The organism is Rubrivivax albus (assembly GCF_004016515.1).
GTDB classification, from domain to species: Bacteria; Pseudomonadota; Gammaproteobacteria; order Burkholderiales; family Burkholderiaceae_C; genus Rubrivivax; species Rubrivivax albus.
Map to the genome: position 1 here is coordinate 222,133 of NZ_SACT01000007.1, position 56,283 is coordinate 278,415.

The following is a 56,283-nucleotide window of genomic DNA, read 5'->3' on the forward strand; positions in this document are numbered from 1 at the left end:
CACGGTGCAGGCCGCCGGCATCGACCTGATCTGGTTCGGCATCTTCATCGTCATCGTGGTGGAGATGGCGCAGATCACACCGCCAGTGGGCTTCAACCTCTTCGTGCTGCAGGGCATGACCGGGCGCGACATCGCCTGGATCGCGCGCGTGACCTTCCCGTTCTTCGCGCTGATGGTGCTGGGCTGCGCCCTGGTGTACTGGGTGCCGGAGATCGTGACCTGGCTGCCGGCGCAGATGCGCAGCTGAGCACAACAGGGGCCGCATCGGCCCGCTGTTCGACCGATCGCCAGACAGGCGCACGCCTACCATGGGCAGGACCTGGGCGCGCCGTCTGCGCCGCGTGGAGCCTGCCGCCATGTCCGACCTGTCGAACCCGCCGTTGAACCTCGTCCCCGTGGACGATTCGCCGGTGACGGTGTCGCTTCCGGACGCGCCCTATCTCTGGCCCACGCCGCCGCTGGCCTGCTATCCGCAGCCGATGCGCCCGATGGTGACCGACGCGTGCGTCGTCGAGGGCCTTAACGGCAAGACCATGCCCGGCCAGCTGGTGGCCTTCCACCCGGAGAAGGACGACCTTCAGCTGCAGGCATCCAACATGCGCCAGCCGCTGAAGATGCGGCTGAGCCAGTTCCGGCGACTGATCCTGGCCAAGCCGCTGTCGCCGCTGCCGGGCACGCCGTGCGTCGAGGACGGACATCCGCTGAACGAGCGCCCGCACCTACCCTACCGCATTCGGTTCACCGACGGCGACGAGGTCAGCGGCACGACGGTGGGCAGCGTCGAGGAGGCCTGGGGTCTGTACCTGTTCGAGCCGCTCGATGCGATCGGCAGCGTGCGTCGGATCTTCGTCCCGCGCAGCGCCTACACGGCGGCCGACATCGGCCCGAAGATCGGCGAAGTCCTGCTCGAGTTCGAGGTCACCACGCCGGGCGCACTGGACGACGCCCTGGAAGAGCAGAGCACCATGCGCAGCCGCCGCCTTGGCGACTTGCTGGTGATGCGCAAGGCGGTCACAGTCGACCAGCTTGCCGAGGCTCTGGAACAGCAGTGCAGCATGCCGATGGTGCGCATCGGCGACGCGCTGATGGCCATGGGTTACGTCACCGAGGCGGAGCTCGATGACGCCCTTCGCCAGCAGCACGACGAGCGCGGCGTCCCGCTGGGCGAACTGCTGGTGCGCAACGGCGTCGTCACGCCGCAGGAGCTGCAGACCGCCCTTGCGCGCAAGATGGGCTACCCGATGGTGGACCTGAAGGCGTTCCCGTTCGACCGCGACGCCGTGGACCGCCTGCCTTACCAGGTGGCGATGCGCCGCAGCGTCGTGCCGCTGATGCTGCGCGGTGGCCGGCTGGTGGTGGCCCTGGACAACCCCGGTCGCCGTGACGCGCTGGACGAGATCGAGTTCGTCACGCAGATGAAGGTCGTGCCGGTGCTGGCAGACCCACAGGAGGTGTCGCCGGCGATCGAGCGCGCCTACGAGCGACCTGACCTCAACGCCTGGATCCAGGCCGAAGAACTGCAAAGCGTCACCGCGCCGTCCGCCACCAGGCCGGACGCGCTGGATGCCCGCGAACTCCTGGCCACGCTGGAGCAACAGGACAGTCTGGACGCACCGCCGGAGACCGAGGAAGCGCAGATCGCGCAGAGCGACAACTCGCTGGTGCGGCTGATCAACAAGATGATCCTGGACGCACAGACGCAGTCGGTGTCCGACATCCACATCGAATGCCCGGGCAACCGGGAGAAGGTGCGCGTCCGCTTCCGCAAGGACGGTCACCTCAAGGCCTACCTCGAACTGCCGTACACCTACCGCTCGGCTGTGATCGCGCGCCTGAAGATCATGTGCGACCTCGACATCTCCGAGCGCCGCAAACCCCAGGACGGCAAGATCGCGTTCAGCAAGTTCTCCACCGGCTCGAAGCTCGAACTGCGCCTGGCCACGATCCCGACGCAGAACAACCTCGAGGACGCGGTGCTGCGCCTGCTCAGTTCCGCCAGGCCGCAGCCGCTGGAGCAGCTGGGTTTCAGCGCCGCCAATCTCGACGGCCTGAAGTCGGTGATGAAACGCCCCTACGGCATGGTGCTGTGCGTCGGACCCACCGGCTCGGGCAAGACCACCACGCTGCACTCGGCGCTGTCGTTCATCAACACCCCCGACCGCAAGATCTGGACGGCCGAGGATCCGGTGGAGATCACGCAGAGCGGCCTGCGCCAGGTGCAGGTGAACCCGCGCATCGACTGGACCTTCGCCAAGGCGCTGCGCGCCTTCCTGCGTGCCGACCCGGACGTGATCATGGTCGGCGAAATCCGCGACCAGGAGACTGCGCAGACCGCCATCGAGGCGTCGCTCACGGGCCACCTGGTGCTGTCCACGCTGCACACCAACAGCGCGGCCGAGACCGTGACCCGGCTGCTCGACATGGGCATGGACCCGTTCAACTTCGCCGACTCGCTGCTGGGTGTGCTGGCGCAGCGCCTGGTGCGGCGGCTGTGCCCCAAGTGCCTGCAGTCGCGCCCGGCCACCGAGGCCGAGGTGGACGAACTGGCCGAGGACTGGCTGCATGTGTGGCCCGATGCCGACCACCGGCCGGCCAAGGCCGACCTGCTGGCCGACTGGACCGCGCGCCATGCGCAGGACGGCCGGCTGCACTTCCACCATGCGCCGGGCTGCAGCGCCTGCGACCACACCGGCTTCAAGGGCCGCGCCGCGCTGCACGAACTGCTGACGGTGACGCGCACCATCAAGCGGCAGATCCAGACCGGCGCCCGCGCCGAGGAGATCCTGAACTCGGCGATGGCCGAGGGCCTACGCACGCTGCGGCAGGACGGCATCGAGAAGGTGCTCGATGGCGTGACCACCATCGAAGAGGTCCGCGCCGGCAGCAATGGCTGAGCCAGGACGTAGAACAGTCCCTGCGGACTGTTCTACGTCTGGCGAAGCGGCCGAGCTCTGCGAGGCCGTGGGTGCGGTGGAAGTTGAACAGTCCCTGCGGACTGTTTTCTGCCTGCCGAAGCGGCCGAGCTCTGCGAGGCCGTGAGTGCGACGGAAGTCAAGGAGCCCCTGCCGACCGTTCCACACCTGCCCATACGACCGAGCGCCCGTGACCGCGGGAGCCGCAGTCGACCTCCCAAGAAAAACGGCCGCCCGGAGGCGGCCGTTGGCAGGGATGCCGGTCGATCAGCTCGACGCAGCGTCCTTGAGCTTCTTCATCGGGCGGACCTTAACCTTCACGCTGGCCGGCTTGGCGGCGAACATGCGCTCTTGCTTGGTGAACGGGTCGATGCCCTTGCGCGCCTTCTTGGCCGGCACGTGGTTCACGCTGACCTTGAACAGGCCAGGCATCGTGAACGAACCCAGGCCCTTCTTGCTCAGCGAGGCGGCGATGGTGCTCTCCAGAGAGGCCAGCACCGACTTGACGTGCTTGACCTCGACGGCGGCCAGTTCGGCCAGGTGGGCGGCCAGGCTGGTCTTGTTGAACACCGTCTTGATCGCCTTCGGTGCGGCCTTGGGGGCTGCAGCCTTGGCGGCCTTCGGGGCGGCGGCCTTCTTCGCCGGAGCCGCCTTCTTCGCGGGAGCCGCCTTCGCGGCCTTCTTGGCGGGCGCAGCCGCCTTCTTCGCAGTTGCCATGAGTGTCTGTCCTTTTAGATGGAGTTCGCTCGTTTCAGCGAGCATGCGAATTCTAGGCACTTCTGCGCCGTTTTGAAGCACCGAGGGCCGCAGAAATCGCGCTTTTCGCGCTCGAAACGCGGCTTTCATGCCACGCCGTGGTCAACCGATGCGACGAAGCTGCGCGAATCAGGACACCGCCGCCTCGGCCACGCCATCGCGGCCACCGTGCTTGACCGCATAGAGCGCGCTGTCGGCGCGCGACATCAGCGCATCGAGTGCGCACGGGCCGACGACAGTGGCCAGGCCGATGCTCACCGTGCAGGCAGGCACGGCCGCGTCATCGACCGTCGCCTGCGCGCGAAGCCGGCCGAGCGCATCGCGCACACGCTGCGCCAGCGCATGCGCCTCGCGCGGGCCGCCTTCCACCAGCACGACGAACTCGTCGCCACCCAGCCGCGCCGGCGGCTCGGTGCCACGACAGCTCGCGCGCAGCACGTCGGCCAGCGCACACAGCAACTGGTCGCCTGCCGCGTGGCCCTGCGTGTCGTTGACCTGCTTGAAGTGGTCGATGTCGATCAAGAGCAGCGACACGGCCACGTCCGCGCGTGCACGCGACAGCCGCGCCAGCGCACGCTCCACGAAGCCGCGCCGGTTGGCGATGCCGGTCAGCGGGTCGAGCCGGGACTCGCGCTGTGCGCGCACCAGATCCACCTGCGCGGCCATGGTGCGTGCACTGCGCTGCGCACGCTCGAACACCAGACGCTCGCGCGCCGCGTGGAACTGCCGATGTGCCGCGAGCGCCTGCCGATGGTCGCCTGCGGCCTCGTGCGCGAGCGACAGGGTCAGCAGGATCGCGTCGGTGTGCAGTTCCGTGCCCATGGCACGCGCCTGCCGCAGCGCCGCTTCGCACACCGCCACGGCCTCCGTCAGGCGCCCGAGTTCGGTCAGTGCACGGGCCCGTGTGCGTGACAGGTGCAGTGCGTCGAGCGTGCTCACCCGCTCGGCTGCCTTGACCTCGGGCCGCTCCAGCACCTCGAGCGCACGTGCCGGCTGGCCGGCCATCAGCAGCGCCAGCGCCAGCGAATCCTGCCCCGACAGCACCTCGCCGTGCCCGGCGGCCAGCCCGTCGGCCATGCTGGACTCGGCCAGTTGCACGGCCTGCTCGGCACGCGGCATCCAGGCTGACGACGGCACGCCGGCGTCACGGTCGCGCTCGGCCCAGCAGGCCAGCGCCATCGCCAGGTTGTGGCGCACGCCGATGTGGCGCAGGTCGGAAGGGTCCGGCGGCAGCAGCGCCATGCACTCCTCGTAGGCCAGCGCTGCACCCTGCGGGTCGCCCACCGCGTTCAATGCCGTGCCCAGGCCGTTGAGCAGGCCGCACAGCACACCCGCATCGCCCTGGGGCCGTGCGAGTGCCAGCGCCTGGGTCAGCTGGTCCAGCGCGGCGGCATGGTCGCCCTGCGCGAAGCGCAGCATGGCCACCGCATTGCGCGCCGTGGCCTGCCCGCCCGCGTCGCCCAGCGCTTCGAACACCGCCAGCGCCTCCGACGCCGCGGCCTCGGCCGCCGGCACGTCGTCGGCCAGGCCGAGACTTCGCGCCAGCAGGCACAGCGCATGCCCCTGCACCCGGGCGCGACCGGCATCGCGCGCCTGCACGACCAGGTGCCGCAGCACCGGCTGGGCCTGCGCATGCGGCAAGGTCTGCAGCTGCCGCAGCGCGGCGATGGCGGCATCGTCGTCGGACGGCAATGCCGCCGGGCTCAAGGTCGGCGCGGTGGACAAGGTCGGGCCTCGGGCAGTCGTGGCCACATTCTGGCGCCAGTGAACGAGCCCGCGTCCACCTGCCCGCGGGATCGTTGCAGCGCTTGTCTCCAAAACACTTTAGATCTAAAGTATCTACCCGACCTCGGGAGACCCGGATGAACATCGTCTGCATCGGCGGCGGCCCCGCCGGCCTGTACTTTGCACTGCTGATGAAGCAGCTCGACCCGTCGCACGACATCACCGTCGTCGAGCGCAACCGGCCCTACGACACCTTCGGCTGGGGCGTGGTGTTCTCCGACGCGACGATGGACAACATGCGCCTGTGGGACGCGCCCACCGCCGCCGAGATCGAGCAGGCCTTCAACCACTGGGACGACATCGAGCTGCACTTCAAGGGCCGCACCATCCGCAGCGGCGGCCATGGCTTCGTGGGCATCGGGCGCAAGAAGCTGCTCAACATCCTGCAGGCGCGCTGCGAGGTTCTGGGCGTGAAGCTGGTCTTCGAGACCGAGGCCGACAGCGATGCCGACTACCCCGACGCCGACCTCATCGTGGCCAGCGACGGCATCAATTCGCGCATCCGCACGAAGCAAGCCGCGGTGTTCCGGCCCGACATCGTCACCCGCCCCAACCGCTACATCTGGCTGGGCACGAAGAAGCAGTACGACGCCTTCACCTTCCTGTTCGAGAAGACGGAGCACGGCTGGTTCCAGGCCCATGTCTACAAGTTCGACGAAGAGACGGCCACCTTCATCGTCGAGTGTCCTGAGCACGTGTGGCTGGCCCACGGGCTGGACAAGGCGGGCGTCGACGATTCCATCGCCTTCTGCGAGAACCTCTTCGCCGCCAACCTGCAGGGCGAGAAGCTGCTGAGCAACGCGCGCCACCTGCGCGGCAGCGCGTGGCTGAACTTCCAGCGCGTGACCTGCGAACAATGGTCGCTGCACAACGGCCGCAGCCACGTGGTGCTGATGGGCGACGCGGTGCACACCGCGCACTTCGCCATCGGCTCGGGCACCAAGCTGGCCATCGAGGACGCGATCGAGCTCACGCGGCTGTTCAAGGAGACGCCGGATGCGGCGGCGAACATGCCCGCGCTGCTGGCCGAGTACCAGGCCCACCGCCGCATCGACGTGCTGCGCCTGCAGAACGCGGCCTGGAACGCGATGGAGTGGTTCGAGGTCTGTGGCCAGCGCTACTGCGACACGCTGGAGCCCGAGCAGTTCATGTACAGCCTGCTCACGCGCAGCCAACGCATCAGCCACGAGAACCTGCGCCTGCGCGACGCCGGCTGGCTGGAGGGCTACGAACGCTGGCTGGCGCAGCGCGCCGGGCTCGACGGCCAGCTGGCCGTGCCGCCGATGTTCACGCCCTGGCACCTGCGCGGCATCACGCTGAAGAACCGCGTGGTGGTTTCGCCGATGGCGCAGTACCGCTGCAGCGATGGCCTGCCCGGCGAGTACCACCTGGTGCACCTGGGCGCCCGCGCCATGGGTGGCGCGGCGATGGTGGTGGCCGAGATGACCTGCACCAGCCCCGACGCCCGCATCACCCCCGGCTGCCCCGGCCTGTGGAACGACGCACAGCGTGACGCCTGGACGCGCATCGTCGACTACGTGCACCGCGAGACGGACGCGAAGATCGCGATCCAGATCGGGCATGCCGGACCCAAAGGCTCCACCAACGCACCGTGGGACCACACCGGTGCCGACCGGCCCTTGCCCGCGGACAACTGGCCCCTGCTGGCGGCGTCCGCCCTGCCCTACCTGCACGATGGCCAGGTGCCGAGGGCCATGACCCGTGCCGACATGGACCGCGTGCGCGACGATTTCGTGGCCGCCACGCGCCGCGCCGCCGAGGCCGGTTTCGACTGGCTGGAGCTGCACTGCGCGCACGGCTACCTGCTGTCCAGCTTCATCTCGCCGCTGACCAACCGCCGCGACGACGACTACGGCGGCACGCTGGCCAAACGGCTGCGCTTCCCGCTGGAGGTCTTCGCCGCCGTGCGCGCCGCCTGGCCCGATCAACTACCGATCTCGGTGCGCATCTCCGCGCACGACTGGGTCGAGGGCGGCATCACGCCAGCCGACGCGGTGGAGATCGCCCGCGCCTTCAAGGCCGCCGGGGCGGACCTGATCGACTGCAGCTCCGGCCAGGTGAGCGCCGAACAGAGGCCGACCTACGGCCGCATGTACCAGACACCGTTCGCCGACCGCATCCGCCAGGAGGCCGGCATCCCGACCATGGCGGTGGGCGCCATCAGCGAGGCAGACCACGTCAACAGCATCATCGCCAGCGGCCGCGCCGACCTTTGCGCCGTGGCCCGCCCGCACCTGGCCAACCCGGCCTGGACGCTGACCGAGGCGGCCAAGATCGGCTACACCGCCATCGACTGGCCCAAGCCCTACCTCAGCGGCAAGTCGCAGATGGAAGCGCTGTTCCAGCGCGCCAAGGCGGCCAGCACATGACGCGGCACGCGCTGATCACCGGGGGCGGGCGTGGCATCGGCGCGGCCATCGCGCGCCGCCTGGCTACCGAAGGGATGCGGCTGACGCTGACCGGCCGCGACGGCGCGGCGCTGCAGGCCTTTGCGGCGACCCTGCCGACCGACACCCTGGCCGTCGCCGGCGACGTGAGCGACCCGGCGCAGGTGGCCGCGGTCTTTGCAGCGGCGCGCGCCCGCTTCGGCCCGGTTCAGGTGCTGGTCAACAACGCCGGCCAGGCCGCCACCGCGCCGCTGCACAGGACCGACGACGCGCTGTGGGCGCGCATGCTCGCGGTCAACCTCACCGGCACCTTCCTGTGCACGCGCGAGGCATTGGCCGACATGCGTGCCGCCGGTGCCGGCCGCATCGTCAACGTCGCCAGCACGGCCGGCCAGCGCGGTTATGCCTACTGCAGCGCCTATGCGGCCGCCAAGCACGGCGTGGTCGGCCTCACGCGCTCGCTAGCGCTGGAGGTGGCGGCCACCGGCATCACCGTCAACGCGGTGTGCCCTGGCTTCACCGACACCGACATCGTCGCCGACAGCGTGCAGCGCATCGTCGACAAGACCGGCCGCACCGAAGCCGATGCCATGGCCGAGTTCACCCGCCACAACCCGCAGGGCCGCCTGGTGTGCCCCGAGGAAGTGGCCGACGCCGTGGCCTGGCTGTGCAGCGACGGTGCGGCGGCGGTGCACGGACAATGCGTTTCGGTCAGCGGCGGAGAAGTCATGTGAACAAGCCATTGCGCCTGGTGCAGGGCCTGGACGGCCAGCGTGACGCCGGCCACGAGGCCCGTGCGGCGGAGAACGATCACGCCAGCCTCAAGCTGTGGCTGCGCCTGCTGGCCACCGCCACACAGATCGAGACCGAGATCCGACGCCGTCTGCGCACGCAGTTCGACACCACGCTGCCGCGCTTCGACTACCTGGCGCAGTTGCATCGCCACCCCGAAGGCCTGCGCATGAACGAGCTTTCGCGGCACCTGATGGTCACCGGCGGCAGCATCACCGGCCTGACCGACCAGCTGGAGCAGGAAGGCTACGTGCAGCGCGAGCAGTCGCCGGAAGACCGGCGCGCCTTCCTGCTACGCCTGACGCCCGCCGGCCGGGCCGCCTTCGAAGGTATGGCCGCGGTGCACGAAGGCTGGGTGATCGAACTGCTCGGCGGCCTGAATACCACCGAGCGCAGCACGCTGCACGGCCTGCTTGGCCGGCTGCGCGTGACGATGCCGACGGAGACCCCATGAGCGACCATGACACCCACCTCGCCGCCCTGCAGCAGGGCAACCGCCGCCCGCTGGCCGGCTACGCCGCCACACACTTCAGCTGGCAATGCGACGCCGGCGTGGCCACCATCACGCTCAACCGCCCCGAGCGCAAGAACCCACTCACCTTCGCCAGCTACGCCGAACTGCGCGACCTTTTCGGCGCCCTGAAACACGCCGACGACGTGCACGCGGTGGTGGTCACCGGGGCCGGCGGCAACTTCTGCAGCGGCGGCGACGTGCACGAGATCATCGGCCCGCTGCTGCAGCTGCCGGCGCCGGAACTGCTGATGTTCACGCGCATGACCGGCGACCTGGTCAAGGCCATGCGCGGCTGCCCGCAGCCCATCGTGGCCGCGGTGGACGGCGTGTGCGCCGGGGCCGGCGCCATCGTCGCGATGGCGTCGGACCTGCGCCTGGGCACGGCGCGCAGCAAGACCGCCTTCCTGTTCAACCGCGTGGGCCTGGCCGGCTGCGACATGGGCGCCTGCGCCATCCTGCCGCGCCTCATCGGCCAGGGCCGCGCCAGTGAGCTGCTCTACACCGGCCGCGCGATGAAAGGCGACGAGGGAGAACGCTGGGGCTGGTTCAACCGTCTGGTGGAGCCCGACGCCCTGCTGGCCGACGCCCAGGCCATGGCCCGGGACCTGGTGGCCGGGCCGACCTTCGCCAACGGCATCACCAAGACCATGCTGCACCACGAGTGGGCCATGACGCTGGAGCAGGCCATCGAGGCCGAGGCCCAGGCCCAGGCCCTCTGCATGCTCACGAACGACTTCCGCCGCGCCTACGAGGCTTTCGCGGCGAAGCAGACGCCCGTGTTCCAGGGCAACTAGACTTGCCGCCGTATTCGACGAGGAATGACATGAAAACCCCACGCTCACTTCGTTCGCTGCCCCCCGAGGGGGCTGTCAGTACCTTCGGAACGGCCGGGCGGTACTGACATGAAATTCGATGCCGACGACGCCCTGCACCTGGACGGGCAGCTCACCGAAGACGAGCGCGCCATCCGCGACGCCGCGCAGGACTACTGCCAGGGCAAGCTGCTGCCGCGCGTGCAGCTGGCCTTCCGCAACGAGACCACCGACCCCTCCATCTTCCGCGAGATGGGCGAGATCGGCCTGCTCGGCCCCACCATCCCCGAGGCCTATGGCGGCGCCGGGCTGAACTACGTGAGCTACGGCCTGATCGCGCGCGAGGTCGAGCGCGTGGATTCGGGCTACCGCAGCATGATGAGCGTGCAGAGCTCGCTGGTGATGGTGCCGATCAACGCCTTCGGCACCGAGGCGCAGAAGCAGAAGTACCTGCCCAAGCTGGCGCGCGGCGAATGGATCGGCTGCTTCGGCCTGACCGAGCCCGACCACGGCAGCGACCCTGGCAGCATGATCACGCGCGCGAAAAGCGTGCCCGGTGGCTACAGCTTGAGCGGCGCGAAGATGTGGATCACCAACAGCCCGATCGCCGATGTCTTCGTCGTCTGGGCCAAGGACGACAGCGGCGCCATCCGCGGCTTCATCCTCGAGAAGGGCATGAAGGGGCTGAGCGCGCCGGCGGTGCACGGCAAGGTGGGCCTGCGCGCCAGCCTCACCGGCGAGATCGTGATGGACCAGGTGTTCGTGCCCGAGGAGAACGCCTTCCCCGAGGTGCGCGGCCTCAAGGGCCCGTTCACCTGCCTGAACAGCGCGCGCTACGGCATCGCCTGGGGCGCGATGGGCGCGGCCGAGGACTGCTACCGCCGCGCCCGCCAGTACGTGCTGGACCGCAAACAGTTCGGCCGCCCGCTGGCCGCCAACCAGCTGGTGCAGAAGAAGCTGGCCGACATGCTCACCGAGATCACCCTGGGCCTGCAGGGCTGCCTGCGCCTGGGCCGGATGAAGGACGAGGGCACGGCAGCGGTGGAGATCACCAGCATCATGAAGCGCAACAGCTGCGGCAAGGCGCTGGACATCGCCCGCACCGCGCGCGACATGATGGGTGGCAATGGCATCAGCGACGAGTACGGCGTCGCCCGCCACCTGGTGAACCTGGAGGTGGTGAACACCTACGAGGGCACGCACGACATCCACGCGCTGATCCTGGGCCGCGCGATCACCGGGATCCAGGCCTTCACGGCCTGATCCGCCCATCTTCGGCATCGCTGCATCCGCCGGCGCGGCGGCTGCGTAAGGGGTGGGGACGGCGCCGTCGGCGCCGCACTTCAACCCTGGAGATGCCCATGTCCCTGACGCTTCGTTCCTTCGTGCCCGCTGCGGCGGCGCTGTCCCTGGCCGCCCTGGCGGCCACCGCCTTCGCCGCCGCCCATGGCGGCATGGCCGTGCCCGAGCCGGTGCGCGTGCCCGCCGGCCACAAGGTGGCGCTGGAGACGGTGGGCGTCGGCGAGATCACCTACGAGTGCCGCACCAAGGACGGCGCCCACGCCTGGGTCTTCGCAGGCCCGGACGCCGAACTGCGCGGCCGCGACGGCCAGCGCATCGGCCGCTACTTCGGCCCGCCGGCCACCTGGCAGGCCGCCGATGGCTCGGCCATCACCGGCAAGCAGCTGGCCGTGGCGCCGGGTGGCGACGGCAACATCCCGCTGCAGCTGGTGGAAGCCAACCCGGCCACCGGCGCCGGCCGCATGCAGGGCGTGACCCACGTGCAGCGCCTGGCCACACGCGGCGGCGTGGCGCCGGCCACCACCTGCGACGCCAGCCGCATGGGGGCCAAGGAGATCGTGCGCTACCAGGCCGACTACGTGTTCTGGACGAAGGGCTGATCGGCCAAACGCGACACCGGCGACACCGGCGACACCGCGCGCGCGATACGAGATCGCGCGCGACGCGTGCCATCGGGGCGGGGGATGGGCAGGTGCCGATGCGCTGCGCAGACTGCGGCGCGACACCACAGCACGGAAGCCGCCCCATGCCCCACGCGCCTGCATCGACGAATCGTCCTGGCCTCGCCACCCTGGTGGCCGGCCTGGCCTTCTGCGGCCTGGCCCAGGCCGCGGCACCGGGCAGCATCGTCACCGGGACCCTCGGCGCCAGCGCCGGCGGTTCAGACGGCCACGGCACGGTGGATCTCGGCCTGTGGGCACAGCCCCACACCTCGGGCGAGTCCACCGGCTTCGACAACAGCGTCACCTGGCGCAGCGAAGGTGGGCTGCTCGCGGCCGATGGCAGCACGCTTCTGTACGCGGCGGTCGGGCCCGACCCCGCAACCAGCTTCAGCCAGCTGCAGAGCCAGTGGTCCGCCCAGTTCTTCAATGCCGGCACGGCGCCCGGTACGCTGTCCTTCGACGTGATCATCGACGCCGTCATCGTCGAACGCGTGGACTTCGAAGGCATCTGGGTGCCTACCGGTGGCGACCTGGACTGGCTGGCCCAAGCCCACGCCAGCGTCGCCTGGCGCCAGCACTACCCGCTGGGCGGTGCCGACAGCGGCACCCTGGACTTCACGCAGAGCGGCAGCACCACGCTGTCGTTCCGCAGTGCCGTGCTGCAGCCCGGCGAGCAGTTCGGCCTCACGCTGGACAGCACGGCCTTTGCCCAGGCCGCCAGCGGGCTGACGCTGACCTGCCTGCAGGCCGTGCCGGTGCTGGGCGGCTGCGACCTGCGCCCGGCCGACGGCCACGCGAGCGTGAACCTCATGCTGCGCATCGACGGCCTGCAGGTCAGCGCGGTGCCCGAGCCGGCAAGTGCACTGATGGTCGGCGGCGGGCTGGCGTTGCTGGTGGGTGCCGCTCGCCGCCGCCGCGCCAGCTTCAGCTGACGCAGCCGACTTCCATCACCGCCTGCGCCCGCACCGCCACCGGCGCGTCGATGCGGTAGCCGTAGCGCACCGCGGTCAGCTCAGCGAGGATGCTGATGGCAATCTCCGGCGGCGTGCGCGCGCCATTCTTCAGCCCCACCGGGCCATGCAGGCGGTCGAGCTGGGCGTCGGTCATGCCGAAGTGCTCCTTCAGCCGCTCGCGCCGCTTGGCCTGGTTGGCGCGCGAGCCGATGGCGCCCACGTAGAACGCCGACGAGGCCAGCGCCTCCATCAGCGCCAGGTCGTCGAGCTTGGGGTCGTGCGTGAGCGCGATCACCGCCGTGTGGCCGTCGATCTTCAGCGCCTGCAGCAGGTCGTCGGGCATCTCGCGGCGGAGCGTCACGCCGTCGACGGCGAAGATGTCGGCGTATTCCTCGCGCGGGTCGCAGACGACGACCTGGTAGTCCAGCGCGCGCGACATCTCCGCCAGGTACTGCGTCATCTGGCCGGCGCCGATGATCACCAGCCGCCAGTGCGGGCCCAGGTGGGTGGTCAGCGTCGTGTCGGTGAGTTGCAGCTCATCGGTGTCGCCGGCGGTTTCCAGGGTGACGGCCCCGCTGGCGATGTCCAGCACGCGGCGCACGCGTTCGCCACGCTGCAGGCGCTCCAGCAGCACGGGCATCTGCGTGTGCGCCGCCACCGGCTCCAGCACCAGCTCGATCAGGCCGCCGCAGGGCAGGCCGAAGCGGTGCGCGGCGTCGGCGTCGATGCCGTAGCGCACCACGCGCGGCCGGCCTTCGGCCAGCACGCCCTGGCGGGCCTTGTCGATCAGGTCGTCCTCGATGCAGCCGCCGGAGACCGAGCCGGTGATCAGCCCGTCGTCGCGGATGGCCACGATGCTGCCCGGCGGCCGCGGCGCCGAGCCCCAGGTGCGGGTGATCGTGGCCATGACCACGCCGTGGCCGTCGGCGTGCCATTGCGCCACCTGGCGCATGACCTGCAGGTCGATGTTGTCCATCAGCGGTCTCCGGAATCCGAACGGTGCGACGGCCTGGGCGTCTTGAAGTGCCACCAGGGCAGCGCGCGCGTGAGCGACAGCACCTCGCCGGCCTGATGCGGCGTGTAGCCCGGCAGCGTGGCCAGCGCGTCGCGCCAGGCCGGGCTGGCCAGGGCCTGGCGCAGCAACTGCACCGCGGGGTGCTCCAGCGTGTCGGCCAGGCAGACGAGGAAGTAGTCCTCCTCGATCAGCGGCACGAAGCCCAGGCCGAAGGCACGCGCCGCCGCCTCGATGCCGATGCCGGCATCGCCCAGGCCGCTGGCCACCGCGGCGGCCACCGCCACGTGGCTGTCCTCGACGATGCCGGCGCAGCTCTGCCAGGCGGCCTCGCCGATGCCCTCGACGGCACACAGGTGGTCGGTGAGCAGCCGCGTGCCCGAGCCCGGCTGGCGCTGCACGAAGCGCGCACCGTGCGCCGGCAAGTCGGCCAGCTGGCGCAGCGCCAGCGGGTTGCCCTTGGCCACCATCAGGCCCTGGGTGCGGCGCATGGCGCCGATGAGCTTGTGGCGGCCCGGCTTGAGCAGCGGCTTGAGCCCGGCGGCGAACACCGCATGCCGGCCTTCCAGCGGCGGCACGTGGAAGCCGGCCACCAGGCAGCGGCCTTCTGCCAGCGACCGCAGCGCGTCCATGCTGCCGGCAAAGCGCAGGTCCACGTGCAGGCCATGGCTGGCGCCGGCACGCTGGCGCAGCAACGGCAGCGCCAGGTCGTGGCTGGCGTGCACCGCCAGCACCTGCTGGGACCCGTCCAGCGCCTCGGCCAGCACGTGTTCCAGTTCGGCACGCAGGGCCTCGATGTGCGGCGTCATGCGCGTGCGCGCCCGGCTCTCGGCCCACAGCAGGCGGTCGGCAAAGGGTGTCAGCCGCGCCGGCTGGCCCTGGGCCCAGGTGACGAGCTTCTCGCCCATCACGTCCTCCCAGTGTTTCAGCTGGCCCCAGGTGTGGCGGTACGACGCACCCAGCGCGTTGGCTGCGTGCTGGATTGAGCCGTGGTCGCGCACCGCGCTGAGCAGGTCGAACAGCGGGTTCTGCACGTCGGCGCCCGACTGGCCGCCGGCCTGGAAGCTGTACTGGAGGTGGATACCGCGCTGGCGCATGGTGCAGGGAAGATACCGCATGCGCTTGCGCCGGGTCAGATCGGGGTCAACCCGCAGGGCCGCCGCGGGCCCTGGCGCCGCGACAATGGGCGTATGGCCCTGCCGACGCCCACCCGCCTGCATGCCCTGCTCGACGCGCTGAGCGCCGGCCTGCTGGAACGCGAGGCCGCGGTGCGGCTGATGCTGCTGACGGCACTGACCGGTGCGCACGTGCTGCTGCTCGGCCCGCCCGGCACGGCCAAGAGCGAACTCGCGCGGCGGCTGCAGCAGGCCTTTGCCGACGCGCCCTGGTTCGAGCGCCTGCTCACGCGCTTCTCCACGCCGGAGGAGCTGTTCGGCCCGCTGTCGCTGAAGGCGCTGGAGGAAGACCGCTACGAGCGCCTGACCGCCGGCTTCCTGCCGACCGCCGGCGTGGCCTTCCTCGACGAGGTCTACAAGGCCAACTCCGCCATCCTGAACGCGCTGCTGACGCTGCTGCACGAGCGTGTGTTCGACAACGGCAGCGGCCGTTTGCCGGTGCCGCTGGTGTGTGTGGTCGGCGCCAGCAACGAGGGGCCGGCCGACGAGGCGCTGCTGGCCTTCCACGACCGGTTCCTGGTGCGCGTGCCGGTGGCCCCGGTGGCCGACGAGAGTTTCGCGGCCCTGCTGCAACTGGACGCCGGCTGTGTCAACGTGACACAGCCGCTCACCACCGCCGAGCGCGCCGCCGTGGCCCAGGCGGCGTCGGCCGTGGCCCTGGGTGAAGACCTGCTGGCCGCCTGCGCCGCCCTGCGCACGCGCCTGGCGGCCGACGGCCAGCCACTGTCGGACCGCCGCTGGCGCCAGTGGATGGACCTGCTGCGCACCGCCGCGGCCACCGAGGGCCGATCCACCACCGATGCGCTGGACCTGTGGACCGCCCCCTACGTGGCCGCCGCCGGCCCGGCGCAGGTGCCGGCGCTGCAGGCCTGGGTGGATGCCGAGATCGCCCAGGCGGTGCCGCAGGACGCCCCCTGGCTCACGCGCGCGGTCGAGGCCTTCGAGATGCAGCTGCAGGTGGAGCAGATGGCGCCGGCCGACGGCGCTGAAGGCGACGACGCGGCCGGCAAGCTGGCGCTGGCGCGGTCGATCGGTGGCGCGGAGGGGGACGGCGGCATGCTGCGCATCGTCTCCGCCACGCTGGAAGACCGGCTGCGCCGCCGCTGGAGCCCGGTGCATGTGCAGGCGCGGCTGGACCAGATCGACCAGATCGCCGCCCAGGCCAGCACCGCCCGCGGTGACGTGGCGGCGCAGGCGCAGGCGCTGGCCACCCGCCTCGCCGGCCGGGTGTGGCTGCCGCCGGGGCTGGCCGCGCGCTGGCAGGCTGCGCATGCGCACACGCTGGCCGTGTTGGACACCCTGCTGGCGCGGCTGGCCGCCACCCGCGCCGGTTTCGCCGCCCAGCCACAGGACGACACGCTGCCGGCGGTGACGCCGGCCGCGGTCGACGTCGGCGCGTGAACCTCGACGCGCCCTACGACCGCCTGCCGGCCCTGCCGCGCACGCTGTGGCTGCCGGCGCTGACCACGTCGGCCGGCGAGCGCGGCCGCCGGCTGGACGACACCCGCGCCTGGCTCACGGCGCTGCAAGCGGGCGAATTGCCGCCCGCCGCGCTGGACTTCGGCGACCCCGAGGCCACGCCACCGCTGCGCCGTGTGGTGGGCGAGCTGGGCCTGCCCGCGCTGTGCCAGGGCGTGCCCGACCTGGCCGAGCAGGTGCTGCGCACCCTGCTGTGGCACCTGGACCGCCTCGTCGACCTGCAGCCGCGGCAGACGCGCGCAGCGGCCATCGCCCAGGTGCGCGACGAGTTCCGCGCGGCATGGGACGAGCAGACCACCGGCCTGGAAGAGGATCTGGCCCTGCTCCAGGGCCTGGGTGATCTGGCCCACCTGCGCTGGGACGCGCTGCGCGGCCAGTTGCGCAGCCGCCCCTGGCAGCTGGCACGCCGCGCCGCCGAGCGCCTGGCGCAGCTGCCGGCGCTGGTGGCGCTGATCCAGGCCCTGGGCCGCGCCGAGCGCAGCGTGCAGGCGCCGCCCGCGCCCGACCTGGACCCGGCCGCGTGCCGGCCGCGCCCGCTGCGCGCGGTGGAGACGCGCCTCCCCGATGCGCCCGGCGAGGTCACCGGCGTGCACTTCTCCGGCCGCCTGGACCGCATGCTGCCGGCCGAGGCCGTGCTGCTGCGGCACCCGGTCGGCGCCCGCCTGTGGCGCGCGCGCCAGGCCGAGGCGCGGCTGCTGGCCTGGCAGACCGAGGCCATACTGACCGACTGGCGCCCCGACCCCCTGGCCCGCCCGCAAGCGGCGGCCGCGGACCGTGCGGCCGCGCCGCTGGACCGCGGCCCCATCCTGCTGTGCCTGGACACTTCCGGCTCGATGCGCGGCGCGCCGGAGAACATCGCCAAGGCCGTGGTCATCGCCGCGCTGCGCGCCGCCCACGCCGCCGGGCGCGGCTGCCGGCTGATCGCCTTCGGCGGCCCGGGCGAACTGTTCGAACGCGACCTGGGCCGTGGCGCCGCCGGCCTGGAAGCACTGCTGGACCTGATGGGCCAGGGCTTCGACGGCGGCACCGACGTGCAGGCCCCCATCGAACGCGCCGTGCAGTCGGTGCACGACGCGCGCTGGCGCAGCGCCGACCTGCTGATCGTCAGCGACGGCGAGTTCGGCTGCACGCCGCAGACGCTGGCGCAACTGGACGACGCCCGCGCGCGCTTCGGCCTGCGCGTGCAGGGCGTGCTGGTGGGCGACCGCGAGACGCTCGGCCTGCTGGAGACCTGCGACGCCATCCACTGGGTGCGCGACTGGCGCCGCCACGCCGACGCAGCCCAGGGTGCCGAGGCACAGGGATTCTCGCCGGTGCACAGCAAGAGCCTGACGGCGCTGTACTTTCCGGGCGCGCTCTCGTCGCGCGCCGCCAGACACACGCCGACATGAACGCACCGGGCTACGTCACCGAATCGCTGGCGCTGCTGCAGGCCTTCGCGGGCCGGGCGCCACTGCCGCGCGTGAAGGCGCTGCACCTGCCGCCGCCCCCGCCGCCGGGCGGCATGCGCGGCGAGTTCTGCGCGCTGGAACTCGAGGACGGCTCGCTGGGCCTGTCCTACGTGCTGCTGGGCGACACCTGGGCCCAGCTGACGGCCCATGCGGCCAGTCATCTTCAGGCCGGCGACGATCCGCTGGTCGTCGCGCAGGGCTATGCCAGCGGCAGCACGCTGGTGCGCACGATCGGCTTTGCCGCGGTCAACGCGCTCACGCGTTGCCTGTGCACGCGAGCCGGGTTCGTGCCGCCGAGCAGCCGCGACAGCCTGGGCCAGCTCGACCCGCAGCCGGGCGAGACCATCGGCATGGTCGGCCACTTCACGCCGCTGCTGCCGCGGCTCACCGCGGCGGGCGCGCAGGTGGTGGTGCTGGAACTGCGCGAAGACCTGGTGGGCGAGCGCGACGGCGTGCGGGTGACGCTGGACGCGGCGGAACTGCGCGGCTGCCGCAAGGTGCTGGCCACCGGCACCCTGCTGCTGAACCACACGCTCGAGCCGGTGCTGGCGCAGTGCGCCGCGGCCGAACGCCTGGTGCTGGTGGGCCCCAGCGTGGGTGGGCCGCCCGACCCGCTGTTCGCCCGCGGCATCACGCTGCTGGGCGGCAGCTGGGTCGAGGACCCGGCGGCCTTCATCGACACGCTCACCGCCGGCACGCCGGCCGGCGGCAGCCTGCGCAAGGCGGCGCTGGCACCGGCCGACTGGCCGGGCTGGGACGCGCTGCTACGGAGGCTCTGATCAGTCCTGGTTGCGGATCGTCGGGTCGATGCTCAGGCGCCGGCCACTGGCCTGGTGCATCACCGTCACCGTGTAGCTGTAGTCGCCCTTGCTCTCCACCGTGTCCAGCAGCGCCGCCGACTGCGGTGCCAGCGTCCACGACGCGTAGGGGAAGCTGCTGCCGGGCTGGCTGACCACGACGGCGCCGCTGTCCGGGAAGACCCAGCCGTCGGTGACGAGCCGGAAGTTGATCAGCACGTTGCTGCCGCTGACGGCGGCCGGGTCGGGCGTGCAGCGCACGACGTTCTCGCCGGACACGGTGACGAAGACGAGCTTGACGGCATCGGACATGGTGTTCTCCCTGGGTTGAGTCGGTGCGAGGCGAGGCGTGGGCCTCTGCGCACCGCGGCCATTGTCTGCGTCACCGCGCAGGGCGGCCAAGCGCAGGCCCGGGGCCGCGTGTCAGGGCCGCGGTACCGGCAGCGCCGCGAACTCGGCCTCGAGCGCCTGCCGGGCGGGATGCCGGTAGGCGCTGTCACGCAGCAGCGCCAGGGCCTCGTGCGCCGCCGGCAGGTCGCCCAGCCGCAGCGCGAGCAGGCCGTGGTCGGCCATTGCCGACGCGTTGCGCCGCTGCACCGCAGGCTGCAGCCTGCGCGCAGCCACGGTCCAGATGGCTTGGGCGCGCCCGGCATCGCCGCGGCGCCGTGCCAGGTCGCCGGCGGTCAGGCCCGCGGCAGCCGCCACCAGCGTCTGCGGTGCGTCCAGCGCCTGGCCGGCGGCCTCGCGTTCGTCCAGCAGGGCCAGGTAGGCGTCGAGGGCGGTGGCGGCCGCCGGGCCGGGCTCGAGTTCCCCCAGCAGCCGAAGCCACCGGCCCTGCAGGGTGACGATGGTGTGCCGCGTCGGCTCCGCCTCGTTGAGCAGCCGCTGCATCGCCGCGGCCACCGGGCGCAACACGCGGCGGGCTTCGTCGGGCTGACCAAGTGCCTGCAGCGCCGCCGCATGCCGGATGCCGGCCGCGGCCTGCTGCGACAGCCACAGCATGTTGTCGGGATCCTCGGCCGTCAGCACCTGGGACAGGCGATCGCTCTGGCGGGCTTCGGCCAGAGCCGCGGCCGCATCGCCGCGCGTCAGCTGCAGCGCGGACAGCTCGGCATGGGCGTTGGCCTCCAGGTAGGCCACTTCGCGGTCGCGCGCAGCGTCAGGCACATGGGCCAGCGCCGCGAGCTTCTCGCGCTGGGCCGCGGCGGCCGCATCGTAGTCCTGCAGCGCCTCCTGGGCCTTGGCCACCCAGCCCAGGGTGTTCGCCTGCTCCAGTTCCAGCGCCGGCCGCGCCGCGGCCAGGGGCTGCCAGACCGCCAGCGTGCGCTGGAAGGCCTTCAGCGCCGCGGCCGCCTGGCCACCCTCGAGCAGCAGCACACCCAGGTTCTGCCCCGCATAGGCCTGCTCGACCTGCCAGTCCAGCTGGCCCGGCTCGCGCCGCACCAGCTCGTCGGCCAGGGCCAGGTAGCGCTCGAAGGCGGCCAGCGCCTGCGCCGTCTGGCCGCGCCGGCGGGCCATGAAACCGACCCAGTAGGCGCTCTGCGAATGCTCGAACAGGTGCCGGGTGTCGTCGGGGTGCAGCGCCACCAGGGCCCCGGTGGCGGCCTCGGCCTCGTCGAAGCGGCGCGCCGCGTCGTCGAGCCGGCCGCGCTGCTCGTCGATCTCGCCCAGCAGGTGCAGGGCGCGTGCGCGGCGGCCCAGCGAAGCCGCGTCCAGCCGGTCGGGGTCCTGCGCCGCGTAGTAGGCCAGCGCACGTTCGCCCACGGCGTCCAGCGCGTCCAGCCGCCCCACGGGCTTCAGCCGTGCCGGCAGGTCGCCGAGCATGAACTCGATCAGGCCCTCGGCCTGCGCCTGCTGCTGCTGCGCTTCGCGGGCCTCGCGCCAGGCCGCCAGACCGCCGCCGGCCAGGGCCAGCAGCACCAGCGCCGTGGCGCCCACGCCGAAGCGGTGGCGGCGCAGGAAGCACGCGCTGCGGTAGGCCCAGCCATCGGGCCGGGCCTGCACCGGCTCGTGGGCCAGCCAGCGGCGCAGGTCGGCCGCGAACTCGGCGGCGTTGGCGTAGCGGGCCGCCGGGTCGGGCTTGAGCGCCTTGGCCACCACGGTGTCGAGATCGCCACGCAGGGCCGGCGCCAGGCGCCGCACGGCAGCATCGCCGCTGCGTACCGCGGCCGTGGACAGGCGGGGCAGTGCCGGCGTGTCGGCCGTGGCCGGGCCCACCAGCGTCGTGCCTTCGGTGGGCAGGCGGCCGGCCAGCAGGCGGAACAGCAGCACCCCGAGCGCATGCACGTCAGTGGCGGTGGTCACGTCGCCACCGGCGCGCTGTTCCGGTGCGGCGTAGGCGGGTGTGAACGCCTGGCCGGCACGACGCGTGAGCTCACCGGCGACGCCGCTGTCGTCGGCATCGTCGAGCAGCTTGGCGATGCCGAAATCGAGCAGCTTGACCTGGCCAGCCGCCGTGACGAGGATGTTCGACGGCTTCAGGTCGCGGTGCAGGATCAGCCGGTTGTGCGCGTGCTCCACCGCGGCCAGCACGTCCAGGAAAAGGCGGATCCGCGCCTCCAGGCCCGGCGCCTGACGGTCGCACCAGCGGTCGATGGGCTCGCCGTCGACGTATTCCAGCACCAGGTAGGGCTGCGCGGCGCCCGGGCCGTCGCCGCCCAGGTGGCCGGCGTCGAGCAGGCGGGCGATGTACGGGTGGTCCAGCCGCCCCAGGATGCGGCCCTCGCGCCCGAAGCGTTCGCCGGCCGCGTGGCCGAACAGCGCGGCCTGCAGGAACTTGATGGCGACCTGGCCGTCGTAGCGCCCATCGGTGCGGCGCGCCAGCCAGACGCTGCCCATGCCACCGCGGCCGAGCTCGCGCTGCAGCGTGTAGGCGCCCACGGGCATGCCGGCGGCACCGGTGTCGGCCGCGGCCGCTGGCGGCACGGCCGGGGCCTGCAGGAAGTCGGTGCCGTCCAGTGCCGCCATCCTGGCCAGCAGCGCGGCCAGTTCGTCGGCCAGCGCCGGGTCTTCGCCGCGCAGGATGTCGAGGTAGGGGGCGCGCTGCCCCGGCGGCAGGTCCAGCAGCGCGTCGAGCCGGGACGACAGCGCGGCCCAGCGCGCAGGGTCCACGCCGGCGCCGGACGTGCTCATCGCAGCGTCATCGACAGGAACAGCCGCGCCTTGGCCCAGTCGCGCTGCACGGTGCGTTCGGTCAGGCCCAGGTTGGCCGCGATCTCGGCTTCCGACAGGCCGCCGAAGTAGCGCAGCTCCACCACCTGGGCCAGCCGCGGCTCGGCCGCGGCCAGGGCATCCAGCGCCTCGTGCACGCGCAGGACCTCGTCGTCGTGGGCCATCAGCTGGTCGCCCAGCTGCTCGGACTGCGCCGTGTCCAGCACCAGGTGCTCGGCGCCGGCGCCGCGGCGTTCGGCCAGGCGGGCGCGCACGGTGTCCACCACGATGGTGCGCATGGCCTTGGCCGCGTAGGCCAGGAAGTGCCCCCGGTCCGGGAACACGGCGTCCCCCTGGGCCTGGATGCGCAGGTAGCTCTCGTGCACCAGGGCGGTGGTGTCGAGCAGGGTGAGTTCTCCGGACTGGCGCAGACGGCTGCGCGCCAGCTGCTTGAGTTCGGCATACAGCAGGGCGAAGGCGCGGTCGGCCGCGCTGGCATCGCCGGCGCCGGCGGCATGGAGCAAGGTCGTGATGTCGGACATCGGCGTCGTTTGGCGTCGGTGCGCACTGTAGCGGCACAGTGGATGTCGGGTTTCACCACGGCATTGCGTTGTACCCAGAGAGGGACGTCTGGCTGCGCATCAGGGAGGGTTGAAAGATCCGCACGCTGCCGGGCGGCCCCTCACCCTTGCTGCCTGCCTGTCCGATCGCCAACACCCACCCGCATCGCACGCATGTCGATCTCCAGCACCGCCGTCGTCTCCGGCCAGACCGGCTCCGTGGCGCCACCCGTGGCCCAGAACGCCTCCAACGACGCGGCCGCACGGGTGCCGCCACCGGGGCCGATCGCGCTGCTGTCGTCGTGGTCGGCGCTGGACGGCTGGCGCGAGCCCCGTGCTGGCCGCTGCCGGCGGCTGGGCCGGTCGACCCGTCTGCTGCGGGTGGCGGTGACGCCGGCCACGGTCCCGGGTCACCCGCTGGAAGCGCCCGTGCTGGCCAGGCTGGTGGCCGCCTGTGCACACCGCCTGCGCGCGTCGGTGCGTGCCACCGACCACGTGGCACGCATCGGCGAGCATGGCATGGCGGTGCTGCTCGACGACGCCGGCGCGCAGGCGGCCGCCGACCGCCTGGTGCGCGTCTGCCAGGGGCCCTACCGGATCGACGACCAGCGCCTTGTCCTGCGTGTGCTGGTGGACCTGGAGCAGACGCAGGCCGCAGGGCCGAAGCCACCGGCCGTGCAGGCGTGACGGTGGTGCTTGACCCGAAGGCGCCGCCCGGCCCGCACGCCTGAATCCACTCTTGCGCGCGAGGCGCGCTACATCAGCGAGACGCTCTTGATCTGGGCAAAGAGAACCTGGCCCGGATGGAGCTGCAGCGCCTCGGCGCTGCGCCGCGTCACGCGGGCCAGCAGCGGTGCGGCGGACGTGTCTGCGGCCGATTGGCCACAGACCAGTCGCACCGTCGCGGTCTGGCCCTGGGCATGTACATCGGTCACGACTCCGGGCAGCACGTTGAGGATGCTCGTGCGTGCCGGTCGTTCGACGACCAGGCTCACGTCGCGTGCCGGCACGCGCACGCGGACCGGCGCACCGATCTCGCGCGCCACGCGGCCCAGCCACAGCGTGCCCCCGGCAAACCGCACCTGGCTCAGGCCGTAGGCCTCGTCGTGCGCGGCCACGGTGGCGTCGATGACGACACCGGCTTCGTCCGGCCCGGCCCAGGCCAGGTCGGGCCGGGCCAGCAGCGCGTGCAGCGGCCCGGCGGCGCGCACGCGGCCGGCGTCCAGCAGCAACAGGTGGTCGGCCAGGCGGGCCACCTCGTCGATGGCGTGGGTGACGTACACCACAGGCAGCGCCAGCGTGCGCGACAGCCGCTCCAGGTAGGGCAGGATCTCGGCCTTGCGCGGGGCGTCCAGTGCCGCGAGCGGTTCGTCCATCAGCAGCAGCTGCGGCCCGGTGGCCAGCGCGCGCGCAATGGCCACGCGCTGGCGCTCGCCGCCGGACAGCGTGGCCGGACGGCGGGCCATCAGCGCGCCGATGCCCAGCAGGTCCACCAGCGCCGGCAGGTCCACGCGCGCACCGTCGGCGCCGGCGCGGCGGCGGCCGTAGGCCAGGTTGGCGGCCACGTCCAGGTGGGGGAACAGGGCCGACTCCTGGATCACGTAGCCCAGCGAGCGCTGGTGCGGCGGCACGAAGCGGCCGGCGGCATCGTCCTGCCAGACCTCATCGCCCAGCGCGACCCGCCCCGCGGCCCGCTCCAGCCCCGCCAGCGCACGCAGCAGCGTCGTCTTGCCGCAGCCGCTGGGGCCGAACAGCGCCGTCACGCCTTGCATCGGCAATGGCAGCGCGACGTCGAGCGTGAAGTCGCGGCGCGCCAGGCGCAGGCTGAGGTCGATCATGTGCCGGCGAGCGCGCGCGCCGCGCGCCGGTTGCCCAGGTACAGCGCCATCAGCACAACCAGCGCGAAGGCCACCATGCCGGCGGCCAGGCGGTGGGCGTCGGCGAACTCCAGTGCCTCCACGTGCTCGAACACCGCCACCGACAGTACGCGCGTCTCGCCCGGGATGTTGCCGCCGATCATCAGCACCACGCCGAACTCGCCCACGGTGTGCGCGAAGCCCAGCACGCTGGCCGTCAGCAGGCCCGGGCGCGCCAGCGGCAGCACCACACTGAAGAAGCGGTCCAGCGGCCCGGCGCGCAGCGTAGCGGCGGCCTCCATCAGCCGTGCCGGGATGGCCTCGAAGGCCTGCTGCAGCGGCTGCACGACGAAGGGCAGCGAATACAGCACCGACGCCACCACCAGCCCGCCAAAGGTGAACGGCAGCCGCGCAAAGCCCAGCGGCCCCTGCGGCCCCATCAGCAGCAGCAGGTAGAAGCCCAGCACCGACGGCGGCAGCACCAGCGGCAGCGCCACCAGCGACGCCACCAGCGGCTTGAAGCGCGAGCGCGTGCGCGCCAGCCACCAGGCCAGCGGGGTGCCGACGATCAGCAGCAGCAGCGTGCTCAGGCCTGCGAGCATCGCGGTCAGGCGGACGGCGCTCCAGTCGGCCGGGGTCATGCGCGTGGGCAGAGCCGGTGGGGCATCGGAGGCTCAATCGGCCAACGCGTAGCCGTAGCCGGCGATCAACGCCCGCGCGTCGGCGTCACGCAGGAACTGCAGCAGCGCATGGGCCGCCGGGTTGGCCTGGCCGCGGCGCAGCAGCACCACGTCCTGGCGGATCTCGGGGTAGTACGCCTGCGGCACGCGCCACAGCGAGCCCGACGCCGGCTGCCCCGGCGCCTGAACCTGGGACAACGCCACGAAGCCGAGCTCGGCATTGCCGGTGGCCACGAACTGGAAGGCCTGGCCGATGCTGTCGCCGGTGACGAGCTTCGGCGCAACCTGCGCGACGAGGCCGCGCTTGTGCAGCACTGCCATCGCCGCGGCGCCGTAGGGCGCCAGCTTGGGGTTGGCAATGGCCAGGCGCTGCCAGCCCGTGCCCGACAGCACGCGGCCGTCGGCGTCCACGCGGCCCGGGTCGGGGCTCCACAGGACCAGCTGACCGATGGCGTAGGTGAAGCGGTGGGCGGCCTGGGCATGACCTTCGGCCACCAGGCGCTCGGGCGTCTTGGCATCGGCCGCCAGCAGCAGCTCGAACGGTGCACCGGCCACGATCTGGCTGTACAGCCGGCCGGTGGAGCCCACCGACAGCGCCACCGTGTGCCCGGTCGCGGCGGTGAAGCGCTCGACGATCTGCGCCATCGGCCGCGCGAAGTTGGCGGCCACGGCCACGCGCACGTCGGCTGCCCGTGCCGAGACAGCCGCCACCAGCAGCAGACAGGACATGACGAGCAGGGCACGGCGCGACGGCATGGCCGGGATGCTAATGGTCTAGCGTCGACCCGGACGCCAGTGCCGCAGCGGCTTGGGCGCATGGGCGCTGATGGCGGACACCACCAGCAGCGTCCAGAACAGCCCCGGCGCCGCTGCCGGCCAGGCCAGCATCGACGCCACCGCCACCAGCTTGGCGAGCACCACCGCGCCGGCCAGTTCGGTCGGCGAGATCCGGCGGTCCACCAGTTCGCTGGCGAACAGCCCCAGTCCGCTGAGCAGGGTCAGCCAACCACCCCCGGCGCCCACGGGCGCACCGAGCAGCGCCGCGCCAAGCCAGACCACGCCCGCCAGGTGGGCGGTGCGCAGCACGATGCCGACCCAGCGACGCCATTCCGCCGGCTTCGGGGGCCTGGGCGGCCTCGAGATGGGCGCCGACGTCACAGCGCGCGCACCTCGTCACCCGGCTCCGGCACGCAGTCCTCCGGCAGCGGCGTGCCGTCGCGCCGCATCACCACGCGATCCTCGGCGAAACACAAGGTCACGCGCCGAGCGCCGGGCCAGCGCGCCAGCGCGAAGGCCTCCAGCGAACGCGGCAAGCTGAGCTCGAAGACCAGCGAGTACCGGTCTTCTTCCGGCCGGTCGTCCAGCCGCACCCAGGGCACGAAGCCGGCGGCGAACATCACCGCGTGCGAACCGGCGTCCACGGACGCGGGCACGTAGCCCGCCTCTCGCAGCCAGTCCTGGGCGCGGGCGCGCAGGTCCTCGCCGTCGGGCAGATGGCCTTCGGCGGTGGCCATCAGCTCGGCCAGCCACTGGTTGCAGTTCTGGTACTGCAGGCTCCAGGCGTGGGCGTTGGCGCTGTAGCGGGCGGCCAGCAGGCGCAGGGCGCGCGGGCGGTCCAGCGCGGCAGCCCCCAGCCGGCGCGCGGCGTCGGGCGGCGGCAGCAGCAGCGAGATGAAGCCGCGGTCGGGCGCGTGCAGGCCGGCCACGAAGCCGGCCAAGCCCTGGTCGTAGAGGCGCGGCTGGGCGGCGTCGCAGTCGTAGTAGAGCTGGCGCACGGCCCAGCGCGAGCCGGCGCCATCGGCCAGCGCCAGCCCGGCATGCGAGTAGCGCACGCCGAAACGCGACAGGTCCAGCCCGGAGCGCGCCACCAGCGCGACGCCATGGGCCTGGGTGTCCAGCACCTGGCGCACGACGGCGGCGAAGCGCAGCAGCCGGTCGTGCTGGGCCGCGCTCAGCGGGGGGGTCTGACCACAGACCCCTGCGATCAGCGAACCTGCGGTCGCCGGTCCTGTCGCCAGCACCAGGGCGAGCATCAGGGCGAGCACCATGGCGGGCGCCAAGGCGAACGACAGCCCGACGACGCCGCGCCGGCGGGCCATCGGGTCAGAGCGTGACGCGGCGCAGGTCGAGGTCGTGCCGCCAGTCGTCGGCCAGGGCGACGAAGAACGGCTCGGCCACGTCGGCAGCGTCCGTCACGCGGGCGAACGCCAGGCCATAAGGCCGGTCCTGGACGGCCACGCGCTCGCCGGGCGCCAGCGTGACGGCGGCCACCGGCAGCGTCAGCGTGAAGCGGCGGTCGACATCGGCCACCGCCTGCAGCTGCACCGCCTGCCGCCCATCGGGCAGCGGCGCCACGGCCAGCACACGGTACTCGCCCGCGGCGGCCGTCTGCTTGCCGGAACTGGCGTCGCTGGAGCCGCCGATCGAATCCGACAGGCTGCCCACCGACGCCGACCCGGCGCTGGACGCGGACGACGCGAAGCTCTCGGCCGCAGCCGGCAGCGCCACACCGGCCGCGACGAGCGCGGCCACGACGAGGGGAAGACGGGTGTTCATGGTGTGCAGGATATCAGCCGCCGCCGCGCTGGATCGTGAGGTCGAAGCGTTTCATGAAGGCCTGCCGGTCGGCACTGTCCACACCGTCGAAGCGGTAGTGCACGGCCAGGCGTGGCAGGCGGATGAGCGCGATCTGGCGGGGCGGCATCACGGTCCAGGCCAGCTGAAGCCTGCCACTGCCGATGGCGATCTCGGCCCGGCCGTCGCCCACCGTCAGCCCATGGCCCTGCGCGGCGCGCGGCAGCAGCTGCAGCCAGTCGGCCTCGGTGATGCCCTGCTCGCGGTGGAACTCGGCGTCGTAGTGCGCCTGCACGGATCAGCCGCCAGCGATCGGAGGCCAGATCGCGAGCACGTCACCGTCCACCAAGGTGCGCGTCGCACGCTCCTCCGGAGGGACATAGACGCCATTGACCAGCACCAGGTGCACCAGCTTCATCGGCAGGTTGAAGGGTTCGATGATCTGCGCGATGGACGCCCCCGGCGCCACCTCCAGCGCCATCTGGTTGCCCTGCCGGCGGTCGGCCGGCAGGTGCTCGCCCAGGCTGGCGTAGAGCTTGAACGTGATCTGCATGGGCACGAGTGTGGCCGCGCTCAGGCAGCCTTGACGTGGGCGTGGCTTCCCTGCGCCTGCGCGCGGTCCAGGTAGGCCTCCATCAGCAGCGTCGGATCGGCCATCAGCCTGGCCTTCCACGGCCCCAGGCGCACGGCGCCTTCCACCAGCCCGCGCATCACGCCCACGTGCTCGGTCCAGCCGATGGCGTTGCAGCCCACCAGCGTGTCGTCGCCGAACTTCAGGCTCAGATGACGCCAGCCGTCGTGATCGGTGAGTTCGACACTGTCGCCGCCCGGCTCGCCTTCCCAGTTGCCGAAGCTCGCGCTGATGAGGCCCAGCGTGTCGAGCACGTTGATCTGCGTGACACCGCGCAGTTCCGCCTTCTGCCCCACCATGTTCAGCGCCGCCACGCGCGCCTGGTCGGCGGCATTGGGCTGGATGGCGCTGACGATGGCCTTGCCGCTGACCTTGTCCCAGGCCTCGGCACAGTCGCCGGCGGCATAGACATCGCAGGCGCTGGTCTGCAGGTGCTCGTCGGTCAGCACGCCCTGCAGGCACTTGACGCCACTGTCCTGCAGGAAACCGATGTTGGGCTTGACGCCCGTGGCGCTGATGACGAGGTCGGCCTCGATCACCTCGCCGGTGGACAGCTTCACCTTCATCACCGGCGTGGCATCGCGGCCGATCTCCACCACCTTGGCGCCGGTGTGCACGGACACGCCCTTCTTCTCGCACCAGGCCTTGATCATGCCGCCGGCCACCGGGCCCATCATGCGCGGCACCATGCGATCACCCATCTCGACGACGCTGAGCTTCACGCCGCGGTTGGCCAGCGCCTCCATGATGATGCAGCCGATGAAGCCGGCGCCCATCTGCAGCACGCGGGCGCCCGGCTTGGCCAGGGCGGCAATGGCGCGCGCGTCGGCCAGCGTCCAGCAGGCGTGCACGCCGGGCCCGGCGATGCCGGGGATCGGCGGCGTGGCCGGGCTGGAACCGGTGGCAATCAGCAGGCGGTCGTAGGCGTGCGTGCTGCCGTCGTCCATGTTCACCGTCTTGGCGGCCGTGTCCAGCTTCACCGCGCGGTTGCGCTTGAGCTCGATGCGCAGGCGGGCGTAGTGGTCCCCGGCATGGCGCAGGTGCGTGCCGCCTTCGGCGATGTTGCCGATCAGCAGGTAGGGGATCGCCATGCGCGAATAAGGCGCCTCCGGCTCGTCGCCGACCAGATAGATCTCGTCGTTCGGCGCGTGCTTGCGGATGGTCTCGGCAGCGATGACGCCGGCCGGGCCGGCGCCGAGGATGATGTGTCTCATGCGGTCCTCTTCAAAGAAAAAGGGCGGTCCTCGAACCGCCCTTCAGGCTCGGGCCAGGGCGGTCAGAGCCCCAGGCGCGCGCGCGTGTCGGCCTTGAGCTGGCCGTTCTCGTCCCAGCCGCGGGCGGCGTAGTACTTCGGCAGCATCTCCGGCAGCTTGTTGACCAGGCCCTTGGCCGGGCCGGTCTTGGCCGGCTCGTTGAGCAGGCGCGGCGGCAGCGTGTCGTCCTTGGCGGTGAAGCCGGCGCGGTTGTTGAAGTCGCGCTCCATGTTCCAGATCCGCTCGCCGATCTTGGCCACGTTCTCCAGCGTGAACTCCTCGCCGATGGCCGGGCGCAATTGGTCCGCCAGCTCCGGCAGGCCCCAGGCGAAGGTGGTGAAGATGCACAGGCCCGACGAGTCGTAGGCGGCGGTGGCGTCCTGGAACGCGATCACCAGTTCCGGCTTGCCTTCGGCGGTCAGCGGGTCGGTCTTCACCGGGATGCCCAGCACTTCGGAGGCCACGGTGTAGCTGCGCAGGTGGCAGGCGCCGCGGTTGCTGGTGGCGTAGGTGAGGCCCATGCCCTGGATGCCGCGGCTGTCATAGGCCGGGAACTCCTGGCCCTTGACGCTCATGCTCAGCTCGGGGTGGCCGTACTTGGTGCACAGCCGCTTGCTGCCCTGGCCGATCTCCTTGCCGAAGCCCTCGCCCTTGGCGGTGATCTCGGCGAAGTAGGCCAGCGCCTGCGCGCTGCCGAACTTGGCGTCGATGCCCAGCTGCTCCTTCGTGAGCACACCCATCTCGTAGAGCTCCATCACCGCACCGATGGTGGCGCCGAAGCTGATGGGGTCCATGCCGTGCTCGTTGCACAGCACGTTGGCGTACTGCAGCGCTTCCAGGTCGTTCACGCCGTTGGCAGCGCCCAGCGCCCAGGCGGCCTCGTATTCCAGGCCGCCGCTGGCGCCCCAGTACTGCGGCTTGTTCTCCACCGTGAAGTGGCCCTGGTCGATCTTCTGGATGCGACCGCAGGCGATGGTGCAGCCGAAGCAGGCCTGGTTGGTCACCAGCGGCTTCTTGCCGTCGGTGGGCCGGGGCGTGGCCATCGCTTCGGCCGAGATGTCCTTCGCGCCTTCGAAGGCCACGTCGCGGTGGTTGCGCGTGGGCAGCGCACCCATCTCGTTGATCACGTTCATCAGCACCTGGGTGCCGTAGGTGGGCAGGCCCTGGCCGGTGACGGCGTTGTCGTGCAGGATCTTCTTCTTCTCCATCGTGACCTGCATGAAGGCCTTCGGGTCCTTGATGTTCCCGACGCCCTTGGTGCCGCGCACGGCCACGGCCTTGAGGTTCTTGCTGCCCATCACGGCGCCGACGCCGGAGCGGCCGGCCGCGCGGTGCAGGTCGTTGACCACGGCGGCGAACAGCACCTGGTTCTCGCCGGCACCGCCGATGCTGGAGATGCGCAGCAGCGGATCCTGGTGGTCCTTCTTCAACTGCTCCTCGGTGTGCCACACCGTGGTGCCCCACAGGTGCGCCGCGTCACGCAGCTCGGCCACGTCGTCGTTGATGTACAGGTAGACCGGCTTGGCGCTCTTGCCTTCGAAGATGACCATGTCCCAGCCGGCCATCTTCAGCTCGGCGCCCCAGTAGCCGCCGGAGTTGGAGCAGGCGATGGCGCCGGTGAGCGGCCCCTTGGTGATCACGGTGTAGCGGCCGCCGGTGGAGGCCATGGTGCCGGTCAGCGGGCCGGTGGCCCAGATGATCTTGTTGTCGGGTGACAGCGGGTCGACCTTGGGATCGACCTCCTCGACCAGGTACTTGGAGCCGAGGCCGCGCGAGCCCAGATACTCCTTGGCCCAGCCCATGTTCAGCGGTTCGCTCTTGACGGTGCCGGCCGTGAGGTCGACGCGAAGGATTTTTCCAGCCCAGGACATGTGTCGTACTCCTTATGCAGCAGCCTGGTTGCCCAGCTTGTCGGCCCAGGCCTTCATCTTGTCCAGGCCCGTCCAGTTGGCGTCGATGTAGGTGATGGCGCCGGTGGGGCAGGCGGTGGCGCAGGCCGGGTCGCCGCCGCAGAGGTCGCACTTCTGGACCTTTCCGGTTTCCTGCACGTAGTTGATGGTGCCGAAGGGGCAGCTGATCGTGCAGACCTTGCAGCCCACGCAGGTGGTCTCGTTGACGACCTTGGCGCCGGTCATCTTGTCGATGGTGATGGCCTCCACCGGGCAGGCGTGCAGGCACCAGGCCTCGTCGCACTGGGTGCAGGTGTAGGGCACCTTGCGGCCGGTCTCGTGGAAGTCGAAGACCTTGATGCGCGACTTGGCCGGGGCAAAGACGCCGTAGTTCTCGAAGGAACAGGCCATCTCGCACTGCAGGCACCCCGTGCACTTCTCGGGGTTCAGGTGGAGGCTTTTCTGCATGACTGTGGTTCTCCGGTGATCAGAGGTAGCTATGCAATGGTGTGCATAGCTGGGAGGCCCGAAAACCTAGGCCTAACCCTGAGATCTGCGCCAAGGCGCGACAACGGGATGGCTTGAACGGGAATCGTTCTTGACGACGGCGATCTCAGGAGGACCCAGGCGCCTCGCGGCGCGGCCCGGGTCAGTCCAGCGAAGGCAGGAAGGCGGTGCGCCCCTGGGCGGCGTGCACGGCGTCCACCGGCACGCCGTAGAGCCGCTGCAGCGTCGCGGCGTCCAGCACCTCGGTGGCCGGCCCCGAGACCTGAACCATTCCGTCCCGCAACAGCAGCACGCGGTCGGCCACGCGCAGCGCCTGGTTCGGGTCGTGGGTGGTGAACAGCACGGCCATGCCGGCGGCGGCCAGCCGCCGCAGCTCGCGCAGCACGCGGCCCTGGTTGCCGAAGTCCAGGCTGGCGGTGGGTTCGTCGAGCACGACGATGCGTGCGTCCTGGGCCAGCGCGCGGGCGATCAGCGCCAGCTGGCGCTCGCCGCCGGAGATGGCGGTGGCGAGCCGGTCGGCCAAGGCCTGCAGGCCCAATTGCGCGATGGCGGCGGCCACCGCGGCGTGGTCGGCGGCCGAGGGCCTGGCGAACAGCCCCTGGTGGGCGCTTCGGCCCATCATCACCAGTTCGTCGACCCGGTAGGCAAAGCTGGCCGGCGCGGCCTGCGGCACGTAGGCCATGCGGCGGGCACGTTCGCGGGGCGACCAGGCCGCCAGAGGCCGGCCCTCCAGCTGCACGCTGCCGCCGTGGGGCGGCAGCAGGCCCAGCAGCGTCTTCAGCAGCGTGGTCTTGCCGCCGCCGTTGGGGCCCAGCAGCGCCAGCACCTCGCCCTGTGCGAGGGCCAGCGACACGTCACGGCCCACGGTGCGCCCGGGGTGGCCGAAGGCCAGCGCCTGTGCCTGCAGGCCGCTGCCGGCACCTGTCACGTCGGTCACGGCGGTCACGCCCACCCCCGCCGCGCGCGCCGCAGCAGCGCGATGAAGAAGGGCGTGCCCACCAGCGCCGTCAGCAGCCCCAGCGGCACCTCCACTGCCGCCATCGTGCGTGCCAGGGTGTCGATGAGCAGCAGGAAACCGCCGCCGATCAGCGCCGCCACCGGCAGCAGGCGCGGGAACGACGGGCCGACCAGGAAGCGCGCCAGGTGCGGCACTACCAGCCCCACCCAGCCGACGATGCCGGCCAACGCCACGCTGGCGGCCGTGACCAGCGTGGCCGCGGCGATGAGCGCCAGGCGCAGCGCCGTGGTCGGCAGGCCCAGCGCGCGCGCCTCCTCGTCGGGCAGCGACAGCGCGTCCAGCCGGTGACGCAGCGCCAGCAGCGTGCCGGCGCCCACCAGCACCGGCAGCAGCAGCGGCCCGAGGTCGCGCGCGGTGGCGCCCGACAGGCTGCCCAGCAGCCAGAAGGTCATCGCCGGCAGCTGGTCGTAGGGGTCGGCCAGCACCTTGACCAGGCCGATGCCCGCACCCACCAGCGCACCGAGCACGAGGCCGGTGAGCAGCAGCACCAGCACCGGGTCGCCGCGGTCGGCCGCCTGCACCGCGCTGCCCACCAGCACCACCGCCCCCACGGCCAGCATCCCGCCGGCAAAGGCCGCGGCCTGGATGCCAACCAGCGGCAACGCGAAGAAGATGCCCAGCACCGCGCCCAGCGCGGCACCGGCCGACGCGCCCAGGATGTCGGGCGAGACCAGCGGGTTTCGGAACAGGCCCTGGAAGGTGGCCCCGGCCAGCGCCAGCGCCGCGCCCACCGCGAGCGCGGCCACGATGCGCGGGCCACGGATGTGCAGCACGACGTTGCGCACGTTCTCGGGCACGGTGGCGCCCCCGAGCCCAAGCGCATCGCCCAGCACGCGCAGCACGTCGGCCGGCGCCACCGGAAACCGCCCGACCCCGAAGGCCAGCAGCACCGCGGCGCCCAGCAGCACCCCGGCCGCGGCCAGGCCGCTGCGCAGGCTGCGTCTCACCGCGGTGTCACCGGCGCCTACCCGCGGCCGGCCAGCACCTGGGCCACCTGCGCGTCCGTCGGCTCCAGGTGATAGAGCAGGCGGTACCACTGCTTCGTCAGCGCGGCGAGGTCTTCCGGGAAGCGTTCGGGGAACACCACCTTGCCCAGCCACCACAGCCCGGGCAGGCGGTTCACGCCCGGCGGAAAGTCCACCCAGCCGAAGGGCAGCTTGGGGCTCAGGTGCACTCGCCCGTCACGCACGGCGCGCACGCCGCGCCACAGCGGGTCGTCGCGCACGCCGGCGGCGAAGTCGCGGTCGATGGTGACGATGACCTCCGGGTCCCAGGCCAGCACCTGCTCCAGGCTGACGTTGGCCAGGCCGCCGGGCGTGCCGGCGGTCACCAGGTTCAGCCCCAGCACGTCCAGGATCTCGACATTGATGGAGCCGCCCAGCCCGGTCTGCAGGCCCGCCGGCCCACGGGCGTAGTAGACGCGCGGGCGCTTGTCCGCGGGCACGGCGTCGATGCGGCCGCGCACGGTGCGCAGCGCGTCGTCAGCCGCAGTGGCCAGTTCGCGCGCCCGCGCTTCGCGGCCCGTCAGCCGGCCCAGGATCTCGAAGCTGGCGGCAATGGCGGGGAAGCGGCCGTCCAGCAGCGCGTAGGGCACGCCGGTCTGCGCCTGCACGCGGTCGGCCAGTTCGACGAAGGTGGCGCGCACGGACCCGCTGTCGACGATCAGGTCGGGCTTGAGCGCCAGCACCGATTCCAGGTTGGCGCCGCCGCCGCGACCGGTCAGGCGGCCCAGGGCCGGCCGCGCGGCCACTTCGGGCAGCAGGAACTGCGCTTCCTCGGGTCGGTTGGCGCGCGGCCAGCCCAGCAGCAGGTCCGGCGCCAGCGTGTAGAGCAGGATGGCCGCCGGCGCACCGGCAGGCAGCACGCGCTCCACCCGGCGCGGCAGAGGCACCGTGCGGCCGGCGCCGTCGCGCAGGGTCGGCCCCTGCGCCCAGGCGGGCCAGGCCAGCGCCGCGGCCGACCCTGCCGCGACCTGGAGCAGGCGACGACGCGGCCGATCCAGGTTCACGGCGGGCTGAAGCCGAACCCGGCCAGCACCTGCTGGCCCGCCGGCGACAGCACGTAGGCCACGAAGGCCTGCGCCGCCGCGGACGCCGGCCGCATGACCACGATGCCGTAGCGCGCGCCGACGTTGATGGCGTCGGGCACGGGCACCGACTGCAGTGCCGGGTACTCGCGCCGCGCCTCGGCCACGTTGGTGCAGTAGGTGATGAAGATGTCGGCCTGGCCGCCGTTCACCAGCTCGCCATACTGGCTGCGGCCCGGCTGCGGCTTGGGCGAGTTCGGCCCGCCGGTGAGCTGCAGCGCCTTGGCCTTCAGCGCCGCCGTCGCACCGGGTGCCGCAGCGCCGGTGGCCTCGATGCGCTCGAACATCTGGAAGGCGTAGTCGCCCGATGGGTCGGCCTTGGGCGTGGAGGTGCCCACGCGCACGTCGGCGTCCAGCAGGCGCTGGGGCAGCGGCTTGCCCTGCAGCGAGAACCCGGGCGTGGCCAGCCCGCACAAGGTGTTGCGCGCGAAGGGCTGCACCGCCTCGGCGCGGCCGGCATCGGCCAGGGCCTGCGGGTGGGTCATGTTGGCCGAGGCGAAGACGTCGCTGGCCTCGCCGTCGGCCAGGCGCTGGCGCAGCAGGCCCGACGGCCCGAAGGCCAGCGTTACCTTCCGTCCCGCGTCTGGCCCCTGCGCCTGCTCGTAGCCGGCCGCCAGCGCCGTCATCGCCGCGCGCAGGCTGCCGGCGGCGTGCACCTTCAGCGGCTCGGCCGCCGAGGCACCACCGGCTGCCGCCACGGCCAGTGCGCCCAGCATGGCTCGAAGCGTGTTCCGCCGCATCACTTGGCGTTCGGGAAGAACAGCTGCTCGCCGTCGATCTTGTAGTCGGCAATCGCCTTCTGGCCGGCGGCCGAGACCACCCAGTCGGCGAACTGCTGCGCCAGGTCGGCCTTGACGTGCGGGTGCTTCGCCTTGTTGACCACCATCACGCCGTACTGGTTGAACAGCTTGGCATCGCCTTCCACAACGATGCCCAGGTCGCCCCGGTTCTTGAACGACAGCCAGGTGCCGCGGTCGGTGAGCACGTAGGCATTGCTCGACGCGGCGATGTTCAGCGCCGCACCCATGCCGCAGCCGCATTCCTTGTACCAGGCGGGCTTGCCCGTGATCTCGATGCCGGCGTTCTTCCACTGGCGCAGTTCGGCGGCATGGGTGCCGCTCTTGTCGCCGCGCGAGACGAAGGGCGCACCGGCGTCGAAGATCTTCTTCAGGCCGGCGGCGATGTCGCTGCCCTTGGCGCCGGCGGGGTCGCTTTTCGGGCCCACCATCACGAAGTCGTTGTACATCACGTCCTTGCGTGCGGTGGCGAAGCCTTCGGCCATGAACTTCTCCTCGGCCACCTTGTCGTGCACGAAGACGATGTCGGCGTCGCCGCGGCGGGCGCTGTCCAGCGCCTTGCCGGTGCCCTGTGCCACCACGCGCACCTCGATGCCCGTGGCCGCCTTGAAGGCCGGCAGCAGGTGCTTGAAGAGGCCCGAGTTCTCGGTGGACGTGGTGGACGACATCACGATGAACTTGTCCTGCGCCAGCGCCGGGGCGGCGATGGTGCCGGCCATGAGCGCCAGTGCGAGCAGTCTGCGGGTGATCATTGCCATGGGAGTTCTCCTTTGAGGAAGGCAGCCGCCGCGGCGGGCGGATTCACGGGGTCGAAAAACAGGTCGACGGGCAGGTCGGCCAGCACCCGGCCCTGCTCGAGGTAGGCCACGCGGGTGCACAGGCGCTTGGCCTGCCCGAGGTTGTGGGTGCTCATGACGACGGTGACGCCGTCGGCGGCGAGGTCGGCCACGAGCTGCTCCACCTCGCGCTTGGCGCTGGGGTCCAGGCTGGCCGTGGGTTCGTCGAGGAACATCACGTCGGGCTGCAGCGCCCAGGCGCGGGCCAGCGCGAGGCGCTGCTGCTGCCCGCCGGACAGCGCGCGCGCCGAGCGCTGCGCCAGGTCGGCCAGACCCACGCGTTGCAGCGCCTGCATCGCGCGTTCGGGCCGCTCGGCCGCCGGCACGCCGCGCAGCCACAGCGACAGTGTCACGTTTCGGAACACCGAGAGGTGCAGCAGGAAGGGCCGTTGGAACAGCATGGCCGCCACCAGCGGCCGACCGTCGACCGGGTGCGCCTGCCGCCCGCTGCCCGGCACCAAGCCGTGCAGCAGGCGCAGCAGCGTGGTCTTGCCGGCACCGTTGGCGCCCACCAGGGCCAGCCGCTCGCCGCGGTGCAGCGTCAGCGTGACGCCGCGGATGGCGTGCACGGACCCGAAGCGCACCTGGGCGTCGACCAGGGTCAGCAGCGGTTCGGTCAGGGGCTCTCGGCGCATGTCAGTGGCGCCCGGCCGCCCGAAGCCACTGACCGCCCCCTCGGGAGGCGGCGAGCGATGGCGAGCTCGGGGGTCTCATATCAGGCGGCGGCCTCCGCTACGGTGCCGCCCAGTTGCCCACGCTGGCCCCACCACTGCAGCGCCGAGATCAGCAGGTTCACCACCCCCACCACGCCCAGCAGCACGACGCCCAGCGACAGCGCCAGCGGCAGGTCGCCCTTGCTCGTTTCCAGCGCGATGGCCGTGGTCATCACACGCGTGACGCCATCGATGTTGCCGCCGACGATCATCACCGCGCCCACCTCTGCCACCGCACGGCCGAAGGCGGTGAGCAGCACCGTCAGCACGCCGAAGCGCGCGTGCACCAGCAGCAGCAGCGCGGTGGTCATCGGCCCGGCGCCCATCGAGCGCAGCTGTTCGCCGCCTTCGGCCAAGCCGTCGATCACCAGCCGGCGCGACAGCGCCGCGATCAACGGCAGGATCAGGATGCACTGCGCGATGACCATCGCCGTGGGCGTGAACAGGATGCCCCAGTGGCCCAGCGGGCCGGAGCGCGACAGCATCAGGTAGACCAGCAGGCCCACCACCACGGCCGGCAACGCCAGCAGCGTGTTCAGCAGCCAGACCGCCACGCTGTGGCCCGGAAAGCGCGCCACCGCCAGCCAGCCGCCCAGGGCCAGGCCGATGCAGGCGCCCAGCAGACAGGCGGTGGCGCTGACACGCAGCGACAGACCCACGATGGCCCACAGCTCGGGATCGCCGGAGGCGATGAGGTCCAGCGCAAGGCCCAGGCTCTGGGTGATGGCGTCCATGTCAGGCCCGCGCAGCCATGCCGAAGGTGCGGACGGCCCGCATGACGGGCAGAGAACGAAGTGGGCATGGGGATCGCATGTCGGGCGCGGATTGTGTCGACAGGCATGCACCGCTGACCATATGAACGGCTCTGCATAGGTGGGCGACGCACAATCGCGCCATGGCCGACCTGACCCCCTCCCCGCTGGCCACCGGCGACGAACTGCCGGTGGACGCCGCCCGCGCCGCCATCGCCGCCGCGCTCAACCCCATCACCGCCACCGAGACCCTGCCGCTCACCGCCGCCGTGGGCCGCGTGCTGGCCACCGACGTGGTCAGCCCGATCGACGTACCGGCGCACGACAACTCTGCGATGGACGGCTATGCGCTGCACGGTGCGGACCTCGTCGATGGCGGCCCGACGACGCTGCTGGCCCTGCCCGACACCGTCTACGCCGGCGCCCCCTTCACCGGCGCGGTGGGCCGCGGGCGGTGCGTGAAGATCATGACCGGCGCCGTGATGCCCGCCGGCCTGGACAGCGTGGTGCCGCGTGAACTGGTCACCATGGACGGCGACCGCGTGACGCTGCGCGCCGGCGCCATCAAGCCGGGCGAGAACCGCCGCAAGCAGGGCGAGGACCTCACACGCGGCAAGCCGGCGCTGACCGCCGGCCGCCTGCTGCGCCCGGCCGACCTGGGCCTGCTGGCCAGCCTGGGGTTTGCCGAGGTCACGGTCTTCCGTCGCCTGACGGTGGCGCTGTTCTCCACCGGCGACGAGGTGTTCGCGCCCGGCCAGCCGCTGCCGCCCGGCGGCATCTACGACAGCAACCGCTTCACGCTGACCGCGGCACTGCAGCGCCTGGGCGTGGAGGTGCTGGACCTGGGGCTGGTGAAGGACGACCCGGCCGCGCTGGAAGCCGTGCTGCAGCGCGCGGTGGCCGAGGCCGATGCGGTGGTCACCAGCGGCGGCGTCAGCATGGGCGACGCCGACTACACCAAGGACATCATGGCCCGCATGGGCGACGTCGCCTTCTGGAAGGTGGCCATGCGCCCGGGCCGGCCCTTCGCCTTCGGCCCGCTGCGCCATGGCGGGCGCGAGGCGATGCTGTTCGCCCTGCCGGGCAACCCGGTGGCGGCGCTGGTGACCTTCTACGCCTTCGCCCGCGAGGCACTGCTCGTGCTGGGCGGCGCCACGGCCGAGCCGCCGATGGTGCTGCAGGTGAAGAGCGCCGTGCCCATCCGCAAGCGCCCCGGCCGCACCGAATACCAGCGCGGGATCGTCGAATGGGGCGACGATGGCGAACTCCGCGTGCGGCCCACTGGGTCGCAGGGCGCCGGCATCCTGCGCAGCCTCAGCGAGGCCAACGTGCTGGTGGTGCTGCGCCACGAACAGGGTTCGGTGGCCGCGGGCGAGCCGGTGGACGTGTGGCTGTTCGACGGGCTGGTCTGAGCCTATGCACGTGCGTTCATAGGGGAAAGCGACCCGCTGATCCGCGCTTGACCTCTGCCTAGCATGTTCGTTGCAGCCTCCCGTCGGAGGCCCTTGTCACAGGAGACGACATGCCCCAGATCACCTTGACCGTCAACGGCCAGGCCGTGACCCGCGAGGTCGACCCGCAGACCTCGCTGGCCACCTTCCTGCGCGAAGACCTGCGCCTGACCGGCACCCACATCGGCTGCGACACCGCGCAGTGCGGCGCCTGCACGGTGCACCTGGGCGGCAAGGCGGTGAAGAGCTGCAACATGCTGGCGGTGCAAGCCGCCGGCCAGGCGGTGACCACCATCGAGGGCCTGGCCGCCGCCGACGGCACGCTGCACCCCATGCAGGCCGCCTTTCGCGCCTGCCACGGCCTGCAGTGCGGCTTCTGCACCCCGGGCATGGTGATGAGCGCGGTGGACCTGGTGCAGCACCACGACTGCAGCAGCGAAGCCGCCATCCGCGAAGGCCTGGAAGGCAACCTCTGCCGCTGCACCGGCTACCAGAACATCGTGCGCGCCGTGCAGCAGGGCGCCACCGGCATGAAGGGGGCCTGACATGACAGCACGCCAAGGATTCATCGGCCAGCGCGTCGAGCGCCGCGAGGATGCCCGTTTCCTCACCGGCAAGGGCCAGTACACCGACGACATCACGCTGCCGGGACAGACCTACGGGGTGTTCCTGCGCTCGCCACACGCGCACGCCACGATCAAGTCGCTGAACACCGCCGCCGCGGCCGCCGCGCCCGGGGTGCTGGGCATCTACACCGGCGAACACTTCAAGGACATCGGCGGCCTGCCCTGCGGCTGGCTGATCAACAGCATCGACGGCACGCCGATGGTGGAGCCCAAGCACCCGGTCCTCGCCCACGGCAAGGTGCGCTACGTGGGCGACCGCGTGGCCCTGGTGGTCGCCGAGACCAAGGCCCAGGCCCAGGCGGCGCGCGACCTGATCGAGGTCGACTACGACGTGCTGCCGCCGGTGGTGGACATCGCCGACGTGAACACCGGCAGCGCGGTGCACGCCGAGGCGCCGGACAACCAGTGCTACCAGTGGTCCATCGGCGACGGCCCCGGCGTGGAAGCGGCGCTGCAGGCGGCCCACCACGTCACCACGCTGACCTTCCGCAACAACCGCCTGGTGCCCAACGCCATCGAGCCGCGCGCCGCCAACGCCAGCTACGACCGCAACAGCGAGGAGTACACGCTGTACGTGGCCAACCAGAACCCGCACGTCGAGCGGCTGCTGATGTGCGCCTTCGTGCTCGGCATCCCCGAGCACAAGATGCGCGTGATCGCCCCGGACGTAGGCGGTGGTTTCGGCAGCAAGATCTTCCTTTACGGCGAGGAGACGGCGCTGGTGTGGGCCAGCAAGCAGATCGGGCGGCCGATCAAGTGGACGGCCGAGCGCAGCGAGGCCTTCCTCTCCGACGCCCATGGCCGCGACCACCTCACCACCGCCGACCTGGCGATGGACAAGGACGGCACCTTCCTGGCCCTGCGCGTCAACACCACGGCCAACCTGGGCGCCTACCTGAGCACGTTCAGCTCGGCCGTGCCCACCATCCTCTACGCCACGCTGCTGGCCGGCCAGTACACCACGCCCAAGATCTGCGCCACCGTGAAGGCGGTGTTCACCAACACCGCGCCGGTGGACGCCTACCGCGGCGCCGGCAGGCCCGAGGCCACCTACGTGGTCGAGCGCATGGTGGAGACGGCGGCCAAGGAGATGGGCATCGCGCCCGACGAGATCCGCCGGCGCAACTTCATCCGCAGCTTCCCGTACGCCACGCCCGTGGGCCTGACCTACGACACCGGCGACTACGACGCCACGCTCGAGCGTGCCAAGGAACTGGCCGACGTGGCCGGCTTCCCGGCGCGCAAGGCGGCCAGCGAGGCCAAGGGCCTCAAGCGCGGCCTGGGCTACAGCGCCTACATCGAGGCCTGCGGCATCGCGCCGTCCAGCGTGGCGGGGGCCCTGGGCGCCCGCGCCGGCCTGTTCGAGGCCGGCGAGGTGCGCGTGCACCCCACCGGCAAGGTCACGGTGTTCACCGGCAGCCACAGCCACGGCCAGGGCCACGAGACCACCTTTGCGCAGGTGGTGGCCGACAAGCTGGGCATCCCGCTGGAGGACGTGAGCATCGAGCACGGCGACACCGGCAAGGTGCTGTTCGGCATGGGCACCTACGGCAGCCGCTCGCTGGCCGTGGGCGGCACCGCCATCATCAAGGCGGTGGACAAGATCGTCGCCAAGGGCCGGAAGATCGCCGCCCACCTGATGGAGGCCGACGACCAGGACGTGGTCTTCGAGGACGGGCAGTTCAAGGTGGCCGGCACCGACAAGGCCGTGCCCTTCGCGCAGGTGTCGCTGACGGCCTACGTGCCGCACAACTTCCCGCACGACAAGCTCGAGCCGGGCTTGAACGAAAACGCCTTCTACGACCCAAGCAACTTCACCTACCCCGCCGGCACCTACATCTGCGAGGTGGAGATCGACCCGGCCACCGGCAAGACCCGCATCGACCGCATGACCGCCTGCGACGACTTCGGCAACGTCATCAACCCGATGATCGTCGAGGGCCAGGTGCACGGCGGCCTGGTGCAGGGCATCGGACAGGCGCTGCTGGAGCACGGCATCTACGACACCGGCTCGGGCCAGCTGCTGACCGGCAGCTACATGGACTACTGCATGCCGCGCGCCGACGACGTGCCCACATTCACGGTGGAGACCGCCAAGGGCACGCCCTGCACCCACAACCCGCTGGGCGTGAAGGGCTGCGGCGAGGCCGGCGCCATCGGCTCGCCGCCGGCCGTGATCAACGCCATCTGCGACGCCCTGGGCGTCAAGGACGTGCCGATGCCGGCCACGCCCTACACTGTGTGGCAAGCGGCGCAGGCCGCACGTTGAACCCCAAGGAGACGAATCCCATGCAAGCCTTCTCCTACCAGACCGCCACCAGCGTGGCCGCCGCCGCTGCGGCCCTGAACGACGAGTCCAAGCTGGTCGCCGGCGGGCAGTCGCTGCTGCCGTCCATGCGCCTGGGCCTCGCGGCACCCGAGGCGCTGATCGACCTCGGCGGCATCGCCGATCTCAAGGGCATCAGCGTCAGCGGCAGCACCGTGAAGATCGGCGCCATGACCACGCACGCCGACGTGGCCGCGAATGCCGACGTGAAGCGCCTGATCCCGGCCCTGGCCGACCTGGCCGGCAACATCGGTGACCGCCAGGTGCGCAACCGCGGCACCCTCGGCGGCAGCCTGGCCAACAACGACCCGGCGGCCTGCTACCCCGCCGCGGTGCTGGGCCTGGGCGCCACGGTGCACACCAACCAGCGTGACATCACGGCGGACGACTTCTTCCAGGGCCTGTACATGACGGCGCTGGAAGACGGCGAGATCATCACCGCCGTCAGCTTCCCAGTGCCGCAAGCGGCGGGGTGGCAGAAGTTCAAGCAGCCGGCCTCGCGTTTCAGCTTGGTGGGCGTGTTCGTCAGCAAGGGCGCCGGCGGCGTGCGCGTGGCCGTCACCGGCGCCGGCGGCAACGGCGTGTTCCGCGTGAAGGCCATCGAGGACGCGCTGGCCGCCAACTGGTCGGCCGCCGCCGCCCAGGCGGTGAAGGTGAGCGCCGACGGCCTGAACAGCGACCTGCACGGGTCGGCCGAGTACCGCGCGGCGCTGATCCCGGTGCTGGCGGGCCGCGCGGTTGGCGGCTGAGGCGGTGGCTGGCCTTGTCGGCTGAGATCCCCGCCAGCATCGATGACACGGCGGCGGCGCTGCTGGCAAGGGACTACGTCCCGGACCGGCAGCTCGCCACCGTCGTCTACCTGGCGCTGAAACTGCAGCGCCCGCTGTTCCTGGAAGGCGAGCCGGGCACCGGCAAGACCGAGATCGCGCGCACACTGGCCGCGATGCTGGAGCGGCCGCTGATCCGCCTGCAGTGCTACGAAGGCCTGGACCTGGCCGGTGCCGCCTACGAGTGGAACTACGGCCGGCAGATGATGGAGATCCGTCTGGCCGAGCGTGAGCAGGGCGTCTCGCGCGACGCCCTGGCCGGCGAACTGTTCAGCGAGCGCTTCCTGACCCAGCGCGCGCTGCTGCAGGCCATCGACCCGAAGCGCGACGTGCCGCCTGTGCTGCTGATCGACGAGCTCGACCGCGCCGACGAGCCCTTCGAGGCCTTCCTGCTCGAAGTGCTGGCCGACTACCAGATCACCATCCCCGAACTCGGCACGGTGCAGGCGAAGGCGCCGCCGATCGTGATCCTCACCAGCAACCGCACGCGCGAGATCCACGACGCGGTCAAGCGGCGCTGCCTCTACCACTGGGTGGGCTTCCCTGACGCGAAGCGCGAGCTGGAGATCCTGCACCGGCGCGTGCCGGGGGCCGGCGAAGAACTGGCGCGCCAGATCGTCGCCTTCGTGCAGCGGCTGCGCCAGATCGACCTCTACAAGCTGCCCGGCATCGCCGAGACCATCGAGTGGACGCGCGCGCTGATGCAGCTCGATGCGCTGGTGCTCGACCCCGAGGTGATCCAGAACACACTGGGTGTGCTGCTGAAGTACCAGGACGACATCGCGCGCCTGCAGGGCGGCGAGGCCACGCGGGTGCTGGAGGAAGTGCGGGCGGCGGCAAGAGCGGGCTGATGCGGGGATGACCGCTGTCGACACGGAGTGGACGTTCGGCGGTCCATCAACGCCGCCGTTCAGCGTGGCCGGGGGTCCGGGCGGGCGTTCTCCGGCCCACGCTCACGGGGCACTGCCCGTGGTGGTCCACCGACGAGGCTTCAACACCGGCGCCGGTCCGTCACCGACGAGGCGACCGCGAATGGGGCCTGCGCTCGCCCACCCGAACCCCCGGCCCTCTTCGGCGCCGAGGCGTCGGTCCCCGGGAACAGCGAGCGGGTGTCGCAGGGCGGTGGTTGCGCCTGCGGGCGCAGGACCCATTCGCGGTCGCCTGGACGCTGACTCCCCACTGGCGGCGTTGAAGCCTCGGCCGCGGATGAACCATGGCAGCGCCCCGCGAGCGTGGGCCGGAGAACGCGGGCGACGCCGCCGCCCTGCTGCAGCGGCGGTGGGGCGCGAGGACCACGAGCGCTCGATCATGAGCTTCCGCTCCGCGTCGACAGCGGCCGATTCATGATCCCGCTGTCAGGTTCGCCCGGCCGCCTGGCCGACAACGTCATGCACTTCGGCCGCGTGCTGCGTGCCGCGGGCATGCCGGTGGGCAGCGACCGCATCCTCACGGCGCTGCAGGCGCTGCAGGTGGCAGGCCTCGAGTCGCGGCGCGACTTCCACGCCGTGCTCGCGGCCTGCATGGTCGACCGCGCCGAACACCGCGAACTCTTCGACCAGGCCTTCCACCTCTTCTGGAAGGACCCGGACATCGAAGGCCGCATGCGCGCCCTGCTGCTGCCCAAGGTGAAGGCGCAAGGCGGCCCGCCGCCGACAACCGAGAACCGTCGGCTGGGCGCGGCGCTGTTCCCCAACCCGCCGCAGCCCGAGCCCGAGACGCCGCCCAAGGAGGAACTTGAGCTCGAAGCGACGATGAGCTGGACACAGCGCGAGGTGCTGCGCCAGGCCGACTTCGAGACCATGACGCCCGACGAATGGCGCGCGGCGCAGAAGCTGCTGGCGAAGCTGGCGCTGGTGTTCGAGCCGCTGCCCTCGCGGCGCATGCAGCGCGCTGCCCACCCCGGCCGCATCGACTGGCGCGCCACGATGGCCGGCATGGCCCGCCACGGCGGCGAGCTGTGGGACATCCGCTGGCGCGCGCGCCGCACGCGGCCGGCGCCGCTGGTGCTGCTGGCCGACATCTCCGGCTCGATGAGCCGCTATTCACGCATGCTGCTGCACTTCGCGCATGCGCTGGGTCATGCCGACGCCCGCGTGGAGAGCTTCGTCTTCGGCACCCGGCTCACGCGCACCACGCGGCTGCTGAAGAGCCGCGACCCGGACCTGGCGGTGGGCCAGGTCATGCGCACGGTGCAGGACTGGTCCGGCGGCACGCGCATCACCGATTCGCTGCGCGAATTCAACCGCCGCTGGGCGCGGCGCACCCTGCCCGGCCAGGCCACGCTGCTGCTGGTGACCGACGGGCTGGAGCATGGTGACACCAGCGCGCTGAGCTTCGAGATGGAGCGCCTGCACAAGAGCTGCCGGCGGCTCGTCTGGCTGAACCCGCTGCTGCGTTTCGACCGCTTCGAGCCGCGCGCCGGCGGCGTCAAGGCCATGCTGCCGCACGTGGACCGCTTCCTGCCGGTGCACAACCTGGCCAGCCTGGAGCAGCTGGCCGAGGTGCTGGCCGGGCCCGCGGCCGCGCGCTGACCCCAAGCGCCGCCTGGCCCCGGCGCTCAGACCGGGCGCAGGATCCCGCCGAAGAAGGCCGACAGTGCCGCAAAGCCGTCCAGCGGCAGCACGTGGGCCACGTACTGGTCGGGGCGGACCACCACCATGCAGCCGCGCTCGCGGTCGATGTCGCGCATCTTGAAGATGTCGCCGGCGCCCTTGTGGTCGACGCAGAACACCTTCTCGTGGTCCTGCAGGCCCAGCCTGCCGGTCTTGGGCTGCAGCAGCGACGGCAGCTGTTCCACGGCCAGCTGGTCGAAGGTCTGCTGGAAGACGGCCCGCACGTCGATCACCGCGTCGATGTCTTCGCCGGGGCGCGTGTGGCGCACCACTGGTGACGACGGATCGGTGACCAGCCAGTCGGCCAGGCGGTGGATCGCCGTACCGGGCGCCGTGCTGTCGGCCCGGCCGGCAAAGACGTACAGGCGCCAGCGCGCATCGGCCTCGGCCACGTGGCCCAGCTGCATGGGTTTGGCATCGGCCAGCCGCACCACCGGCGCCGAATGGAAGCGCCGGCCGATGGCCAGACCGGCGGCCAGCGCCTGGTACGTGCCCGGGCCGACCAGCGCCGACGGCGCGTAGTGCACCGCGTTGCCGCCGGTGAATTCGAGGTTGGCCTTGAACTGGCGGATGATGCGCGGCTCCTCGGTGCCGTCCCGCTCCGCGGGCGTGGTCGGTGCCGACATGATGCGCGCCCATTCGTGGTCGGTCTCCACCAGCCGCCGCGCCTCGGCCAGGCGCTCGCGGGAGTAGCTGCGCAGCAGGCTGGCATCGGCCCGGCCCTGCAGCACGTGCACCAGCTTCCAGCCCAGGTTGAAGGTGTCCTGCATCGACACGTTCATGCCCTGGCCCGCCTTGGGCGAGTGCGTGTGGCAGGCGTCGCCCGCGGTGAACACGCGCGGGTTGCGGTCGGCCCCTTCGGGCACGTCGTCGAAGCGGTCGGTGATGCTGTGGCCGATGTCGTAGATCGACCACCAGACCACCTCCTTCACGTCGATGGTGTAGGGCCGCAGGATGCGGTTGGCCGCCGCGATCATGTCCTCCTGCGTGAACTTGCGGTTCGCCGCCTTCTCGTCCGGGTTGAGCTTGTCGAGCTCGACGTACATGCGGAAGATGTAGCCGCCCTCGCGCGGCAGGATCAGCACGTTGCCTTCGCTGGCCGACGAGACCAGGCACTTCTGGCGCACGTCCGGGAAGTCGGTGTTGGCCAGGATGTCCATCACGCCCCAGGCCTGGTGCGCCGCATCGCCGTGCAGCGTGCCGCCGATGGCCTGGCGCACCTTGGAGTGCGCGCCGTCGCAGCCCACCACGTAGTTGGCCCGCACCGTGCGCGTGGCCCACCAGTTCACGCCGGTGGCATCCTTGATCGTCACCGTCACCGGGTGGTCGTCGGTGGTCGGATCCACGGTCACGTCGACGATCTCCCAGCCGTAGTCGGGCGCCAGGCGGGACGGCGCATTCGCCATCACCTCGAGGAACAGCTCGTGCAGCCGCGCCTGGTTGATCAGGATGTGCGGCATCTCGGAGCTGTCGTCGGCAACGTCCTGCACACGACCCACGCGCTTGATGTGCTGCGGGTTGGCCGGGTCGGGCATCCAGAAGGCCGTCTGGTTGACCCAGTAGGTCTCGCGCTTGACCTTGTCGGCGAAGCCGAAGGCCTGGAACATCTCCATCGTGCGTGTGTTGATGCCGTCGGCCTTGCCCTTGACGATGTTGCGCGGCATGCGCTCGATGATCATGGTCTCGATTTCGGGGAACTGCGCCAGCTGCGCCGCCAGGCACAGCCCCGCCGGCCCGGTGCCGGCAATGAGCACGTCCACCTGCTCGGGCAGCGGCTCGTGCGGGCCGCGGTTGCGGCGGTTGGGCGCCGCGGGCTTGACGTCCGGGCTGCCGCCGCGGAATCCATCCTTGTAGAACTGCATCGCCTGTCTCCTGTGGGGCCCGATGGGTCGCGTAGGTCGGGTGGGTCGCGCCTGCCGCCGCTTCGGCGTCGCATGGGCAAATAATATCTATGCTTACTATTGGCCGTCAAGACGATACGTATACTTATTGAATGGAATCGCTCGACATGGCGGGCCACCTGATCCGCCGCCTGCACCAGCAGGCCACGCAGGTCTTCGTGCAGCGCACGCAGGCCGCCGGCTTCGACCTGACGTCGGTGCAGTTCGCTGCGCTGGACGCCATCCATGCCCACCCGGGCACCGACCAGGCGCGCGTGGCCGAACTGATCGCCTACGACCGCGCCACCATCGGCGGCGTGATCGACCGGCTGGAGCAGAAGGGCTGGATCCGCCGCGTCGTCAGCGAACGCGACCGCCGCGCCCGCGAGCTGTCGCTGACCGACGAGGGCCGGCGCGTCTACCGCGCGCTGCTGCCGGTGGTCCGGGCGCTGCAGGACGACATCCTGCAGCCCCTGAACGCCAACGACCGCGCCCGCTTCCTCAAGCTGGCGCGGCAGGCGGTTCCGTCGACACGCAGCTGAGGTCGACCACCCGACCGGGTTGACGGGCCGATTTCATTTCTATATTCTTCGAATCATGGAAGAGCAAGAAGCCGTTGCCACCCTGAGCGCCCTCGCCCAACCGGCGCGGCTGCGCGTGTTCCGCGCCCTGGTCGGCGCCGCCCGCGAAGGCATGACGCCCGGGGCCCTGTCGGCCCTGCTGGACGTGCCGGCGTCCACGCTGTCCTTCCACCTGAAGGAACTGATGCACGCCGGCCTCGTGGACGTCGAGCGTGACGGCCGCAGCCTCATCTACCGCCCGGCGCTGGCGCGCATGAATGCGCTACTGGGCTACCTGACCGACCACTGCTGCCAGGGGCAGGCCTGCGTGCCTGCGGCCCGGCGCTCGAAGACCACCTGCTGAGCCCTGTTGTTGAACCCGGGAGGCCCCATGAAGCGTTTCCATGTGCACGTGCATGTCGACGACCTCGCCCAGAGCGTCGCCTTCTATTCCAGGCTGTTCGCCGCCGAGCCGGCCCGCCTGGAGGCCGACTACGCCAAGTGGATGCTCGACGACCCGCGCATCAACTTCGCCATCTCTGCGCGCGACGGCGCGCGCGGGGTCGACCACCTGGGCTTCCAGGTCGACGACGAGACGGAACTGGCCGAACTGAAGGCACGCGCCCAGTCGGCCGACCTGGCCTTGCTGGACGAAGGCGACACCACCTGCTGCTACGCGCGCAGCGAGAAGCACTGGGTCACCGACCCGCAGGGCGTGGCCTGGGAGCACTTCCACACGCTGGCGGACATCCCGGTGTTCCGCCAGGGCCGTGCGGCAGACGCCTGCTGTGCAGCCGCGCCGCAGGCCAAGCCAGCAACCGCTCGGGCCGCCGGCAGTTGCTGTGGCTGAGCTTGGCGCTGGCCGGGCGGGCGGCGCAGGTCGCCCGCGCTGTCATCCAGGCGTCATCCTTTGATTCCATCATTCTAGAAACATAGATTCGCAAAGAATCGGAAAGGTGTTCGTGCGCGTAGGCATCAACGGCATGGGGCGGATCGGGCGGCTGGCCCTGCGAGCGGCGATGGGTGCTGCCGAACGGCCAGCAGACGACCCGCGGGCCGACAACCGGCTCGAGGTGGTGCACCTCAACGAGATCAAGGGGGGTGCGGCGGCCACGGCGCACCTGCTGGCCTTCGACAGCGTGCAGGGCCGCTGGCGCGCCGACATCGCTGCCGAGGGCGACGACGCCGTCCGCATCGGCGACCGGCGGCTCGGCTTCTCGTCGCACGCCACGGCGGCCGAGATCCCCTGGGGCGACCTGGGCGTGGACCTGGTGCTGGAGTGCACCGGCAAGTTCCTGACGCCCGACACGCTGCAGGGCCACCTTGACCGCGGCGCCAGGCGTGTGATCGTCGCTGCGCCAGTGAAGGTCGGCGATGTACTGAACATCGTGGTCGGCATCAACCACCACCTGTACGACCCGGCACGACACCGCATCGTCACCGCCGCGTCCTGCACCACCAACTGCCTGGCGCCGGTGGTCAAGGTGGTGCACGAAGCCCTGGGCATCCGCCACGGTCAGATCACCACCATCCACGACCCGACCAACACCAACCTGGTGGTCGACGCGCCGCACAAGGACCTGCGCCGCGCACGCAGCGCCATGCTCAGCCTGGCGCCCACCACCACCGGCAGCGCCACCGCCATCGCACTCATCTACCCGGAGCTCAAGGGCAAGCTCAACGGGCATGCGGTGCGCGCGCCGGTGCTCAACGCCTCGCTCACCGACTGCGTGTTCGAACTTCAGCGCCCGACGTCGGCCGACGAGGTCAATGCCCTGTTCGCCGCAGCCGCGGCCGGGCCGCTGGCCGGCATCCTGGGCTACGAGACGCGGCCGCTGGTCAGCGCAGACTACGCCCGCGACACGCACAGCAGCATCGTCGATGCACTGTCGACCATGGTCACCGACGGCACGCTGCTGAAGGTCTACGCCTGGTACGACAACGAGATGGGCTATGCCTGCCGCATGGTGGACCTGGCCTGCCACCTGCAGCAGCAGGGCCTGTGAGCCGGGGTACGGCATGAACGCGGGCACGCGGCACTACCTCACCGTCACCGCGGCGTACTGGGGCTTCACGCTCAGCGACGGCGCGCTGCGCATGCTGGTGCTGCTGCACTTCTACCAGCTGGGCTATTCGCCCTTCACGCTGGCCTTCCTGTTCCTGCTCTACGAGGCGATGGGCGTGGTGGCCAACCTGGTGGGCGGCTGGCTGGCCACGCGCTATGGCATCGCACGCATGCTGGTGGTGGGCCTGGCCACGCAGATCACGGGCTTCCTGCTGCTGTCGGCGCTGTCGCCCGACTGGACGGCGGTGATGTCGGTGGCCTGGGTGGTGCTGGCGCAGGGTGTGTGCGGCGTCGCGAAGGACCTGACCAAGACCGCCAGCAAGTCGGCCATCAAGCTCACCGCCGGCAACGCGCAGGGCCAGTTGTTCAAGTGGGTCGCCTTCTTCACCGGCAGCAAAAACGCGATGAAGGGCGTGGGCTTCTTCCTCGGCGGCATCCTGCTGCAGACCGTCGGGTTCAAGGCCGCGCTGTGGCTGATGGCGGCGCTGCTGGCGGGGGTGCTGGTAGGCGTGCTCGGCTTCGTGCCGCGGCTGATGGGCAAGAGCAAGGCGTCGAAGTCCGCCAGGGAGCTGTTCGCCAAGAACCGCGGCATCAACCTGCTGGCGGCGGCGCGGGTGGCGCTGTTCGGCGCGCGCGACGTCTGGTTCGTGGTCGGCGTGCCGGTGTTTCTGTATTCGGCGGGCTGGACCTTCACGATGGTCGGCGGCTTCCTGGCGTTGTGGACCATCGGCTACGGCGCGGTGCAGGCCCTGGCGCCGGCGCTGGTGCGCCGCAGTGTGGACGGCCTGAGCACCGAGGTGCCGGCCGCCCGACTGTGGTCGGGCCTGCTGGCCGTGGTGCCGGCCGTGCTGGCGGCACTGGTCATCGGCGACGTGCCGCACCTGGAGTGGATCGTCGTCGCCGGCCTCGGGGTCTTCGGCTTTGCCTTCGCCGTCAACTCGTCGGTGCACTCCTACCTGGTGCTGGCCTATGCCGGCTCGGAGAAGGCGGCCGAGGACGTGGGCTTCTACTACGCCGCCAACGCCATGGGCCGCTTCTTCGGCACGCTGATGTCGGGCCTGCTGTACCAGTGGGGCGGCCTGGCCTGGTCGCTGGCCGGCTCGGCCGCGATGCTGGCCACCTGCTGGGCGGTGACGCTGGTGCTGCCGGTGCAGCGCAGCCTGGATCCAACGCCCTTCCCCCAAGGCCGCTGAAACGCCCCTGCAATCCACCGCCCCCCCTGGAGACGTCGCATGACCAACAAGATCTTCAACGTCCTGTTCATCTGCACACGCAACTCGGCCCGATCCATCATGGCCGAAGGCATCCTCAACGGCCTCGGCCAAGGCCGGTTCAAGGCCCATTCTGCCGGCAGCCACCCCGGCGGCACTGTGCACCCGGTGGCGCTGCAGACGTTGGCGGCGATGAATCTGCCCACCGAGGGCTACTGCAGCAAGGACTGGGCCGAATTCGCGCGTCCAGGCGCGCCGGAGCTGGACTTCGTCTTCACCGTCTGCGACCAGGCGGCCGGCGAAGCCTGCCCGGTCTGGCCCGGCCAGCCGATGACGGCGCACTGGGGCGTGGCCGATCCCGCGGCCTTCGACGGCGATGCCGAGTCCACGGCGAAGGTGTTCCGCGACGCGGCGCTGGTGCTCCGCCGGCGCATCGAGTTGATGCTGTCGCTGCCAATGGCCTCGCTGGACCGCCTGTCGCTGCAGCAGGAGCTGCGCGCCATCGGCCAGCGCTGAGCGCCGCGCGCGCGTTGGCCACCCGATGAATCTGTTCGAACGCTGGCTCACCGTCTGGGTGGCCCTCTGCATCGTCGTCGGCATCGCACTCGGCCAGGCCTTTCCCGGCCCGGTGCAGGCCCTGGGCCGCATGGAGGTGGCCCAGGTCAACCTGCCGGTGGGGCTGCTGATCTGGGTGATGATCATCCCGATGCTGCTGCGCGTGGACTTCGGCGCGCTGGGCCAGGTGGGCCGGCACTGGCGCGGCATCGGCGTCACGCTGTTCGTGAACTGGGCGGTCAAGCCGTTCTCGATGGCGCTGCTGGGCTGGCTCTTCATCCGCCAGGTGTTCGCGCCCTGGCTGCCGGCAGAGCAGTTGGACAGCTACGTGGCCGGCCTGATCCTGCTGGCCGCGGCGCCCTGCACGGCCATGGTCTTCGTCTGGAGCCGGCTCACCAACGGCGACCCGCTGTTCACGCTCAGCCAGGTGGCGCTGAACGACACCATCATGGTCTTCGCCTTCGCGCCCATCGTGGCGCTGCTGCTGGGGCTGTCGGCCATCACCGTGCCCTGGGCGACGCTGCTGGTGTCGGTGGGCCTGTACATCGTGGTGCCGGTGATCGCCGCACAGGTCATCCGCCGGGCCCTGCTGCGGCGCGGCGGCACCGCTGCGCTGGAGGCCGCGCTGGCCCGCATCGGCCCCTGGTCGGTGGCCGCGCTGCTCGCCACGCTGGTGCTGCTGTTCGCCTTCCAGGGCCGGGCCATCCTGGCCCAGCCGCTGGTCATCGCCATGCTGGCGGTGCCCATCCTCATCCAGGTGGTCTTCAACGCGGCCCTGGCCTACGGCCTGAACCGGCGGCTGGGCGAGTCGCATGCCGTGGCCTGCCCGTCGGCGCTCATCGGCGCCAGCAACTTCTTCGAGCTGGCGGTGGCGGCGGCGATCAGCCTGTTCGGCTTCGAATCCGGCGCGGCGCTGGCCACCGTGGTGGGGGTACTGATCGAGGTGCCGCTGATGCTGGCCGTGGTGCACGTGGTTAAGCGCAGCCGGCGCTGGTACGACGCCGGTGCCGCGCGGGCGCGACAGACTGTCGCGGGCGCCTCCGGGTGATCCCGTTGTCTGCGCCGGGCGGCTGCGGTAGTGTGCCGAGCCATGCAGCCCTCGCATGATGCCGACCCCGCCGACGACCTCGACGACCCCGACCGCCGCGCGCTGATGCACGGCGCCGCCTGCATGGCCGGCGCCTGGGCCGCCACCGGCGCGCTGCCGGCCGTGGCCGGCACGGCGCGGGACTTCGCCCCCGCCCTGCTGGTGGACGAGCGCGGCGACCCGTTCCGCGCCGCGGCGCTGAAGCCCGGGGAGGCCTGGCTGTTCAACTACCCGTTCGCCGCCTCGCCGGTGTTCCTGCTGCGGCTGGACAGGCCGGTCAAGCCCGCCGAACTGCAGACCGAGGACAAGACCCGCTACACCACCCCGGCCGGCGTTGGCCCGCAGTCCAGCATCGTGGCCTTCTCGGCCATCTGCAGCCACCAGCTGATGTACCCCACGGCGGCCATCAGCTTCATCGGCCTGCGCAAGGGCGTGGGCAAGGAGCCGGCGCACGTGATCCACTGCTGCGGCGACGACTCGCGCTACGACCCGGCCGCCGGCGCCCGCGTGCTGGCCGGCCCGGCGCCACAGCCGCTGGCGGCCGTGCCGCTGGCCTGGGATGCCACCGCCGACACCCTGCGCGCCCAAGGCGTGGTGGGCGGCGACCGTTTCGACGCCTTCTTCGAGAAGTACGCCTTCCGTCTCGAGATGGAGCGCGGCGGCCAGGCCCGTTCACGGGCGGCGGCCACCACCGTCGTGCGCCCGGCCAGCCGCTACAGCCGGCAGTGGCAGAACTGCCCGGCCTGACCCACCCTACCCTCCGGCGCGCACCTGGCGCCGTCCCGGCGGCACGCCGGGTGTCACAGTCGAACGCACCGTTCTGGTACAGGCTTCAGGGTTAGCCCCCTGGTTCCGCGTCGTCTTGTCAGGCGTACCTTTCGGCCCGTCGCGACAGGGGCGGGAAAGGTTCCCGCAGCGACGATGTTCCACAGGACTGGAGAGGACGGAATGCGAAACAAACTCTTGAGCCTGCTGGTCGGCGCTGCGCTGACCTCGCTGGGCGCGCAGGCGGCGGTGACCGACGCGATGATCGAAAACGACGCCAAGACGCCGGGCGACGTGCTCTCCTGGGGCATCGGCCAGCAGGGCCAGCGCTACTCGCCGCTGAAGCAGATCAACGCCGGCACCATCGGCAAGCTGGTGCCAGCGTGGTCGTTCTCGTTCGGCGGCGAGAAGCAGCGTGGCCAGGAAAGCCAGCCGCTGATCCACGACGGCATCATGTTCGTCACCGGCTCGTACTCGCGCATCTTCGCGCTCGACGCCAAGACCGGCCGCAAGCTCTGGAAGTACGAGCACCGCTTGCCCGACGGCATCATGCCCTGCTGCGACGTGATCAACCGCGGCGCCGCGCTGTACGACAACCTGGTCATCTTCGCCACGCTGGACGCGCAACTGGTGGCGCTGGACCAGAAGACCGGCGACGTGGTCTGGAAGGAGAAGATCGACGACTACGCCGCCGGCTACAGTGCCAGCGCCGCACCGCTGATCGCGCAGGGCCTGCTGCTGACCGGCGTGTCCGGCGGCGAGTTCGGCGTGGTGGGCCGCGTGGAGGCGCGCAACCCCAAGACCGGCCAGATGGTGTGGACGCGCCCGGTGGTCGAGGGCCACATGGGCTTCACCTACGACAAGGACGGCAACGCCAAGGAGAACGGCACCAGCGGCACCCCGGGCAAGACCTGGCCGGGCGACCTGTGGAAGACCGGCGGCGCCGCCACCTGGCTGGGCGGCACCTACAACCCGAAGACCGGCCTGGCCTACTTCGGCACCGGCAACCCGGCGCCGTGGAACAGCCACCTGCGCAAGGGCGACAACCTCTACTCCACGTCCACCGTCGCCATCGACGTGAAGACCGGGCAGATCGTCTGGCACTACCAGAACACGCCCAACGACGGCTGGGACTACGACGGCGTCAACGAGTTCATCACCTACGACGACGGCGGCAAGGTGCTGGGCGGCAAGGCCGACCGCAATGGCTTCTTCTACGTCAACGACGCCAAGACCGGCCAGTTGGTCAATGCCTTCCCCTTCGTCAAGAAGATCACCTGGGCCACCGGCATCGACCTGAAGACCGGCCGCCCGAACTTCGTGCCCGAGAACCGCCCCGGCGACCCGACCGCCGGCGCCGACGGCAAGAAGGGCAACGTGGTCTTCTCGGCCCCCAGCTTCCTGGGCGGCAAGAACCAGATGCCGATGGCCTACAGCCCGGAGACCAAGCTGTTCTACGTGCCGGCCAACGAGTGGGGCATGGAGATCTGGAACGAGCCGGTCACCTACAAGAAGGGCGCCGCCTACCTGGGCGCCGGCTTCACGATCAAGACGCTGGGCGACGGCCCCATCGGTGCCCTGCGCGCGATGGACCCGAAGACCGGCAAGATCGTCTGGGAAGTGCCCAACAACGCGCCGCTGTGGGGCGGCGTGCTGACCACCGGCGGCAACCTGGTGTTCTGGGGCACGCCGGAAGGCTACCTGCAGGCGGCGGACGCCAAGACCGGCAAGGTGGTCTGGAAGTTCCAGACCGGCTCTGGCGTGGTGGCCCCGCCGGTGACCTGGGAAGACAAGGGCGAGCAGTACGTGGCCGTGGTCTCCGGCTGGGGCGGCGCCGTGCCGCTGTGGGGCGGCGACGTGGCCAAGAAGGTCAACTACCTCGAGCAGGGTGGCTCGGTGTGGGTGTTCAAGCTGCTGAAGTGACCGCGCACCTGCGACGGACGATGAAGGGGCTGCCGCGAGGCGGCCCCTTTTTGCTGGTGGCGGCCCTGCTGGCGGGCGGCGCCCTGGCCACGCCCGACGGCAAGCGCAACGTCACGCTGCATGCGCGCGACGGCAGCACGGTGGTCATCGGCCAGGTGACGTTCACGCCGCAGCCCGACGGCAGCGCGCACTTCGCGCTGACGATGGACCACGCTCGCTTTGGCGACCACTTCCTGTCGATGCGCGAGTTCAAGTGCCTGCCCGGCGGCACCGAGATCCTGTG

At 71.3% G+C, this 56,283-nt stretch carries 55 protein-coding genes (2 of these 55 cut by a window edge); 29 read left to right on the top strand and 26 right to left on the bottom strand.

The window, feature by feature from the left end:
* Nucleotides 1-247, top strand: partial view of a TRAP transporter large permease gene (locus ENE75_RS19185; protein WP_128199936.1) — the end only. Its footprint begins 1,055 nt before the window's first position; the window shows 247 of its 1,302 coding nt (coding positions 1,056-1,302); the start codon falls outside the window, past its left edge; the stop codon is at nt 245-247.
* A 109-nt stretch (nt 248-356) separates the two neighbouring features.
* Nucleotides 357-2,894 (top strand): GspE/PulE family protein, encoded by a 2,538-nt coding sequence (locus ENE75_RS19190; RefSeq protein ID WP_199232360.1) that lies wholly within the window; start codon nt 357-359, stop codon nt 2,892-2,894.
* Nucleotides 2,895-3,179: 285 nt separating this feature from the next.
* Here ENE75_RS19190 and ENE75_RS19195 read toward each other — a convergent pair whose 3' ends face one another.
* On the bottom strand, nt 3,180-3,629 hold the full coding sequence (locus tag ENE75_RS19195) for an HU family DNA-binding protein (RefSeq protein WP_128199937.1): 450 nt from the start codon (nt 3,627-3,629) through the stop codon (nt 3,180-3,182).
* A 168-nt stretch (nt 3,630-3,797) separates the two neighbouring features.
* Nucleotides 3,798-5,393 carry a tetratricopeptide repeat-containing diguanylate cyclase gene (locus tag ENE75_RS19200; RefSeq protein ID WP_128199938.1) on the bottom strand — a complete coding sequence of 532 codons (1,596 nt, stop codon included), beginning with the start codon at nt 5,391-5,393 and terminating at the stop codon, nt 3,798-3,800.
* A 137-nt stretch (nt 5,394-5,530) separates the two neighbouring features.
* On the opposite strand from ENE75_RS19200, the gene ENE75_RS19205 reads away from it, so the two are divergent.
* The 7 genes from ENE75_RS19205 (at nt 5,531) to ENE75_RS19235 (ending at nt 12,875) form a co-directional block, all read left to right on the top strand.
* A complete protein-coding gene (locus tag ENE75_RS19205; RefSeq protein ID WP_128199939.1) occupies nt 5,531-7,843 on the top strand; it encodes a bifunctional salicylyl-CoA 5-hydroxylase/oxidoreductase in 2,313 nt (770 codons plus the stop codon).
* Complete coding sequence (locus tag ENE75_RS19210) at nt 7,840-8,595, top strand: SDR family NAD(P)-dependent oxidoreductase (RefSeq protein ID WP_128199940.1); 756 nt, start codon at nt 7,840-7,842, stop codon at nt 8,593-8,595. The genes ENE75_RS19205 and ENE75_RS19210 overlap by 4 nt, the downstream gene beginning before the upstream one ends.
* A complete protein-coding gene (locus ENE75_RS19215; protein ID WP_233259169.1) occupies nt 8,592-9,107 on the top strand; it encodes a MarR family winged helix-turn-helix transcriptional regulator in 516 nt (171 codons plus the stop codon). Before ENE75_RS19210 ends, ENE75_RS19215 begins: the two co-directional genes overlap by 4 nt.
* Nucleotides 9,104-9,961: an enoyl-CoA hydratase family protein gene (locus ENE75_RS19220; protein WP_128199942.1), complete on the top strand. Its 858-nt coding sequence runs from the start codon at nt 9,104-9,106 to the stop codon at nt 9,959-9,961. The genes ENE75_RS19215 and ENE75_RS19220 overlap by 4 nt, the downstream gene beginning before the upstream one ends.
* Before the next feature lie 108 nt (nt 9,962-10,069).
* On the top strand, nt 10,070-11,242 hold the full coding sequence (locus tag ENE75_RS19225) for an acyl-CoA dehydrogenase (protein ID WP_128199943.1): 1,173 nt from the start codon (nt 10,070-10,072) through the stop codon (nt 11,240-11,242).
* Between the two features lie 98 nt (nt 11,243-11,340).
* Complete coding sequence (locus ENE75_RS19230) at nt 11,341-11,880, top strand: DUF3455 domain-containing protein (protein ID WP_233259170.1); 540 nt, start codon at nt 11,341-11,343, stop codon at nt 11,878-11,880.
* A 146-nt stretch (nt 11,881-12,026) separates the two neighbouring features.
* On the top strand, nt 12,027-12,875 hold the full coding sequence (locus tag ENE75_RS19235) for a PEP-CTERM sorting domain-containing protein (RefSeq protein WP_128199945.1): 849 nt from the start codon (nt 12,027-12,029) through the stop codon (nt 12,873-12,875).
* Here the strand turns inward: ENE75_RS19235 and ENE75_RS19240 are convergent.
* Entirely contained in the window at nt 12,868-13,872 is a 1,005-nt protein-coding gene (locus ENE75_RS19240) for an XdhC family protein (protein ID WP_128199946.1), read from the bottom strand. The two genes, ENE75_RS19235 and ENE75_RS19240, sit on opposite strands and share 8 nt — an antisense overlap.
* Entirely contained in the window at nt 13,872-15,005 is a 1,134-nt protein-coding gene (locus tag ENE75_RS19245; protein ID WP_128199947.1) for a substrate-binding domain-containing protein, read from the bottom strand. Before ENE75_RS19245 ends, ENE75_RS19240 begins: the two co-directional genes overlap by 1 nt.
* A 93-nt stretch (nt 15,006-15,098) precedes the next feature.
* On the opposite strand from ENE75_RS19245, the gene ENE75_RS19250 reads away from it, so the two are divergent.
* From ENE75_RS19250 to ENE75_RS19260, 3 genes are read left to right on the top strand one after another with little or no spacing between them, the layout of a single operon-like run.
* Nucleotides 15,099-16,484, top strand: coding sequence for an AAA family ATPase (locus ENE75_RS19250; protein ID WP_128199948.1), 1,386 nt, complete (start codon nt 15,099-15,101; stop codon nt 16,482-16,484).
* On the top strand, nt 16,481-17,953 hold the full coding sequence (locus ENE75_RS19255; RefSeq protein WP_128199949.1) for a VWA domain-containing protein: 1,473 nt from the start codon (nt 16,481-16,483) through the stop codon (nt 17,951-17,953). The genes ENE75_RS19250 and ENE75_RS19255 overlap by 4 nt, the downstream gene beginning before the upstream one ends.
* Nucleotides 17,950-18,792: a Rossmann-like domain-containing protein gene (locus tag ENE75_RS19260; protein WP_128199950.1), complete on the top strand. Its 843-nt coding sequence runs from the start codon at nt 17,950-17,952 to the stop codon at nt 18,790-18,792. The genes ENE75_RS19255 and ENE75_RS19260 overlap by 4 nt, the downstream gene beginning before the upstream one ends.
* Here ENE75_RS19260 and ENE75_RS19265 read toward each other — a convergent pair whose 3' ends face one another.
* From ENE75_RS19265 to ENE75_RS19275, 3 genes are all read right to left on the bottom strand, one after another.
* Complete coding sequence (locus tag ENE75_RS19265; RefSeq protein ID WP_128199951.1) at nt 18,793-19,122, bottom strand: hypothetical protein; 330 nt, start codon at nt 19,120-19,122, stop codon at nt 18,793-18,795.
* A gap of 111 nt (nt 19,123-19,233) precedes the next feature.
* Nucleotides 19,234-21,942 carry a serine/threonine-protein kinase gene (locus ENE75_RS19270; protein ID WP_128199952.1) on the bottom strand — a complete coding sequence of 903 codons (2,709 nt, stop codon included), beginning with the start codon at nt 21,940-21,942 and terminating at the stop codon, nt 19,234-19,236.
* Nucleotides 21,939-22,502, bottom strand: coding sequence for an ECF-type sigma factor (locus tag ENE75_RS19275; RefSeq protein WP_128199953.1), 564 nt, complete (start codon nt 22,500-22,502; stop codon nt 21,939-21,941). Before ENE75_RS19275 ends, ENE75_RS19270 begins: the two co-directional genes overlap by 4 nt.
* 192 nt (nt 22,503-22,694) lie before the next feature.
* Here ENE75_RS19275 and ENE75_RS19280 point away from each other — a divergent pair, with 192 nt between their 5' ends.
* The gene (locus tag ENE75_RS19280) at nt 22,695-23,207 is read left to right on the top strand and encodes a hypothetical protein (RefSeq protein ID WP_128199954.1); all 513 of its coding nucleotides are present in this window, start codon (nt 22,695-22,697) and stop codon (nt 23,205-23,207) included.
* A 68-nt stretch (nt 23,208-23,275) separates the two neighbouring features.
* On the opposite strand, the gene modC is transcribed toward ENE75_RS19280, so the two are convergent.
* From modC to ENE75_RS19370, 18 genes are all read right to left on the bottom strand, one after another.
* Nucleotides 23,276-24,358, bottom strand: coding sequence for a molybdenum ABC transporter ATP-binding protein (gene modC, locus ENE75_RS19285; RefSeq protein ID WP_128199955.1), 1,083 nt, complete (start codon nt 24,356-24,358; stop codon nt 23,276-23,278).
* The gene (gene modB, locus ENE75_RS19290; protein WP_128199956.1) at nt 24,355-25,017 is read right to left on the bottom strand and encodes a molybdate ABC transporter permease subunit; all 663 of its coding nucleotides are present in this window, start codon (nt 25,015-25,017) and stop codon (nt 24,355-24,357) included. The genes modC and modB overlap by 4 nt, the downstream gene beginning before the upstream one ends.
* Before the next feature lie 33 nt (nt 25,018-25,050).
* Nucleotides 25,051-25,812 (bottom strand): molybdate ABC transporter substrate-binding protein, encoded by a 762-nt coding sequence (gene modA, locus ENE75_RS19295; protein ID WP_128199957.1) that lies wholly within the window; start codon nt 25,810-25,812, stop codon nt 25,051-25,053.
* An 18-nt stretch (nt 25,813-25,830) separates the two neighbouring features.
* A complete protein-coding gene (locus tag ENE75_RS19300) occupies nt 25,831-26,142 on the bottom strand; it encodes a hypothetical protein (protein ID WP_128199958.1) in 312 nt (103 codons plus the stop codon).
* 68 nt (nt 26,143-26,210) lie between these two features.
* Nucleotides 26,211-27,155, bottom strand: a complete 945-nt coding sequence (locus ENE75_RS19305) for a DUF2145 domain-containing protein (RefSeq protein ID WP_233259171.1) — start codon at nt 27,153-27,155, stop codon at nt 26,211-26,213.
* A gap of 4 nt (nt 27,156-27,159) precedes the next feature.
* Entirely contained in the window at nt 27,160-27,612 is a 453-nt protein-coding gene (locus tag ENE75_RS19310) for a hypothetical protein (protein ID WP_128199959.1), read from the bottom strand.
* A 13-nt stretch (nt 27,613-27,625) separates the two neighbouring features.
* Nucleotides 27,626-27,925 (bottom strand): hypothetical protein, encoded by a 300-nt coding sequence (locus ENE75_RS19315; RefSeq protein ID WP_128199960.1) that lies wholly within the window; start codon nt 27,923-27,925, stop codon nt 27,626-27,628.
* A 3-nt stretch (nt 27,926-27,928) separates the two neighbouring features.
* Complete coding sequence (gene thiS / locus ENE75_RS19320; protein ID WP_128199961.1) at nt 27,929-28,183, bottom strand: sulfur carrier protein ThiS; 255 nt, start codon at nt 28,181-28,183, stop codon at nt 27,929-27,931.
* A gap of 20 nt (nt 28,184-28,203) precedes the next feature.
* Nucleotides 28,204-29,475, bottom strand: a complete 1,272-nt coding sequence (locus ENE75_RS19325; protein WP_128199962.1) for an NAD(P)/FAD-dependent oxidoreductase — start codon at nt 29,473-29,475, stop codon at nt 28,204-28,206.
* 62 nt (nt 29,476-29,537) lie between these two features.
* Nucleotides 29,538-31,385: an aldehyde ferredoxin oxidoreductase family protein gene (locus ENE75_RS19330; RefSeq protein ID WP_128199963.1), complete on the bottom strand. Its 1,848-nt coding sequence runs from the start codon at nt 31,383-31,385 to the stop codon at nt 29,538-29,540.
* A 12-nt stretch (nt 31,386-31,397) separates the two neighbouring features.
* On the bottom strand, nt 31,398-31,871 hold the full coding sequence (locus ENE75_RS19335) for a 4Fe-4S dicluster domain-containing protein (RefSeq protein WP_128199964.1): 474 nt from the start codon (nt 31,869-31,871) through the stop codon (nt 31,398-31,400).
* Nucleotides 31,872-32,052: 181 nt separating this feature from the next.
* On the bottom strand, nt 32,053-32,847 hold the full coding sequence (locus ENE75_RS19340) for an ABC transporter ATP-binding protein (protein WP_233259172.1): 795 nt from the start codon (nt 32,845-32,847) through the stop codon (nt 32,053-32,055).
* Nucleotides 32,848-32,852: 5 nt separating this feature from the next.
* The gene (locus tag ENE75_RS19345) at nt 32,853-33,875 is read right to left on the bottom strand and encodes a FecCD family ABC transporter permease (RefSeq protein ID WP_233259173.1); all 1,023 of its coding nucleotides are present in this window, start codon (nt 33,873-33,875) and stop codon (nt 32,853-32,855) included.
* A gap of 17 nt (nt 33,876-33,892) precedes the next feature.
* On the bottom strand, nt 33,893-34,936 hold the full coding sequence (locus ENE75_RS19350; protein ID WP_128199965.1) for an iron ABC transporter substrate-binding protein: 1,044 nt from the start codon (nt 34,934-34,936) through the stop codon (nt 33,893-33,895).
* Nucleotides 34,933-35,730 carry a molybdate ABC transporter substrate-binding protein gene (locus tag ENE75_RS19355; protein ID WP_233259174.1) on the bottom strand — a complete coding sequence of 266 codons (798 nt, stop codon included), beginning with the start codon at nt 35,728-35,730 and terminating at the stop codon, nt 34,933-34,935. Before ENE75_RS19355 ends, ENE75_RS19350 begins: the two co-directional genes overlap by 4 nt.
* A gap of 23 nt (nt 35,731-35,753) precedes the next feature.
* A complete protein-coding gene (locus ENE75_RS19360; protein WP_128199967.1) occupies nt 35,754-36,569 on the bottom strand; it encodes an ABC transporter substrate-binding protein in 816 nt (271 codons plus the stop codon).
* The gene (locus ENE75_RS19365) at nt 36,560-37,282 is read right to left on the bottom strand and encodes an ABC transporter ATP-binding protein (protein ID WP_128199968.1); all 723 of its coding nucleotides are present in this window, start codon (nt 37,280-37,282) and stop codon (nt 36,560-36,562) included. Before ENE75_RS19365 ends, ENE75_RS19360 begins: the two co-directional genes overlap by 10 nt.
* Before the next feature lie 80 nt (nt 37,283-37,362).
* Nucleotides 37,363-38,094: an ABC transporter permease gene (locus ENE75_RS19370; RefSeq protein ID WP_128199969.1), complete on the bottom strand. Its 732-nt coding sequence runs from the start codon at nt 38,092-38,094 to the stop codon at nt 37,363-37,365.
* 161 nt (nt 38,095-38,255) lie between these two features.
* Here ENE75_RS19370 and moeA point away from each other — a divergent pair, with 161 nt between their 5' ends.
* The 6 genes from moeA (at nt 38,256) to ENE75_RS19400 (ending at nt 45,873) form a co-directional block, all read left to right on the top strand.
* A complete protein-coding gene (moeA, locus tag ENE75_RS19375; protein WP_128199970.1) occupies nt 38,256-39,524 on the top strand; it encodes a molybdopterin molybdotransferase MoeA in 1,269 nt (422 codons plus the stop codon).
* 110 nt (nt 39,525-39,634) lie between these two features.
* Complete coding sequence (locus ENE75_RS19380; RefSeq protein ID WP_128199971.1) at nt 39,635-40,108, top strand: (2Fe-2S)-binding protein; 474 nt, start codon at nt 39,635-39,637, stop codon at nt 40,106-40,108.
* Nucleotide 40,109: 1 nt separating this feature from the next.
* A complete protein-coding gene (locus tag ENE75_RS19385) occupies nt 40,110-42,458 on the top strand; it encodes a xanthine dehydrogenase family protein molybdopterin-binding subunit (protein ID WP_128199972.1) in 2,349 nt (782 codons plus the stop codon).
* A gap of 20 nt (nt 42,459-42,478) precedes the next feature.
* Nucleotides 42,479-43,264, top strand: a complete 786-nt coding sequence (locus tag ENE75_RS19390) for an FAD binding domain-containing protein (RefSeq protein WP_128199973.1) — start codon at nt 42,479-42,481, stop codon at nt 43,262-43,264.
* Between the two features lie 14 nt (nt 43,265-43,278).
* Complete coding sequence (locus ENE75_RS19395) at nt 43,279-44,193, top strand: AAA family ATPase (RefSeq protein WP_128199974.1); 915 nt, start codon at nt 43,279-43,281, stop codon at nt 44,191-44,193.
* A gap of 492 nt (nt 44,194-44,685) precedes the next feature.
* On the top strand, nt 44,686-45,873 hold the full coding sequence (locus ENE75_RS19400; protein WP_128199975.1) for a vWA domain-containing protein: 1,188 nt from the start codon (nt 44,686-44,688) through the stop codon (nt 45,871-45,873).
* A gap of 26 nt (nt 45,874-45,899) precedes the next feature.
* On the opposite strand, the gene ENE75_RS19405 is transcribed toward ENE75_RS19400, so the two are convergent.
* On the bottom strand, nt 45,900-47,816 hold the full coding sequence (locus ENE75_RS19405) for an FAD-dependent monooxygenase (RefSeq protein WP_128199976.1): 1,917 nt from the start codon (nt 47,814-47,816) through the stop codon (nt 45,900-45,902).
* A 131-nt stretch (nt 47,817-47,947) separates the two neighbouring features.
* On the opposite strand from ENE75_RS19405, the gene ENE75_RS19410 reads away from it, so the two are divergent.
* The 10 genes from ENE75_RS19410 to ENE75_RS19455 all read left to right on the top strand — a co-directional run.
* Entirely contained in the window at nt 47,948-48,376 is a 429-nt protein-coding gene (locus ENE75_RS19410; RefSeq protein WP_128199977.1) for a MarR family winged helix-turn-helix transcriptional regulator, read from the top strand.
* A 55-nt stretch (nt 48,377-48,431) separates the two neighbouring features.
* Entirely contained in the window at nt 48,432-48,758 is a 327-nt protein-coding gene (locus tag ENE75_RS19415; RefSeq protein ID WP_128199978.1) for an ArsR/SmtB family transcription factor, read from the top strand.
* A gap of 27 nt (nt 48,759-48,785) precedes the next feature.
* Nucleotides 48,786-49,244, top strand: coding sequence for an ArsI/CadI family heavy metal resistance metalloenzyme (locus ENE75_RS19420; protein ID WP_128199979.1), 459 nt, complete (start codon nt 48,786-48,788; stop codon nt 49,242-49,244).
* A gap of 112 nt (nt 49,245-49,356) precedes the next feature.
* Nucleotides 49,357-50,400 carry an ArsJ-associated glyceraldehyde-3-phosphate dehydrogenase gene (locus ENE75_RS19425; protein ID WP_128200018.1) on the top strand — a complete coding sequence of 348 codons (1,044 nt, stop codon included), beginning with the start codon at nt 49,357-49,359 and terminating at the stop codon, nt 50,398-50,400.
* 13 nt (nt 50,401-50,413) lie between these two features.
* Nucleotides 50,414-51,652: an organoarsenical effux MFS transporter ArsJ gene (gene arsJ, locus ENE75_RS19430; RefSeq protein ID WP_199232361.1), complete on the top strand. Its 1,239-nt coding sequence runs from the start codon at nt 50,414-50,416 to the stop codon at nt 51,650-51,652.
* Nucleotides 51,653-51,691: 39 nt separating this feature from the next.
* Nucleotides 51,692-52,186, top strand: a complete 495-nt coding sequence (locus ENE75_RS19435) for an arsenate reductase ArsC (protein ID WP_128199981.1) — start codon at nt 51,692-51,694, stop codon at nt 52,184-52,186.
* A gap of 25 nt (nt 52,187-52,211) precedes the next feature.
* On the top strand, nt 52,212-53,273 hold the full coding sequence (gene arsB / locus ENE75_RS19440) for an ACR3 family arsenite efflux transporter (protein ID WP_128199982.1): 1,062 nt from the start codon (nt 52,212-52,214) through the stop codon (nt 53,271-53,273).
* A 42-nt stretch (nt 53,274-53,315) separates the two neighbouring features.
* A complete protein-coding gene (locus ENE75_RS19445; protein WP_128199983.1) occupies nt 53,316-54,059 on the top strand; it encodes a Rieske (2Fe-2S) protein in 744 nt (247 codons plus the stop codon).
* A gap of 201 nt (nt 54,060-54,260) precedes the next feature.
* Complete coding sequence (locus ENE75_RS19450; protein WP_128199984.1) at nt 54,261-56,000, top strand: PQQ-dependent methanol/ethanol family dehydrogenase; 1,740 nt, start codon at nt 54,261-54,263, stop codon at nt 55,998-56,000.
* Nucleotides 55,997-56,283 carry the 5' end (the start) of a hypothetical protein gene (locus ENE75_RS19455; protein WP_199232362.1) on the top strand. The gene runs 295 nt beyond the window's last position, so the window shows 287 of its 582 coding nt (coding positions 1-287); the start codon lies at nt 55,997-55,999; its stop codon lies beyond the right edge, outside the window. The genes ENE75_RS19450 and ENE75_RS19455 overlap by 4 nt, the downstream gene beginning before the upstream one ends.

Coding starts and splice junctions, on each gene's coding strand:
- ENE75_RS19190 (WP_199232360.1), top strand. CDS start 357: ATGTCCGACCTGTCGAACCCGCCGTTGAACCTCGTCCCCGTGGACGAT.
- ENE75_RS19195 (WP_128199937.1), bottom strand. CDS start 3,629: ATGGCAACTGCGAAGAAGGCGGCTGCGCCCGCCAAGAAGGCCGCGAAG.
- ENE75_RS19205 (WP_128199939.1), top strand. CDS start 5,531: ATGAACATCGTCTGCATCGGCGGCGGCCCCGCCGGCCTGTACTTTGCA.
- ENE75_RS19210 (WP_128199940.1), top strand. CDS start 7,840: ATGACGCGGCACGCGCTGATCACCGGGGGCGGGCGTGGCATCGGCGCG.
- ENE75_RS19220 (WP_128199942.1), top strand. CDS start 9,104: ATGAGCGACCATGACACCCACCTCGCCGCCCTGCAGCAGGGCAACCGC.
- ENE75_RS19225 (WP_128199943.1), top strand. CDS start 10,070: ATGAAATTCGATGCCGACGACGCCCTGCACCTGGACGGGCAGCTCACC.
- ENE75_RS19230 (WP_233259170.1), top strand. CDS start 11,341: ATGTCCCTGACGCTTCGTTCCTTCGTGCCCGCTGCGGCGGCGCTGTCC.
- ENE75_RS19235 (WP_128199945.1), top strand. CDS start 12,027: ATGCCCCACGCGCCTGCATCGACGAATCGTCCTGGCCTCGCCACCCTG.
- ENE75_RS19240 (WP_128199946.1), bottom strand. CDS start 13,872: ATGGACAACATCGACCTGCAGGTCATGCGCCAGGTGGCGCAATGGCAC.
- ENE75_RS19245 (WP_128199947.1), bottom strand. CDS start 15,005: ATGCGCCAGCGCGGTATCCACCTCCAGTACAGCTTCCAGGCCGGCGGC.
- ENE75_RS19250 (WP_128199948.1), top strand. CDS start 15,099: ATGGCCCTGCCGACGCCCACCCGCCTGCATGCCCTGCTCGACGCGCTG.
- ENE75_RS19260 (WP_128199950.1), top strand. CDS start 17,950: ATGAACGCACCGGGCTACGTCACCGAATCGCTGGCGCTGCTGCAGGCC.
- ENE75_RS19265 (WP_128199951.1), bottom strand. CDS start 19,122: ATGTCCGATGCCGTCAAGCTCGTCTTCGTCACCGTGTCCGGCGAGAAC.
- ENE75_RS19270 (WP_128199952.1), bottom strand. CDS start 21,942: ATGAGCACGTCCGGCGCCGGCGTGGACCCTGCGCGCTGGGCCGCGCTG.
- ENE75_RS19275 (WP_128199953.1), bottom strand. CDS start 22,502: ATGTCCGACATCACGACCTTGCTCCATGCCGCCGGCGCCGGCGATGCC.
- ENE75_RS19280 (WP_128199954.1), top strand. CDS start 22,695: ATGTCGATCTCCAGCACCGCCGTCGTCTCCGGCCAGACCGGCTCCGTG.
- modC (WP_128199955.1), bottom strand. CDS start 24,358: ATGATCGACCTCAGCCTGCGCCTGGCGCGCCGCGACTTCACGCTCGAC.
- modB (WP_128199956.1), bottom strand. CDS start 25,017: ATGACCCCGGCCGACTGGAGCGCCGTCCGCCTGACCGCGATGCTCGCA.
- modA (WP_128199957.1), bottom strand. CDS start 25,812: ATGCCGTCGCGCCGTGCCCTGCTCGTCATGTCCTGTCTGCTGCTGGTG.
- ENE75_RS19305 (WP_233259171.1), bottom strand. CDS start 27,155: ATGGCCCGCCGGCGCGGCGTCGTCGGGCTGTCGTTCGCCTTGGCGCCC.
- ENE75_RS19310 (WP_128199959.1), bottom strand. CDS start 27,612: ATGAACACCCGTCTTCCCCTCGTCGTGGCCGCGCTCGTCGCGGCCGGT.
- thiS (WP_128199961.1), bottom strand. CDS start 28,183: ATGCAGATCACGTTCAAGCTCTACGCCAGCCTGGGCGAGCACCTGCCG.
- ENE75_RS19325 (WP_128199962.1), bottom strand. CDS start 29,475: ATGAGACACATCATCCTCGGCGCCGGCCCGGCCGGCGTCATCGCTGCC.
- ENE75_RS19330 (WP_128199963.1), bottom strand. CDS start 31,385: ATGTCCTGGGCTGGAAAAATCCTTCGCGTCGACCTCACGGCCGGCACC.
- ENE75_RS19335 (WP_128199964.1), bottom strand. CDS start 31,871: ATGCAGAAAAGCCTCCACCTGAACCCCGAGAAGTGCACGGGGTGCCTG.
- ENE75_RS19355 (WP_233259174.1), bottom strand. CDS start 35,730: ATGCTGGGCGCACTGGCCGTGGCGGCAGCCGGTGGTGCCTCGGCGGCC.
- ENE75_RS19360 (WP_128199967.1), bottom strand. CDS start 36,569: ATGGCAATGATCACCCGCAGACTGCTCGCACTGGCGCTCATGGCCGGC.
- ENE75_RS19365 (WP_128199968.1), bottom strand. CDS start 37,282: ATGCGCCGAGAGCCCCTGACCGAACCGCTGCTGACCCTGGTCGACGCC.
- ENE75_RS19370 (WP_128199969.1), bottom strand. CDS start 38,094: ATGGACGCCATCACCCAGAGCCTGGGCCTTGCGCTGGACCTCATCGCC.
- moeA (WP_128199970.1), top strand. CDS start 38,256: ATGGCCGACCTGACCCCCTCCCCGCTGGCCACCGGCGACGAACTGCCG.
- ENE75_RS19380 (WP_128199971.1), top strand. CDS start 39,635: ATGCCCCAGATCACCTTGACCGTCAACGGCCAGGCCGTGACCCGCGAG.
- ENE75_RS19385 (WP_128199972.1), top strand. CDS start 40,110: ATGACAGCACGCCAAGGATTCATCGGCCAGCGCGTCGAGCGCCGCGAG.
- ENE75_RS19390 (WP_128199973.1), top strand. CDS start 42,479: ATGCAAGCCTTCTCCTACCAGACCGCCACCAGCGTGGCCGCCGCCGCT.
- ENE75_RS19400 (WP_128199975.1), top strand. CDS start 44,686: ATGATCCCGCTGTCAGGTTCGCCCGGCCGCCTGGCCGACAACGTCATG.
- ENE75_RS19405 (WP_128199976.1), bottom strand. CDS start 47,816: ATGCAGTTCTACAAGGATGGATTCCGCGGCGGCAGCCCGGACGTCAAG.
- ENE75_RS19410 (WP_128199977.1), top strand. CDS start 47,948: ATGGAATCGCTCGACATGGCGGGCCACCTGATCCGCCGCCTGCACCAG.
- ENE75_RS19415 (WP_128199978.1), top strand. CDS start 48,432: ATGGAAGAGCAAGAAGCCGTTGCCACCCTGAGCGCCCTCGCCCAACCG.
- ENE75_RS19420 (WP_128199979.1), top strand. CDS start 48,786: ATGAAGCGTTTCCATGTGCACGTGCATGTCGACGACCTCGCCCAGAGC.
- arsJ (WP_199232361.1), top strand. CDS start 50,414: ATGAACGCGGGCACGCGGCACTACCTCACCGTCACCGCGGCGTACTGG.
- ENE75_RS19435 (WP_128199981.1), top strand. CDS start 51,692: ATGACCAACAAGATCTTCAACGTCCTGTTCATCTGCACACGCAACTCG.
- arsB (WP_128199982.1), top strand. CDS start 52,212: ATGAATCTGTTCGAACGCTGGCTCACCGTCTGGGTGGCCCTCTGCATC.
- ENE75_RS19445 (WP_128199983.1), top strand. CDS start 53,316: ATGCAGCCCTCGCATGATGCCGACCCCGCCGACGACCTCGACGACCCC.
- ENE75_RS19450 (WP_128199984.1), top strand. CDS start 54,261: ATGCGAAACAAACTCTTGAGCCTGCTGGTCGGCGCTGCGCTGACCTCG.